The sequence below is a fragment of the Streptomyces sp. NPDC006463 genome (genome assembly GCF_042870715.1).
Lineage (GTDB): Bacteria > Actinomycetota > Actinomycetes > Streptomycetales > Streptomycetaceae > Streptomyces.
In genome coordinates, this window is record NZ_JBIAHP010000002.1 from 85269 (window position 1) to 140840 (window position 55572).

At 71.3% G+C, this 55572-nt stretch carries 52 protein-coding genes (2 of these 52 running past the window's edge); 19 read left to right on the forward strand and 33 right to left on the reverse strand.

The genetic code is table 11. The features are described 5' to 3' along the window. The 4 genes from ACFYOB_RS04185 to ACFYOB_RS04200 form a co-directional block, all read left to right on the forward strand. Positions 1 to 1134, forward strand: partial view of an aldehyde dehydrogenase (NADP(+)) gene (locus tag ACFYOB_RS04185; protein WP_388554257.1) — the 3' portion only. Its footprint begins 399 nt before the window's first position; only the last 1134 of its 1533 coding nucleotides appear in the window; its start codon lies beyond the left edge, outside the window; the stop codon is at positions 1132 to 1134. A gap of 76 nt (positions 1135 to 1210) precedes the next feature. Then, positions 1211 to 1432 carry a hypothetical protein gene (locus tag ACFYOB_RS04190; RefSeq protein WP_388554259.1) on the forward strand — a complete coding sequence of 74 codons (222 nt, stop codon included), beginning with the start codon at positions 1211 to 1213 and terminating at the stop codon, positions 1430 to 1432. A 74-nt stretch (positions 1433 to 1506) separates the two neighbouring features. Next, the gene (locus ACFYOB_RS04195) at positions 1507 to 2748 is read left to right on the forward strand and encodes a TerD family protein (RefSeq protein ID WP_388554262.1); all 1242 of its coding nucleotides are present in this window, start codon (positions 1507 to 1509) and stop codon (positions 2746 to 2748) included. 102 nt (positions 2749 to 2850) lie between these two features. Then, the gene (locus ACFYOB_RS04200) at positions 2851 to 3027 is read left to right on the forward strand and encodes a hypothetical protein (RefSeq protein ID WP_388554265.1); all 177 of its coding nucleotides are present in this window, start codon (positions 2851 to 2853) and stop codon (positions 3025 to 3027) included. A gap of 88 nt (positions 3028 to 3115) precedes the next feature. On the opposite strand, the gene ACFYOB_RS04205 is transcribed toward ACFYOB_RS04200, so the two are convergent. Beyond that, positions 3116 to 4555, reverse strand: coding sequence for an alkaline phosphatase PhoX (locus ACFYOB_RS04205; protein ID WP_388554268.1), 1440 nt, complete (start codon positions 4553 to 4555; stop codon positions 3116 to 3118). A 261-nt stretch (positions 4556 to 4816) separates the two neighbouring features. Continuing rightward, positions 4817 to 6331: a hypothetical protein gene (locus ACFYOB_RS04210; RefSeq protein ID WP_388554270.1), complete on the reverse strand. Its 1515-nt coding sequence runs from the start codon at positions 6329 to 6331 to the stop codon at positions 4817 to 4819. A 316-nt stretch (positions 6332 to 6647) separates the two neighbouring features. Here ACFYOB_RS04210 and ACFYOB_RS04215 point away from each other — a divergent pair, with 316 nt between their 5' ends. From ACFYOB_RS04215 to ACFYOB_RS04225, 3 genes are all read left to right on the forward strand, one after another. Next, the gene (locus ACFYOB_RS04215; protein WP_388554272.1) at positions 6648 to 8486 is read left to right on the forward strand and encodes an endonuclease/exonuclease/phosphatase family protein; all 1839 of its coding nucleotides are present in this window, start codon (positions 6648 to 6650) and stop codon (positions 8484 to 8486) included. Between the two features lie 77 nt (positions 8487 to 8563). After that, positions 8564 to 9019: a GNAT family N-acetyltransferase gene (locus ACFYOB_RS04220; RefSeq protein ID WP_388554274.1), complete on the forward strand. Its 456-nt coding sequence runs from the start codon at positions 8564 to 8566 to the stop codon at positions 9017 to 9019. 120 nt (positions 9020 to 9139) lie between these two features. Then, complete coding sequence (locus tag ACFYOB_RS04225) at positions 9140 to 9394, forward strand: hypothetical protein (protein ID WP_388554276.1); 255 nt, start codon at positions 9140 to 9142, stop codon at positions 9392 to 9394. A gap of 160 nt (positions 9395 to 9554) precedes the next feature. Here ACFYOB_RS04225 and dapD read toward each other — a convergent pair whose 3' ends face one another. Together dapD and ACFYOB_RS04235 are read right to left on the reverse strand one after the other, a co-directional pair. Beyond that, a complete protein-coding gene (dapD, locus tag ACFYOB_RS04230; RefSeq protein WP_388554279.1) occupies positions 9555 to 10535 on the reverse strand; it encodes a 2,3,4,5-tetrahydropyridine-2,6-dicarboxylate N-succinyltransferase in 981 nt (326 codons plus the stop codon). Between the two features lie 9 nt (positions 10536 to 10544). Beyond that, on the reverse strand, positions 10545 to 11774 hold the full coding sequence (locus ACFYOB_RS04235) for an MFS transporter (protein ID WP_388555539.1): 1230 nt from the start codon (positions 11772 to 11774) through the stop codon (positions 10545 to 10547). 97 nt (positions 11775 to 11871) lie between these two features. On the opposite strand from ACFYOB_RS04235, the gene ACFYOB_RS04240 reads away from it, so the two are divergent. Beyond that, positions 11872 to 12747 (forward strand): winged helix-turn-helix transcriptional regulator, encoded by an 876-nt coding sequence (locus ACFYOB_RS04240; protein ID WP_388554281.1) that lies wholly within the window; start codon positions 11872 to 11874, stop codon positions 12745 to 12747. Here ACFYOB_RS04240 and ACFYOB_RS04245 read toward each other — a convergent pair. Continuing rightward, on the reverse strand, positions 12744 to 13280 hold the full coding sequence (locus tag ACFYOB_RS04245) for a TetR/AcrR family transcriptional regulator (RefSeq protein WP_388554283.1): 537 nt from the start codon (positions 13278 to 13280) through the stop codon (positions 12744 to 12746). The two genes, ACFYOB_RS04240 and ACFYOB_RS04245, sit on opposite strands and share 4 nt — an antisense overlap. Then, positions 13280 to 13600, reverse strand: a complete 321-nt coding sequence (locus ACFYOB_RS04250) for a multidrug efflux SMR transporter (RefSeq protein ID WP_328925061.1) — start codon at positions 13598 to 13600, stop codon at positions 13280 to 13282. The genes ACFYOB_RS04245 and ACFYOB_RS04250 overlap by 1 nt, the downstream gene beginning before the upstream one ends. 129 nt (positions 13601 to 13729) lie before the next feature. Here ACFYOB_RS04250 and ACFYOB_RS04255 point away from each other — a divergent pair, with 129 nt between their 5' ends. Beyond that, positions 13730 to 14542 carry a hypothetical protein gene (locus tag ACFYOB_RS04255; RefSeq protein ID WP_388554285.1) on the forward strand — a complete coding sequence of 271 codons (813 nt, stop codon included), beginning with the start codon at positions 13730 to 13732 and terminating at the stop codon, positions 14540 to 14542. Here ACFYOB_RS04255 and ACFYOB_RS04260 read toward each other — a convergent pair. The 10 genes from ACFYOB_RS04260 to ACFYOB_RS04305 form a co-directional block, all read right to left on the reverse strand. After that, complete coding sequence (locus ACFYOB_RS04260) at positions 14529 to 15890, reverse strand: hypothetical protein (RefSeq protein WP_388554288.1); 1362 nt, start codon at positions 15888 to 15890, stop codon at positions 14529 to 14531. The genes ACFYOB_RS04255 and ACFYOB_RS04260 overlap by 14 nt on opposite strands. Continuing rightward, positions 15887 to 17314, reverse strand: coding sequence for a DUF3616 domain-containing protein (locus ACFYOB_RS04265; protein ID WP_388554290.1), 1428 nt, complete (start codon positions 17312 to 17314; stop codon positions 15887 to 15889). The genes ACFYOB_RS04260 and ACFYOB_RS04265 overlap by 4 nt, the downstream gene beginning before the upstream one ends. Before the next feature lie 194 nt (positions 17315 to 17508). Next, positions 17509 to 17853: a metal-sulfur cluster assembly factor gene (locus ACFYOB_RS04270; RefSeq protein ID WP_388554293.1), complete on the reverse strand. Its 345-nt coding sequence runs from the start codon at positions 17851 to 17853 to the stop codon at positions 17509 to 17511. After that, positions 17850 to 18311, reverse strand: a complete 462-nt coding sequence (gene sufU, locus ACFYOB_RS04275; protein ID WP_030292254.1) for a Fe-S cluster assembly sulfur transfer protein SufU — start codon at positions 18309 to 18311, stop codon at positions 17850 to 17852. The genes ACFYOB_RS04270 and sufU overlap by 4 nt, the downstream gene beginning before the upstream one ends. 22 nt (positions 18312 to 18333) lie before the next feature. Continuing rightward, a complete protein-coding gene (locus ACFYOB_RS04280) occupies positions 18334 to 19590 on the reverse strand; it encodes a cysteine desulfurase (RefSeq protein WP_388554296.1) in 1257 nt (418 codons plus the stop codon). After that, positions 19587 to 20354 (reverse strand): Fe-S cluster assembly ATPase SufC, encoded by a 768-nt coding sequence (sufC, locus tag ACFYOB_RS04285; protein ID WP_007263436.1) that lies wholly within the window; start codon positions 20352 to 20354, stop codon positions 19587 to 19589. The genes ACFYOB_RS04280 and sufC overlap by 4 nt, the downstream gene beginning before the upstream one ends. A gap of 7 nt (positions 20355 to 20361) precedes the next feature. Further along, complete coding sequence (locus ACFYOB_RS04290) at positions 20362 to 20679, reverse strand: bifunctional 3-phenylpropionate/cinnamic acid dioxygenase ferredoxin subunit (protein WP_388554299.1); 318 nt, start codon at positions 20677 to 20679, stop codon at positions 20362 to 20364. Next, positions 20679 to 21857 (reverse strand): Fe-S cluster assembly protein SufD, encoded by a 1179-nt coding sequence (gene sufD / locus ACFYOB_RS04295; protein ID WP_388554302.1) that lies wholly within the window; start codon positions 21855 to 21857, stop codon positions 20679 to 20681. Before sufD ends, ACFYOB_RS04290 begins: the two co-directional genes overlap by 1 nt. 60 nt (positions 21858 to 21917) lie before the next feature. Then, positions 21918 to 23333 carry a Fe-S cluster assembly protein SufB gene (gene sufB, locus ACFYOB_RS04300; RefSeq protein WP_388554305.1) on the reverse strand — a complete coding sequence of 472 codons (1416 nt, stop codon included), beginning with the start codon at positions 23331 to 23333 and terminating at the stop codon, positions 21918 to 21920. Continuing rightward, on the reverse strand, positions 23330 to 24091 hold the full coding sequence (locus tag ACFYOB_RS04305; protein ID WP_388554308.1) for a helix-turn-helix transcriptional regulator: 762 nt from the start codon (positions 24089 to 24091) through the stop codon (positions 23330 to 23332). The genes sufB and ACFYOB_RS04305 overlap by 4 nt, the downstream gene beginning before the upstream one ends. Positions 24092 to 24438: 347 nt before the next feature. Here ACFYOB_RS04305 and ACFYOB_RS04310 point away from each other — a divergent pair, with 347 nt between their 5' ends. The 4 genes from ACFYOB_RS04310 to ACFYOB_RS04325 all read left to right on the forward strand — a co-directional run bounded on the left by ACFYOB_RS04310 (position 24439) and on the right by ACFYOB_RS04325 (position 28521). After that, a complete protein-coding gene (locus ACFYOB_RS04310) occupies positions 24439 to 25365 on the forward strand; it encodes an ABC transporter ATP-binding protein (RefSeq protein WP_388554311.1) in 927 nt (308 codons plus the stop codon). A 180-nt stretch (positions 25366 to 25545) separates the two neighbouring features. Then, the gene (locus ACFYOB_RS04315; RefSeq protein ID WP_388554314.1) at positions 25546 to 26325 is read left to right on the forward strand and encodes an ABC transporter permease; all 780 of its coding nucleotides are present in this window, start codon (positions 25546 to 25548) and stop codon (positions 26323 to 26325) included. A gap of 68 nt (positions 26326 to 26393) precedes the next feature. Continuing rightward, complete coding sequence (locus ACFYOB_RS04320; protein WP_388554317.1) at positions 26394 to 27527, forward strand: hypothetical protein; 1134 nt, start codon at positions 26394 to 26396, stop codon at positions 27525 to 27527. Positions 27528 to 27531: 4 nt separating this feature from the next. After that, complete coding sequence (locus tag ACFYOB_RS04325; protein WP_388554319.1) at positions 27532 to 28521, forward strand: heme A synthase; 990 nt, start codon at positions 27532 to 27534, stop codon at positions 28519 to 28521. A gap of 10 nt (positions 28522 to 28531) precedes the next feature. Here the strand turns inward: ACFYOB_RS04325 and ACFYOB_RS04330 are convergent, their stop codons facing one another. The 3 genes from ACFYOB_RS04330 to ACFYOB_RS04340 form a co-directional block, all read right to left on the reverse strand. Continuing rightward, entirely contained in the window at positions 28532 to 29626 is a 1095-nt protein-coding gene (locus tag ACFYOB_RS04330; protein WP_388554322.1) for an amidohydrolase family protein, read from the reverse strand. 124 nt (positions 29627 to 29750) lie between these two features. After that, positions 29751 to 30086 (reverse strand): hypothetical protein, encoded by a 336-nt coding sequence (locus ACFYOB_RS04335; protein ID WP_388554324.1) that lies wholly within the window; start codon positions 30084 to 30086, stop codon positions 29751 to 29753. 24 nt (positions 30087 to 30110) lie between these two features. Then, on the reverse strand, positions 30111 to 31052 hold the full coding sequence (locus ACFYOB_RS04340; RefSeq protein WP_388554327.1) for a heme o synthase: 942 nt from the start codon (positions 31050 to 31052) through the stop codon (positions 30111 to 30113). 298 nt (positions 31053 to 31350) lie between these two features. Here ACFYOB_RS04340 and tkt point away from each other — a divergent pair, with 298 nt between their 5' ends. The 5 genes from tkt (at position 31351) to pgl (ending at position 38090) form a co-directional block, all read left to right on the forward strand. Further along, positions 31351 to 33438 (forward strand): transketolase, encoded by a 2088-nt coding sequence (tkt, locus tag ACFYOB_RS04345; RefSeq protein WP_388554330.1) that lies wholly within the window; start codon positions 31351 to 31353, stop codon positions 33436 to 33438. A gap of 34 nt (positions 33439 to 33472) precedes the next feature. After that, positions 33473 to 34591 carry a transaldolase gene (gene tal / locus ACFYOB_RS04350; RefSeq protein ID WP_388554333.1) on the forward strand — a complete coding sequence of 373 codons (1119 nt, stop codon included), beginning with the start codon at positions 33473 to 33475 and terminating at the stop codon, positions 34589 to 34591. Positions 34592 to 34596: 5 nt separating this feature from the next. Beyond that, entirely contained in the window at positions 34597 to 36123 is a 1527-nt protein-coding gene (gene zwf, locus ACFYOB_RS04355) for a glucose-6-phosphate dehydrogenase (protein ID WP_388554336.1), read from the forward strand. Continuing rightward, on the forward strand, positions 36120 to 37148 hold the full coding sequence (gene opcA / locus ACFYOB_RS04360) for a glucose-6-phosphate dehydrogenase assembly protein OpcA (protein WP_388554338.1): 1029 nt from the start codon (positions 36120 to 36122) through the stop codon (positions 37146 to 37148). The genes zwf and opcA overlap by 4 nt, the downstream gene beginning before the upstream one ends. A 162-nt stretch (positions 37149 to 37310) precedes the next feature. Further along, positions 37311 to 38090, forward strand: a complete 780-nt coding sequence (pgl, locus tag ACFYOB_RS04365) for a 6-phosphogluconolactonase (RefSeq protein WP_388554341.1) — start codon at positions 37311 to 37313, stop codon at positions 38088 to 38090. 66 nt (positions 38091 to 38156) lie between these two features. Here the strand turns inward: pgl and pgi are convergent, their stop codons facing one another. The 13 genes from pgi to ACFYOB_RS04430 all read right to left on the reverse strand — a co-directional run bounded on the left by pgi (position 38157) and on the right by ACFYOB_RS04430 (position 54019). After that, on the reverse strand, positions 38157 to 39863 hold the full coding sequence (gene pgi, locus ACFYOB_RS04370) for a glucose-6-phosphate isomerase (RefSeq protein ID WP_388555541.1): 1707 nt from the start codon (positions 39861 to 39863) through the stop codon (positions 38157 to 38159). Between the two features lie 173 nt (positions 39864 to 40036). Continuing rightward, positions 40037 to 40324, reverse strand: a complete 288-nt coding sequence (locus tag ACFYOB_RS04375) for an RNA polymerase-binding protein RbpA (protein WP_030197743.1) — start codon at positions 40322 to 40324, stop codon at positions 40037 to 40039. Between the two features lie 259 nt (positions 40325 to 40583). Then, positions 40584 to 40814 carry a preprotein translocase subunit SecG gene (gene secG, locus ACFYOB_RS04380; RefSeq protein ID WP_388555544.1) on the reverse strand — a complete coding sequence of 77 codons (231 nt, stop codon included), beginning with the start codon at positions 40812 to 40814 and terminating at the stop codon, positions 40584 to 40586. A 130-nt stretch (positions 40815 to 40944) separates the two neighbouring features. Next, positions 40945 to 41733 carry a triose-phosphate isomerase gene (gene tpiA / locus ACFYOB_RS04385; protein WP_388554344.1) on the reverse strand — a complete coding sequence of 263 codons (789 nt, stop codon included), beginning with the start codon at positions 41731 to 41733 and terminating at the stop codon, positions 40945 to 40947. A gap of 6 nt (positions 41734 to 41739) precedes the next feature. Beyond that, on the reverse strand, positions 41740 to 42951 hold the full coding sequence (locus tag ACFYOB_RS04390) for a phosphoglycerate kinase (protein WP_388554347.1): 1212 nt from the start codon (positions 42949 to 42951) through the stop codon (positions 41740 to 41742). Positions 42952 to 43090: 139 nt separating this feature from the next. Further along, positions 43091 to 44098, reverse strand: a complete 1008-nt coding sequence (gap, locus tag ACFYOB_RS04395; protein WP_328925084.1) for a type I glyceraldehyde-3-phosphate dehydrogenase — start codon at positions 44096 to 44098, stop codon at positions 43091 to 43093. Between the two features lie 210 nt (positions 44099 to 44308). Then, positions 44309 to 47266, reverse strand: coding sequence for a M14 family zinc carboxypeptidase (locus ACFYOB_RS04400; RefSeq protein WP_388554350.1), 2958 nt, complete (start codon positions 47264 to 47266; stop codon positions 44309 to 44311). 139 nt (positions 47267 to 47405) lie between these two features. Further along, positions 47406 to 48401: a DNA-binding protein WhiA gene (gene whiA, locus ACFYOB_RS04405; protein ID WP_030009075.1), complete on the reverse strand. Its 996-nt coding sequence runs from the start codon at positions 48399 to 48401 to the stop codon at positions 47406 to 47408. Further along, on the reverse strand, positions 48392 to 49447 hold the full coding sequence (gene yvcK, locus ACFYOB_RS04410) for a uridine diphosphate-N-acetylglucosamine-binding protein YvcK (RefSeq protein ID WP_328925086.1): 1056 nt from the start codon (positions 49445 to 49447) through the stop codon (positions 48392 to 48394). Before yvcK ends, whiA begins: the two co-directional genes overlap by 10 nt. Further along, the gene (gene rapZ / locus ACFYOB_RS04415; protein WP_030720410.1) at positions 49444 to 50391 is read right to left on the reverse strand and encodes an RNase adapter RapZ; all 948 of its coding nucleotides are present in this window, start codon (positions 50389 to 50391) and stop codon (positions 49444 to 49446) included. Before rapZ ends, yvcK begins: the two co-directional genes overlap by 4 nt. A gap of 61 nt (positions 50392 to 50452) precedes the next feature. Continuing rightward, positions 50453 to 52453, reverse strand: a complete 2001-nt coding sequence (gene uvrC / locus ACFYOB_RS04420; RefSeq protein ID WP_388554353.1) for an excinuclease ABC subunit UvrC — start codon at positions 52451 to 52453, stop codon at positions 50453 to 50455. 136 nt (positions 52454 to 52589) lie between these two features. Further along, positions 52590 to 53390 carry a hypothetical protein gene (locus tag ACFYOB_RS04425; RefSeq protein ID WP_388555547.1) on the reverse strand — a complete coding sequence of 267 codons (801 nt, stop codon included), beginning with the start codon at positions 53388 to 53390 and terminating at the stop codon, positions 52590 to 52592. 5 nt (positions 53391 to 53395) lie between these two features. Then, a complete protein-coding gene (locus ACFYOB_RS04430; protein ID WP_388554357.1) occupies positions 53396 to 54019 on the reverse strand; it encodes a papain-like cysteine protease family protein in 624 nt (207 codons plus the stop codon). Between the two features lie 229 nt (positions 54020 to 54248). On the opposite strand from ACFYOB_RS04430, the gene ACFYOB_RS04435 reads away from it, so the two are divergent. Further along, a complete protein-coding gene (locus tag ACFYOB_RS04435) occupies positions 54249 to 55199 on the forward strand; it encodes a hypothetical protein (protein ID WP_388554360.1) in 951 nt (316 codons plus the stop codon). Between the two features lie 33 nt (positions 55200 to 55232). On the opposite strand, the gene ACFYOB_RS04440 is transcribed toward ACFYOB_RS04435, so the two are convergent. Beyond that, a protein-coding gene (locus ACFYOB_RS04440) for a Rieske (2Fe-2S) protein (RefSeq protein WP_388554362.1) crosses the window boundary here: on the reverse strand, positions 55233 to 55572 show its 3' portion. Its footprint extends 92 nt past the window's final position; 340 of the gene's 432 nt are visible here — the last part of the coding sequence; its start codon lies beyond the right edge, outside the window; it ends in the stop codon at positions 55233 to 55235.

A 55572-nucleotide genomic window follows, 5' to 3' on the forward strand; every position in this document is an offset into this window, starting at 1 on the left:
GTCGCGGTCTACGCCGCCTCCAACTTCCCGCTCGCCTTCTCCGTCCCCGGCGGGGACACCGCGAGCGCGCTGGCCGCCGGCTGCCCGGTGGTCGTCAAGGCCCATCCCGACCACCCGGCCACCTCCGAGCTGTGCGCCTCCCTGCTGCGCCGGGCGGCCGTCGCCGCCGGGCTCCCGGCCGACGTGGTCACCACGGTCCACGGGTTCGACGCCGGCCTGGAGCTGATCCGCCACCCGCTGGTGTCCGCCGCCGGATTCACCGGTTCCATCCGGGGCGGGCGGGCCCTGTTCGACGCGGCCGCCGCCCGGCCCGTGCCGATCCCCTTCCACGGCGAACTCGGCTCCCTCAACCCCGTCGTGGTCACCCCGGCCGCGGCCGCCGAGCGCGCCGAGGAGATCGGCAGCGGGCTCGCGGGCTCGGTCACCCTGGGCGTCGGCCAGTTCTGCGTGAAGCCCGGCCTGGTCCTGGTCCCCGAGGGTGCGGCGGGCGACCGCCTGACCGGCGCGCTCACCAAGGCGCTCGGGGAGACCGAGCCGGGGGTGCTGCTCGACCACCGGATGCGGGAGAACTTCGTCTCCGGCGTCCGGGAGCGGGCAGCGCTGCCCGGCGTCGACGCGCCCGTCACGCCGGGCTCCGGTGGGGAGCACACGGTCGGCGCCGGCTATCTGACCGTGCCGGCCGCCCGCCTCCTCGACAGCTCCCCGGACGCGGGGTACGAGGTGCTGCTGGAGGAGTGCTTCGGTCCCGTGACCGTCGTCGTGCGGTACTCCGACCAGCGCGAGGCCGGCGCGGTGCTCGGGCGGCTCGCCGGGAACCTGAGCGCCACCCTCCAGCTGTCGCAGGCCGAGACCGATGGCGAGCCGGGCCCCGCCTCCGAGCTGATCTCGCAGGTCACGGGACTGGCGGGCCGGATCGTCGTGAACGGCTGGCCGACCGGCGTCGCGGTTGCCCCGGCGCAGCACCACGGCGGCCCGTACCCGGCGGCCACCTCGCACTCCACCTCCGTCGGCGGGACGGCGATCGAGCGCTGGCTGCGGCCGGTGGCGTACCAGTCGGTGCCGGACCCCCTCCTTCCGCCCGAGCTGCGCGAGGCCAACCCGCTGGGGCTGCCGCGCCGCGTGACGGGGGCCTGAGAAGGCCCGGCGGGCCTGCCCGGGGACGCCGGAATTCCGTTGCCCGCCCCGCCCCCGGCGGGGCAGGCTGCGGCTCATGCCGAAGCCGCACGGGTTCTCGTACCGACAGCACCAGGACGACTCCGTCGTCATCACCCACCAGGGCCGCACCGCGGCGACCCTGCGCGGGGGCCGGGCCGACAAGTTCCTGGCCGAGGTGGGGTCCGGCGACGCGCAGCTCGTCATGGCCCGCTGGACCGGCGCCTACAAGTTCGGCAACGAGCGCACGGCGAGGAACCACCCCCGCAACCGGCCCTGACCCCGGCCGGAATCTCGCGCGAAAGTACGCGAAAGTAAGGGAACGGCAAAGCCCCTCCGGTCGTTCTCCAGGGCATGACCGCTATGACCCCTGGATCCAACCTGCCGCTCAATGCCGTCCGTGTGACGGTGGACGTGGCTGCCCCGGTGCGGCTCGACGTGTCGGGGCTCCTCCTCACGGCGGACGGCAAGGTGCGCTCCGACGCCGACTTCATCTTCTACAACCAGCCCTCCGGGCCCGGTGTGACGTACCGGTCCGGCGGCGGTGCGGCACCGGACTCGATCACCGTGGACACCGGCGCGCTGCCCCCGGGCATCGAGCGGATCGTGGTCACGGCCAGCCCCGACGCGGCCGGGCAGACCTTCCAGGGCATCGAGCCCACCGCCACCGTGCGCAACGCGGACGGCGGAGCGGTGATCGCCACCTTCACCCCGCCGCAGCTGGGGGCCGAGACCGCGCTCGTCGTCGTCGAGGTCTACCGGCGCGGCGGCGTGTGGAAGGTGCGCGCGGTCGGCCAGGGGTATGCGAACGGCCTCGCCGGCATCGCCACCGACTTCGGGGTCTCCGTGGACGACGAGCCGGCCGCCGCTCCCGTAGCCCCGCCCGCGCCTGCGGCACCGCCCGCCCCGCCGGTCTCCTACCCGGCCTCCCCCTGGCTCGGCGGCGCCACCACACCGGCCGCCCCGCCGGTCCCCGCCGCCCCCGCACCGGTCCCTGCCGCCGCCCCGCCCGCCGGAGGGAAGATCAACCTCGACAAGGGCCGGGTCAGCCTCCAGAAGAACCAGACCGTCTCCCTGGTCAAGGGCGGCCGCCCGCTGCTCTCCCAGGTCAAGATGGGCCTCGGCTGGGAGCCCGCCTTCGGCGGCCGGGACATCGACCTCGACGCCTCCGTCATCGCGTACGGCCCCCAGCGCAACCACATCGACAGCTGCTACTTCGGCAAGCTGTCCATCCTCGGCGGCGCGATCAAGCACTCGGGCGACAACCTGACGGGCGAGGGAGCGGGGGACGACGAGGTGATCGTCGTGGATCTGGGCCGGCTCCCCGCCGAGGCGACGGGGCTGGTCTTCACGGTCAACTCCTTCTCCGGCCAGAAGTTCACCGAGGTGGCCAAGGCCTACTGCCGTCTGATCGACGCGGCGAGCGGCGAGGAGCTGGTGCGCTTCGACCTCACCGGCGCCGAACCGCAGACCGGGGTCATGATGGCGAAGCTGATCAAGCAGTTCACCGGCGAGTGGGAGATGACGGCCATGGGCGACTTTGTGAAGTCCCGCACAGTGCGCGGCATGGTCAAACCCGCCTCGCAGGCACTCTGAGCAGGTGGGCGGGCACATGGCGCCATCGGGCCCGGTCGCGGGTGATGGATGCCACGCGTAATCCGGAGGTGGCTGTCAGTGCCCGCCCGTAGCCTTGAACTCATGCACAAGTCACTCACCCCCGCGGGGCCCGCCCGCCCGTCCGCCGCCGAGGCGAACGAGGCGATACGGCACCTTGTCGAGACCCGGGTGGACGGCGAGTGGCCCTCGGAGGCGTACGAGTTCCTTCTCGCCGAGTGGGCCGAGGCCTCCCGCTCGGAGGTTTCCGCGGCCCAGTAGGCCCGGCGGCGGTACCGCCGCCGGCCAGGCCGCCGCAGGTCCGGAGCCCCGTCGGCCCCGGACCCGCCCGGTCTCGCCTGCGCAGGCGTCAGTGAGCGCGCCGCCACGGCCCGGTGATCGCCAGCATGATGCCCGGGTCCTGGATGTTGGCGTACAGCGTGCGCCCGTCCGGGGAGAAGCAGACGCCGGTGAACTCCGAGTACTCCGGCTCCTCGGCGGTACCGATGTTCAGCTCGTTGCGCGCCAGCGGGTAGGTGCGGCCCGATTCGGTCGCGCCGAACAGGTGCTGCAGCCCCGAGCCGTCCTCCGCGATGACGAGGCCGCCGTACGGCGACACGGTGATGTTGTCGGGGCCGTCGTAACCGCCGTCCGCCGCCGGGTCCGCGTTGACCCCGATCAGGACGTTCAGCCGGATCGTGCGCCGCTTGGGATCGTAGAACCACACCTGGCCGTCGTGCGCCGCGCCGGGGCTCTCCTCACGGGCGTAGGAGGAGACGAAGTACGCGCCGCCGTCCGCCCACCACATGCCCTCCAGCTTGCGCGCCCGCGTCACGGCGCCCTCGCCGAACTGCTTGCGCACCGGCACGGTCCGCGCGTCGCGGTCCGCCACGTCCACCCAGTCGACCCCGTAGACGGTGCCGGTCTTCGTCGCGCGCGAGAGGTCGTCGACGAACCGGCCCGAGCTGTCGATGCACTTGGCGGCCTGGAGCACGCCGGCGTCTGCGGAGAGGGTACGGAGCTTGCCGCGCCCGTGGCGGAAGCCGGCCGGCGGGGTCCAGCGGTAGAGCAGCCCGTTGGGGCCGGAGGCGTCCTCGGTCAGGTACGCGTGGCCATGGCGCGGGTCGATGACCACGGCCTCGTGCGCGTACCGGCCGAACGCCTTGATCGGCTGCGGGTCGCGGTTGGCGCGGCGGTCGTGCGGGTCGACCTCGAAGACGTAGCCGTGGTCCTTGGTCATGCCGTTCTTGCCGGCCAGGTCCTCGGTCTCCTCGCAGGTGAGCCAGGTGTCCCAAGGGGTGGAGCCGCCCGCGCAGTTGGTCGACGTACCGGCGACGCCCACCCACTCGGCGACCTCGCCGCCGCGCCGGACCTCGACGACCGTGCAGCCGCCGGCCGCGGCCGGGTCGTAGACCAGGCCCTCGGTGAGCGGGACGGGGTGGGCCCAGTTCTCCCGCTTGCCCTTGAGCTCGTGGTTGTTGACGAGGAGGGTGACCCCGCGGTGGCCCTCGAAGGCGGCGGTCCCGTCGTGGTTGGACGGGGTGATCTCGCCGGAGTCCAGCTTGGTGACCCCGCTGTGCGTGATCACGCGGTACGTGAATCCCTCGGGGAGGGCGAGGAGGCCGGCCGGGTCGGCGACGAGGGGGCCGTAGCCGGGCTCGCAGGGCCGTCCGTGCTCGTCGCGGCGGGTGCCGTCCTCGGCCGCCAGCGCGCCCGGGGCGGTGGCCAGGGCGCCGACCGTCCCGGTGAGCGCGACTCCCGCTCCGGCGAGGACGGTGCGGGCGGTGAAGTCTCTGCGGCTGAGCGGCATCGGGTCTCCAGGGGTGGGGAGGTGGTGCGCCTGTCGTGCGGTCGTCGGCGCACACGCTCCCGCCCACACGTGAACGGCGGCTGAACTACCCGATAAGAGGAACCGACCCCTTGCCCGCGGGCGGAATGGCCAACTCCGGCCCAGGAACGACTCATTGTCGATGCCCCGTCACATCGGCCCGGCCCGGCGCACTTCAAGGCCCCGACGACCCCGCCCGCCCCGTCACCGCAGCCCCGTCACGGCCCCGTCACCGCAGCCCCGTCACGGCCGCCGGGAGCGCGCCTTGAACGCGGCCTTGCGGGCCTCCTTCGCCGCCTTCTTGTCCGGGTGCAGCCGCCCCATCGCCTCCAGGACGTACGCCGTCGCCGGGTGCTCCACCCGCCACACCTGCTCGAAGAACCCGGTGTGATGGGCGGTCAGGGTCGCCATCAGCAGCGGCAGCTCCTCGGTCTCCCCGTCGGCGGCCAACTGCGCGGCGATCGTGTCGACCGTCAGCCAGAACACCATCGCCCCGTCCGGCGCCGGTACGTCGGCCACCCCTCGCTCGGCCAGCCAGACCCGGGCGAGCCCGCCCAGCTCCGGGTCGTCCAGCACCGCGCGGACCGCGGGCTCGGCCTCCGGCCCGGCGGGTGCGAGGGCCTGCTGGCAGCGCAGCCGGCGCAGCGGGGCGCCCTCGTCGTCACCGCGCGCTGCGTCCAGCAGCTCGGCCACGGCCTCGGGGACTTCGCGTCCGGCCAGCCACGCCTCGATCTCGGCCTCGGCTGCGCTCTCGGGGTAGGAGGAGACGGCGTCGAGCAGCACGTCCGCGCCCTTGTCGGCCAGGTCGCCCACGGCGGGGACCTCGACCCCGGCCTCCAGCATCCGGGCACGGACCCCGTACAGCCCGAGCGGGGTCAGGCGGACCATCCCGTAGCGGGAGACGTCCTCGTCGGCGTCGTCCCGGCCGGCGGCCGCGCCGGAGGCGATGCGCTCGTCGTCCGCCTCCGCCAGCAGCTCCTCGTCGACGGGCCGGAACTCGACCAGCCCGATGGGCTCCAGCTGCCGGAACTGGTCGTCGAGGCGCATCATCGCGTCGGAGACCTGCTCCAGCACGGCGTCGGTCGGCTCGCCCATGCCGTCGGGCATCACCATGGACGCGGCGAGCACGGGAAGCGGAACCGGGCGGTCCGCCGCGGCGCCCTCCGAGACGGTGAGCAGGTAGAGATTGGCGAGGACCCCGTCGAGGAAGTCCGCCTCGCGCCGCGGGTTCCAGTCCAGCTGGTCGAAGTCGATCTCGCCGCCCGCGTCGAGCGCGTCGACCAGGTCGTCCAGATCGGGCACGGCCGCGTCGGCCAGTACGGAGTCCAGCGCGGCCAGCCACAGGTCGAGTACGTCGCCGGGCGCGCCGCTCGTCACCAGCGCCAGGTCCTCACCGGGCAGGGCGGTGCCGGACGCCTCCTCACCGGCATCGGCCCCTTCGACGCCGTCGGCACCTTCACCCGGTTCCTCCTCCGGCTCGGTGACGTCGACCAGCCCGGTGTCGACGGCCACGCGCCAGGCCTGGCTCGCGTACACCGCGGACTCCGCGTCGGTGGCGTCGAGGCCGAGTGCCGCGGCGGCCTCGGGGAGTTGGGCGGCGACGAGCTCGCCGCCGACGTCGACGCGGGTGTCGGGTCCGGCCCAGCGGGCCAGCCGTACGGCACGGGCGAACAGCGGGGCGACGAGGGCGTCGCGGGCCAGTTCCGCATCAGGGTGCAGCCGTACCGGCGGCAGCGTGGGGTGCGGCTCTGCGGACATGGGGCGGTTCTCCTCGCGGACGCGGTGGGGCGGGGTGGCACGGGATGGCTCGGGGCCGTGACGTCCGTCGGTCCGTCGGACGGACAGACGGCCGGCCTGGCCGGGCGACCCAGCGTAGACGCATTTCGGGCGGCTCCGGCGGGTCATCCCCTTTGGTTCATCCCACAGTCAGCTGCCGTCTTCCCTGTAGGCCTTGACAACTTTGGCTGCCACACAGGAAATTGACGCGCGTAGATGTTTCGGGAGCCGCAAGTCTCCCGCAGATCTCCTGCTGCAACACCGCCGTCTCCCTCATCCCACACCGGAGTTCCCGCTCATGCGCTCCTCGCATCCCCGTTCCGCCGCCGTCTCGGCCCTCGTCGCCACCGCGCTGGCCACCGGCTTGCTGGCGGGCTCGGCCGACGCGGCCGAAGGCTCCGCCGCCGGTCAGGTACGCATCCACGACATCCAGGGCACCACCCGGATATCCCCGCTCGCCGGCAAGCAGGTCACGGATGTCGAGGGCATCGTGACGGGCGTGCGCACGTACGGCTCGCGCGGCTTCTGGATCCAGGACCCCGACGCCGACGACAACGCCGCCACCAGCGAGGGCGTGTTCGTCTTCACCAGCTCGGTCCCGACCGTCGCCGTGGGCGACGCGGTCAAGGTCTCCGGCACGGTCGGGGAGTACGTCCCGGGCGGCGTCAACTCGGGCAACCAGTCGGTGACCCAGATATCCAAGCCGGTCGTCACGGTCGTCTCCTCCGGCAACGCGCTGCCCGAGGCCACCGCGGTCAACGAGTACACGGTGCCCGCCGAGTACGCCCCGGCCGGCGACCCGGCCGCCGGCGGCAGCATCAACGGCCTGGCCCTGGACCCCTCGCGCTACGCCCTGGACTTCTACGAGTCCCTTGAGGGCATGAACGTCAAGATCGGCACCTCGCGCGTGGTCGGCGCCACCGACCCGTACTCGGAGCTGTGGGTCACCGTGAAGGGCTGGGAGAACACCGCCAAGCGAGGCGGGACCATCTACGGCTCCTACGAGTCCCAGAACACGGGCCGCCTCCAGATCCAGCAGCTCGCGCCCCTCGCGCAGCAGCCCTTCCCGGTGGCCAACGTCGGCGACAAGCTGACCGGCGTCACCGAAGGCCCGCTGGACTTCAACCAGTTCGGCGGCTACACGCTGGTGGCCCGCACCCTCGGCACCGTCCAGGCGGGCACCCTCGCCCCCGAGAAGACCAAGCCGCAGGCCGAGCAGGAGCTCGCGGTGGCCACGTACAACGTCGAGAACCTCGACCCGACCGACCCGCAGGCGAAGTTCGACGCGCTGGCGAAGGCGGTCGTCGAGAACCTGGCCTCCCCCGACATCCTCGCCCTGGAGGAGATCCAGGACGACAACGGCGCCAAGAACGACGGCACGGTCTCGGCCGAGCAGACGCTGACGAAGTTCACCGCGGCGATCGCGGCGGCGGGCGGCCCGGCCTACCAGTGGCGGACCGTCAACCCGGAGGACAAGAAGGACGGCGGCGAGCCCGGCGGCAACATCCGCCAGGTGTTCCTCTTCAACCCGGAGCGGGTCTCCTTCACCGAGCGCGCCCCGGGCGACGCGGTGACGGCGACCGGCGTGGTCAAGGAGAACGGCAAGGCCGCCCTGACCCACTCCCCCGGCCGGATCGACCCCGCGAACCCCGCGTGGGCCGACAGCCGCAAGCCGCTGGCGGGCGAGTTCGTCTTCCGCGGCAAGACGGTCTTCGTGATCGCCAACCATTTCGGCTCCAAGGGCGGCGACGAGGGCCTGACCTCGCACCACCAGCCGCCGGTGCGCTCCTCGGAGGCCAAGCGGCTGCTCCAGGCGCAGGCCGTGAACGGCTTCGTGAAGGAGGTCCTGGCGGCGGAGAAGAACGCGAACGTCCTCGTCCTCGGTGACATCAACGACTTCGAGTTCTCGGCGACGACGAACGCGCTGGCCGACGGCGGGGCGCTGTACCCGGCGATCAAGTCGCTGCCGAAGGCGGAGCGGTACTCGTACGTCTACCAGGGCAACGCGCAGGTGCTGGACCAGATCCTGACCAGCCCGGCGATCAAGCACTTCAGCTACGACAGCGTGCACATCAACGCGGAGTTCTCGGCCCAGAACAGCGACCACGACCCGCAGGTGCTGCGCTTCAAGCCGTAGTCGTAGCCGCTTGACCCCTTGAGACCGCAGAGGGCCCGGACGCCGTCCAGTCCGGGCCCTCTGCGACACTCCCGGACATGATCTTCCGATTGGCCACCCGCGAGGACCTGCCCGCCGTACTCGCCCTGCTCGCCGACGACGAGCGGGTCGTGGACCCGGCCTCGATCGTGGTCGACGAGGCCCGGGAGCTGGCCTTCGCCGCCATCGTGGCGGACGCGCGCAACGAGATGCTGGTCCTGACGGACGACGACGGCGCGGTGGTGCTGGGCTGCCTCCAGCTGACGTACATCCCGGGCCTGGGCCAGGGCGGCCGGGACCGGGCGCTGGTCGAGGCGGTACGGATCCGCCCGGACCGGCGGGGCGAGGGGCTGGGGGCGGAGCTGATGGAGCTGGCCGTGGAACGGGCCCGCGAGCGCGGCTGCGGCCTGGTCCAGCTGACCAGCAACAAGCGGCGCACGGCCGCCCACCGCTTCTACGAGCGGCTGGGCTTCGCGCGCAGCCATGAGGGCCTCAAGCTCTCGCTGCTGGACTGACATGGGTCGAAGTGGGGCCTTTCGGCCCTGGCGTGACGCTCGCCACATCTCTGCCGAATCGCCCGGTTGTGGTGTTGAGTAGCTCCACGCCCGATCTTCACCCTCGTTTTGGAGGACCGCATGCTCCCCTCCATCTCCCTCACCCAGGAAATGGGCCTCGCCGTCCTGCTGGTCGCCGCCCTCGTGTGGCTCGTCGGCCTCGGCCACATGCTCCGGGCCAGCCGCAGCCGCCACCCCGAGCCAGGTGCCTTCGAGGGCCTGGCGGTGATTCCGGCCCAGCGCGGCGCCGCCGCGCACCCGATGGAGGCGGTGGAGCTGACCGAGGCGGAGAAGGAGGCCTTCGACGGCCTCGTCCGCAGGATTCCGCTGAGCTGATCGACAACGGCCCGCACCTCAAGGGTGTTGCGGGAAGTTGATGGCGAGGAGCGGCTACCGCAACGCCCTCCCCGGCCGTCTCGGGCCGTGGGAGGGCGTTCGCCTGTGACCGGCGTCGCCGACTGGCGGCGACTCAGCCGCAGTTCACTGCGGCCGGGCGTCAGTTGTGGCTGTGCAGGACCTCGTTCAGGCCGCCCCAGGCCGCCTTGTACGGGCGGGCCTCGACGGCGCCGGTGACCGAGTTGCGGCGGAAGAGGATGTTGTTGGCGCCCGAGAGCTCCAGGGCCTTGACGATCTGGCCGTCCGGGAGGGTGACGCGGGTGCCCGCGGTCACGTAGAGGCCGGCCTCGACGACGCACTCGTCGCCGAGCGCGATACCCACGCCCGCCTCGGCGCCGATCAGGGTGCGCTCGCCGATCGAGATGATCTGCTTGCCGCCACCCGAGAGGGTGCCCATGGTGGAGGCGCCGCCGCCGATGTCGGAGCCGTCGCCGACCACGACGCCCGCGGAGATGCGGCCCTCGACCATGGAGGTGCCGAGCGTGCCGGCGTTGAAGTTGACGAAGCCCTCGTGCATGACGGTGGTGCCCTCGGCGAGGTGCGCGCCGAGGCGGACGCGGTCCGCGTCGGCGATGCGCACGCCCTTGGGGGCGACGTAGTCCGTCATCCGGGGGAACTTGTCGATCGAGGTGACCTGGAGGTGCAGGCCCTCGGCGCGCGCGTTGAGGCGTACGGTCTCGACCTGGTCGACCGCGACCGGGCCCAGCGAGGTCCAGGCGACGTTGGCCAGCAGGCCGAAGACGCCGTCGAGGTTCTGGCCGTGCGGCTTGACCAGGCGGTGGCTGAGCAGGTGCAGGCGCAGGTACGCGTCGTGCGCGTCCAGCGGCTTGTCCTCCAGGGAGGAGATCACCGTACGGACGGCCACGACCTCGACGCCGCGGACCGCGTCCTGGCGGATCGCCTTCGACGCGGCGGCGCCCAGCAGCTCCACGGCCTGCTCGGCGGTGAGGCGCTCGGTGCCGGCCGGGCCGGGCTCGGCGACCAGCTCGGGGGCGGGGAACCAGGTGTCGAGGACGGTGCCGTCGGCGGTGATGGTGGCAAGTCCGGCGGCGACGGCGCCGGTGGTACGCGTAGCAGTCATGCCAGAAACCTAACCGGCGACGGCCCGCGGTCGCGAACCGGTCTCATGTGCCGGTCGCGCGCGTCGCCGCGCCCCCGGCGCACCCATGACCAGCACGGTCGCCCCGGCGGCCGCGCCGAGCACCGCGCACACGGGCCACAGCAGGCCGGGCGCGGCGCCGTAGAGGGCTCCGCCGAGCGGTGCGGCGAGCACGACGCCACTGACGGAGACGCCCGCGTACAGGCTCTGGAACCGGCCGATGGCGTGCTCGGGCGACTCGTCGGCGACGTACGCGGTGGCGGTGGTCTTGTAGAGGATCTCGCCGAGGGTCAGCAGCACCATCATCGCGACGGTGGTCGCGATCCCCACCCCGAGCAGCAGCATGGCGTAGCCGCCGCCCACCAGCACCAGACCGCTGCCGATGACGTTCAGCGGGGAGCGCCGGCGCAGGGCGAGGGCGGCGGGGATCTCCAGGAGCATGATGACGCCGCCGTTGATGCCGATGAGCAGCCCGTAGGCGCGGGTGTCCATGCCGTGCTCGGCGAGGAACACCGGGAACGTCGTGTAGTGCTGCCGGTAGACGAGGTCGATGACGACGATCGCGCCGAGCAGCACGAGGACGGTCGGCCGCGCGCGCAGCTCCCGCCACAGCCCTCCGCGGCCCAGACCCCCGTCCGGGGCCGCGGAAGGGGCGGTGGCGGCCCGGGACGGGACGACCCGGGCGGTCCAGAGGGCGAAGAAGAGGGTGCCGAGGCCGTCCGCGACGAAGAGCCAGTCGTACGAGAGTCCGGTCGCGATCAGGGCCCCGAGCGGTGCGCCCACCGCGAAGCCGGCGTTGGACATGCAGCGGGTGACGGCGAAGGCCTGGCGCCGGGAGCCCTCCGGCACGGTGACGGCGACCAGCGCGGAGTTGGCGGCCCGGATCACCCCGGAGGCGTACTGGGCGAGCGGCAGGACGAGGGCCAGCAGGCCCGTGGGGACCGCCGGCAGGACGACGAGGGCGGCGCCGCCGAGCGCGGAGGCGGTGAGCAGCACGCGGCGGTGACCGAAGCGGTCGCCGTACCAGCCGCCGGTGAAGTTCCCGGCGACCAGGCCGACGCCGCCGATGCCGACGACCAGGCCCGCCTGGGCGGCCCCGAGGCCGCGCGGGCCCGTCAGGTAGAGGAAGACGAAGACGAAGGTGAAGCTGACGACGGCATTGACGAAGATCCCCGCAGCCAGCAGCCACACAGTCCTCGGTACGTCCTTGAACCCCTGCAGCACACCCGTGTCCCCCGTATCCCGAAGCGAGTCAGTTCCTTTTGGGAACGGACTATGTCAGCATGACAGCCTTGGGTCAACGGACAAAGGAGTTCCCATGGCCCAGCGCACGCACCTCGGCGACGCGGACTGCTCCATCGCCCAGGCCCTCGACGTCGTGGGCGACTGGTGGACGCTGCTGATCGTGCGGGACACCGCGCGCGGCCTGTACCGCTTCGACGAGCTCCAGCGCGAGCTCGGGGTGTCCCGCAAGGTGCTCGCCGAGCGACTGAAGCTGCTGGTCGAGGCCGGGGTGCTGACGCGCGTGCCGTACCAGGAACGTCCGGTGCGGCACGAGTACCGGCTGACCCCGCGCGGGCGCGGACTGCTGCCGGTGCTGGTGGCCCTCCAGGACTGGGGGGACAGCTGGATCCTGGGAGAGGGAGAGATGACGGCGACGACCGCGGAGGCCTCACGGGAGGCGGAACGGGTGCACGCGCTGCGCGGCACCCGGCTGCCGGAGCTGGCCCTGCCGGACCGTTTCGGCGAGCTGCGCGACCCGGTGGCGGACAACGCGTTCACTGTCCTGTACTGCTTCCCGGGCGCGTACGCGCGCGCCGAGTCCTACCCGCCGGGCTGGGCCGGGATCCCGGGCGCCAAGGGATGCACGTTCGAGTCGTGCACCTACCGCGACCAGCTCGCGGAGTTCACCGCGGCCGGCGCCACCGTGCACGGCGTGTCGACCCAGCGGCCGGACGAGCAGCGGGAGTTCGCGGAGCAGGAGCGGCTGCGCTTCCCGCTCCTGTCGGACGCGGATCTGGCCCTGACGGCGGCGCTGCGGCTGCCGACCTTCCGCGCGGCGGGCACGACCCGGATCAAGCGCCTGACCCTGGTCCTGGACCGCGACCGCACCGTGCGCGAGGTGTTCTACCCGATCCAGGACATCGAGGCGAGCGTCCAGGCGGCCCTGACGGCGGTCCGCTCTGCAGCCTAGGACGGCCCCAGGACCCGGCCCAGGACCTCGCGGGCGTACGGCTCGTCGTACTCGGCGTCCGTCAGGAGCACCTGCAGGCTGATGCCGTCCATGACGGCGACCAGGGCGCGCGCCGTCACCGGGTCGGTCCACGGGGCCAGGGCGGCGGCGACGGCCTCGCACCACTCCGCCGCCACCGGCCGCAGCGCGGGCCGGCGCAGGGCCGCCAGGTAGAGCTCGTACTCCAGCTCGGCCCGGCCCCGGTCGGCCGACAGGATCTCGCCCAGCAGCCGCGCCAGGGCGCCCGCGAGGTCCTCGCCGTCCCGCACGACCAGGGCGGGCGCGAAGGCCTCGTTGGCCTGCCGCAGGGCGGCGACCAGCAGGTCGTCCAGGGTCTTGAAGTGGTACGTGGTCGACCCGAGCGGTACGTCGGCCTCCGCGGCCGCGCTGCGGTGACTCAGCCCGGCGATGCCCTTGGCGGCCACCACCCGGATCGCCGCGTCGATGATCCGCTGCCGCCGCTCGGGGTCGTACCTGCGCGCGCCGGGGGCCATCAGTGCGCGCCTCCCAGGTTCAACAGCACCACGCCGCCGATCACCAGGGCGATCCCGGCGATCTTCGCGGCGGTGGCCGCCTCCCCCATGAACACCATCCCTATGGCGGCGATCGCGGCGGTCCCGACCCCGGCCCATATCGCGTACGCCGTGCCCACCGACATCGTCTTCAGCGTCTGGGCGAGCAGGGTGAAGGCGATGACGTAGCCCAGCAGCGTGCCCAGCGAGGGCCACAGCTTCGTGAAGCCGTCGCTGTACTTCATGGCGGTGGTCCCGGCGACCTCGGCGGCGATGGCCGCGGCAAGCAGTGCGTAAGGCATGTGTACAAGAGTACACACCGATGTGTACGACCGTACACATGCAGCACTCGGGACTCCTGCGGCCTCCGGCGCTACCCTGTCCGCCTCGCAGGAGCCCGCAGGGGCTCCCGGCGGACGGAGGGCCCGCGCATGGCGCAGCACTGGACCCATCGGGGCGGCGGCTGGCTGCCCCCGCGCTCTCCACGGCCCGGGGTGATACCCCTGCGCCCGCTGGGGCCGCGGGACATCCTCGACGGGACCCTCACCACCCTGGGCCGGTACGGCGGCCGACTGCTCGGCGCGCTGCTGCTGGGCCAGCTGGCGGGGCTGCTGCTGCTCGTCGCCGTCGCCGGGGCGGCCACCCTCGCCGCCGTCACCCGCACGGCCGGCAGCCGGGTGTTCGTCCACACCCTCGTCCCCGCCGTCGCCCTGTTCCTGCTGGCCGGCTGGGCGCTGGCCACCGCCCTGGCCGCGGCGCTGCTCCGGCCGGCCGTGCTCGGGCGGCCCGTCACCACGCTCGGGCTGCTGCGGGCGGCGGCGCCCCGGATCCCGGCCGTGCTCGGGGCCCGGCTGCTGGCCCTGCTCGCCGCCGCGGGGCCCGGCGCGGCCGCCGTCGCCGCACGCCTGCCGCCGCTCGCGCTGCTCCCCCTCGCCCCGGTCGCCCTCTGGCTCGGGGTGCTCTTCGCCCTGGCGCCCACGGCCGCCGGGTACGAGGGGCTCGGCCCGGTGGCGGCCCTGCGCCGTTCGGCCCGCCTGGTGCGGGGGGCCTGGTGGCGGACCTTCGGCGTCACGGTCCCGGCCGGGACGCTCGCGCTGGGCGCCGCGCTCGCCGTCCCGCTGCGGTTCGGCGTCCTCGGCGCACTGCTCGCCCCGGCCCTGCTGCTGGCCTTCCCGCAGCCGGCTTCGGGCCTGCTCTACCTGGACCGGCTGCTGCGCCTCGGACCGGGGCTCAGCCCAGGGTGAACCAGGCCGTGCGGGCCTTCTTCCACTCCGGGTGCGTCAGGTCCTTGGCCTCGACGCCGTCCCCGTACAGGTCCGCCGAACCGCTGTCGGTGACCAGCTGCACCCGTGCGCCCGCCGCCGTCAGGTCGGGCACGTCCATGATGGCCTCCCAGCCGCCGGGGTCGGTGGTCGGCAGGTCGGCCCGCTTGACCGGGGCGTGGCCGGGGACGCCGTCCCACTGGTAGAGCGCGTACGGGTCCGAGTTGTCGTCGGCGGCCCACGAACCGGCCAGGATCAGGTACTGGTTCGCCGCGTTCTTGTGGATGTCTCGCACGGACAGCCCTCCGAGGTCGAGCTCGATGCCCGTCCCGAAGACCGCCTCGGCCCCGGACGCCAGGACCTGGTCGAAGTTGGTGACGGGCACGACCAGCGCCTTGCCGCCGGGGACGGCGGGCGCCAGCGGGGCCCGGAAGCCCAGGTAGGCGGTGGTGGTGGAGCCGGGCGCGAACTCCAGCCCCTCCACGTTGAATCCGTCGATCTGCTTCGGCGCCTGCCCGGCCGCGGTCCCCGCCGCGAAGCCGTAGCGGTTGCCGTTCGCCGTGTCCCAGGCCACCAGATCGTCGCGGAGCTTCTTGTACGAGCGCCCGTACGCGAGCTGCGTGCCGGTCCCGGATCCGCTCACCGTGGTGGTGAACACCGTGTTCCGGGGCGCTTTGTACTCGCCGTCCTTGTTGTTGCCGAGCGAGCCCGTCCAGTAGATGGTGTCACCGATCCGGGTCGCCCCCTCGATGTCCACCTCCTTGGTGACCCCGAGCTGCGAGCTGAAGTCCCAGGTCCGCACCGGGGCGCCCGAGCGTGAACGGTCGTACAGACGCAGCACGTTGGACTCGTCGTCGGCGACGATCGCGTACCCGCCGCCCACGTCGACGGCTGCCGAGGCGTCCGAGGACCCGGTGAGGTACCGGGCGTCGGCCGGGTTCTGCACGGCGGCCGAAGCCGCGTAGTACAGGGTCTTGGTGGCCGTCTTGCCGCCCAGCCCGGTCACCTTGACGGTGAGGTTGGTGTAGCCGCGGCCCCGCGCGGCGACGGCCAGCTGCCGCACCGCCCCGGCTCCGGTCACGGTGACGTCACCGGTACCGGCGACCGAGGGCTTGCTCGACGCCGAGGCGCTGACCGTCAGCGCGGAGACGTCGGCCCCGCTCTGCCCCACGGTCACGTTCACCACCGGGTCGCCGACGGCGCCGACGGCCCCGGACAGGTAGGAGGCGGACAGCCCGATGGTGGGCGTCCCGTACGTCACGGCCTGGGCGGGTGCGCCGACCGCGGCGACCACCATCGCCGCGATACCTGCGACAGCGAACTTCTTCATCGGTGACCCCCACGGGTGGAGTTGAGCGTGAACCAGGCGGACCGGGACTTCTTCCACTCCGGGTGGTCGAGGTCCTTGGCCTCGGTGCCGTCGCCGTACAGGTCGGCGGCGCCGCTGTCGGTGATCAGCTGGACGCGGGCGCCGGGCACCCGCAGATCGGGTACGTCGACCACGGCCTCCCAGCCGCCGGGGTCGGAGGTGGGCAGGTCGGCCCGCTTCCTCGGCGCGTGGCCGGGGACGCCGTCCCACTGGTAGAGCGCGTACGGGTCGGAGTTGTCGTCCGCGGCCCAGGAACCGGCCAGGACCAGGTACTGGTCGGCGGCGTTCTTCCGGATGTCACGGATGGCGAGGCCGTCGAGATACATCTCGACCGGTTCGCCGAAGGCGGGCTTGGCGCCGGACGCCAGGACCTGGTCGAAGTTGGTGACGGGCACGACCAGCGCCCTGCCGCCGGGGACGGCGGGCGCCAGCGGGGCCCGGAAGCCCAGGTAGGCGGTGGTGGTGGAGCCGGGCGCGAACTCCAGCCCCTCCACGTTAAACCCGTCGATCTGCTTCGGCACCTGGCCGGCCGCGGTCCCCGCCGCGAAGCCGTAGCGGTTGCCGTTCGCCGTGTCCCAGGCCACCAGGTCCTGGCGCAGGCCCCGGTACGCACGGGCGAAGGAGACCTCGGTGCCGGCGCCGGAGCCGGTGATCTTCGTGGTGAAGACGGTGTTCCGCTCGGCCTTGTACTTGCCGTCCTTGTTGTTGCCCAGCGAGCCCGTCCAGTAGACGGTGTCGCCGACCCGGGCGGCCGCCTCGATGTCGGCCTCCTTCTTCAGGCCCAGCGCGGGACCGAGGTCCCAGGTCTTCACCGGGGCGCCGGAACGGGAACGGTCGTACAGCCTCAGCACGTTGGACTCGTCGTCGGCCACCAGCACGTGGCCGCCGCCCACGTCCACGGCGGCGGAGGCGTCCGAGGAGCCGGTCAGGTAGCGCGCGCCCAGGCCGTTGCCCACGCGTGCGGAGGCCGCGTAGGACAGGGTGGCCGTGGCGGTCTTCCCGCCGCGCCCGGTGACCTCCAGGGTCAGTTCGGTGTAGCCCTGCCCGCGGGCCTGCACCGTCAGGCGCCGGTCCCCTTCGCGGGTCCGCTCCTGCCGTACGTCGCCCACGCCCGCGACGGCCGGGTTACTGGAGGAGACCACCCTCAGCCGCAGGAATCCGTCCGGCACACCGGCCTGCCCGACGTCCGCCGTCACGGCCGGGTCGCCGTGCGCGCCCACCGCACCGCTCAGGTGCGTGGCGGACAGCGCGACGGTCACGGCGGCGGTCTGCGGCAGCACGGCTCCCGCGGCCGTGGGAGCGGTCAGCCCTGCGACGAGCAGGGCCGCGGCCCCTGCGGCGCCCGCGGCGCCCCAGCGGCGCGCCGGTGAAAGGCGAACGGTCACGGATGGTCCTCTCGTGGTCTGCGTCACGTCGTGACGGCCGTCGAGAAGATTCGGCCACCATGGCCAACTCCGCGTGCACTTCATCCGTCCACCCGGAGAACAGCGGACCGGAAGCAGGCGCACCGGAGGAGAGCCCGGCGGAAACGAGGAGGGCCCCCGGCACGACCGTGCCGGGGGCCCTCACCTGCGTGTGATCAGACGTTGAAGCCGAGCGCGCGGAGCTGCTCACGACCATCGTCCGTGATCTTGTCCGGGCCCCACGGGGGCATCCAGACCCAGTTGATGCGAAGTTCGTTGACGATGCCGTCCGTCGCCGACTTCGCCTGGTCCTCGATGACGTCCGTCAGCGGGCAGGCCGCCGAGGTCAGCGTCATGTCGAGGGTGGCGATGTTCGCGTCGTCGATGTGGATGCCGTAGATCAGGCCCAGGTTGACGACGTCGATCCCCAGCTCGGGGTCGACCACGTCGTAGAGGGCCTCGCGGACCTCTTCCTCGGTGGCCGGCTTGATCGACACCTCGGGCGTCGCGTTCTCGGTCATGCCGTCTTCCTCTCCGCGTCGCCCAGTGCCTGGGCGGTCGCGTCCTTCCAGGCCATCCAACTCAGCAGAGCACACTTCACGCGAGCCGGGTACTTGGAGACGCCGACGAACGCGACCGCGTCCTCCAGCACCTCCTCCATGGCCTCGTCGGGCTCGATCTTGCCCTTCGACTGCATCATCTCCAGGAACACGCCCTGGATCTTCTGCGCCTCGGCCAGCTCCTTGCCGACGAGCAGCTCGTTCAGCACGGACGCGCTGGCCTGGCTGATGGAGCAGCCCTGGCCCTCGTACGAGACATCGGTCAGCGTCTCGCCGTCGTACTTCACACGGAGCGTGATCTCGTCGCCGCACGTCGGGTTGACGTGGTGCACCTCGGCGTCGCCGTCGCGCAGGCCACGCCCGTGCGGGTGCTTGTAGTGGTCCAGGATCAGTTCCTGGTACATCGAATCCAGCTTCACTGCGTCCTCGTCGCCTCGTCCGTCAGCCGAAGAAGTTCCGTACGTGCTCCAGCCCGTCGATCAGCGCGTCGACGTCCGCCGGAGAGGAGTACAGGTAGAAAGACGCTCGCGTCGTCGCAGGAATTCCGTAGCGCAGGCAGACGGGGCGCGCGCAGTGGTGTCCCACGCGGACCGCGATGCCCTGCTCGTCCAGCACCTGGCCGACGTCGTGCGGGTGGATGTCGCCGAGCACGAAGGAGATCGCGGCGCCGCGGTCCTCGGCCGTGGTGGGGCCGATGATCCGCAGGTCGGGCACCTCGGCGAGGCGCTTGATCGCGTACTCGGTGATCGCGTGCTCATGCGCGGCGATCTTGTCCATGCCGATCGCGGCCAGGTAGTCCACGGCCGCGCCGAGGCCGACGGCCTGGGCGATCGGGGGCGTACCCGCCTCGAACTTGTGGGGCGCCGGAGCGTAGGTCGAGGCGTGCATCGACACGGTCTCGATCATCTCGCCGCCGCCGAGGAACGGAGGCAGGTCCTCCAGCAGCTCCTGGCGGCCCCACAGGACGCCGATGCCGGTCGGGCCGCACATCTTGTGGCCGGTGAAGGCCACGAAGTCGGCGCCGAGCTCCTGCACGTCCAGCGGCATGTGCGGGGCGGCCTGGGAGGCGTCGATCAGCACCAGGGCGCCGACGTCCTGGGCGCGCCGGACGATCGCCTCGACCGGGTTGACCGTGCCCATGATGTTGGAGACCAGCGTGAAGGAGACGATCTTCGTCTTCTCCGTGATGACCTCTTCGATGTTGGACAGGTCGAGCCGGCCGTCGTCGGTGAGGCCGAACCACTTCAGCTTCGCGCCGGTGCGCTGCGAGAGCAGCTGCCACGGGACGATGTTGGAGTGGTGCTCCATCTCCGTGATGGCGATCTCGGTGTCGCGGTCGACCCGGTAGGGCTCGTCCGCCCAGCCGAGCATGTTCGCGACCAGGTTGAGCGACTCCGAGGCGTTCTTGGTGAAGATCACCTCGTCGCGGCTCGGCGCGTTGATGAAGGCGGCGACCTTGTCGCGAGCGCCCTCGTACAGCGCCGTGGCCTCCTCGGCGAGCACGTGCACGCCGCGGTGGACGTTGGCGTTGTGCTGCTCGTAGTACTCGTTCAGCGCGTCGAGTACCTGGCGCGGCTTCTGCGAGGTCGCCGCGTTGTCCAGGTAAACGATCTTCTTCCCGTCGTGGACCACACGATCCAGCAGGGGGAAGTCCTTGCGGATCGCCTCGATGTCGAGGAGGCCAGGCAGCTGTGTCACGCGGTCGCGCCACCCTTCGTGCTGTACGACTCGTAGCCTTCCGCCTCCAGCTTGTCGGCGAGCTCGGCGCCGCCGGACTCGACGATGCGGCCTTCCGAGAAGACGTGGACGAAGTCGGGCTTGATGTAGCGGAGGATCCGCGTGTAGTGCGTGATCAGCAGCGTGCCGACCTCGCCGGTCGCGCGGACGCGGTTGACACCCTCGGAGACCTGGCGCAGCGCGTCGACGTCGAGGCCGGAGTCGGTCTCGTCGAGGATCGCGATCTTCGGCTTCAGGAGCTCCAGCTGCAGGATCTCGTGGCGCTTCTTCTCACCGCCGGAGAAGCCCTCGTTGACGTTGCGCTCGGCGAAGGCCGGGTCCATCTGGAGCTGCTCCATCGCGGACTTGACCTCCTTCACCCAGGTACGCAGCTTCGGGGCCTCGCCGCGGATGGCGGTGGCCGAGGTGCGCAGGAAGTTGGAGACCGAGACGCCGGGGACCTCGACCGGGTACTGCATGGCGAGGAAGACTCCGGCGCGGGCGCGCTCGTCGACGGACATCTCCAGGACGTCTTCACCGTCGAGGGTCACGGTGCCACCGGTGATGGTGTACTTCGGGTGACCGGCGAGCGAGTACGCCAGGGTGGACTTGCCGGAGCCGTTCGGACCCATGATGGCGTGCGTCTCACCCTGCTTGACGGTGAGGTCGACGCCCTTGAGGATCTCGCGGGCGCCGTTCTCGGCCTCGACGGAGACGTGCAGGTCGTGGATTTCAAGCGTTGCCATGGATACCTCAGGACTCCTGGGTGAGGGAGACGAGCACGTCGTCCCCTTCGATCTTTACGGGGTATACGGGTACGGGGCGCGTCGCGGGCAGACCGGAGGGCTTGCCGGTGCGCAGGTCGAAGGCCGACCCGTGCAGCCAGCACTCGATCTGGCAGTCCTCGACCTCGCCCTCCGAGAGGGAGACGTTCGCGTGCGAGCAGATGTCGTTGATCGCGAACACCTCCCCGTCGGTGGAGACGATGGACACCGGCGTGCCGTCGAGTTCCACCCGCTTCGGGGTGTTCTCCTCCAGCTCGCTCAGCGCACAGGCCTTGACGTAGTTCATCAGACGGAACCCTGGAGCTCGGACTCGATCTTGGCGAGCAGGCGCTCCTCGATGTCCGGGACACCGATCTGCTGGACGAGCTCGGCGAAGAAGCCGCGGACGACCAGGCGGCGGGCGTCGTCGGCCGGGATGCCGCGGGCCTGCAGGTAGAAGAGCTGCTCGTCGTCGAAGCGGCCGGTCGCGGAGGCGTGGCCGGCGCCGACGATCTCGCCGGTTTCGATCTCCAGGTTCGGCACCGAGTCGACCCGCGCGCCGTCCGTGAGGACGAGGTTGCGGTTCATCTCGTAGGTGTCGGTGCCCTCGGCGGTCTTCTCGATGAGCACGTCACCGATCCACACGGCGTGGGCGTCCTGGCCCTGGAGCGCGCCCTTGTAGACCACGTTCGACTTGCAGTGCGGGGCGTCGTGCGTGACCAGGAGGCGGTGCTCCTGGTGCTGGCCGGCGTCCGTGAAGTACAGGCCGAAGAGCTCGGCCTCGCCGCCCGGACCGGCGTAGCTGACCCGCGGGTGCAGGCGCACGACGTCGCCGCCGAAGGTGACCACGATCGACTTGAAGGTCGCGTCGCGGCCGACCAGCGTGTTGTGCTGGGAGACGTGGACGGCGGTGTCGTCCCAGTCCTGCACGGACACGACGGTCAGCTTGGCGCCGTCGCCGACCAGGAAGTCGACATTGGCGGCGCGCACGCCGTCACCGGTGTGGTCGATGACGATGACGGCCTCGGCGAAGGCCTGCACGTCGAAGACGGTGTGGCCGAAGGTCGTGCCGCCCTCGCCGTGCAGCGTGACGCGCACCGGCTCGGTCAGGACGGCCTCCTTGGGCACGGTGACGACCGTGGCCTTGGCGAAGGACGAGAACGCCTGGGCGGCGATCCGGTCCACCGGGGTGCCGGCCTTGCCGATGCGCGCGTCGTCGCGCTCCACCGACTCGACGGTGACGCCCTCGGGCGCGTCGATCTGGGCCTTCATGGTGCCGTTGGCGACCGCGGTGCCGTCGTGGAGACCACGCAGGCGGGCGAGCGGGGTGAACCGCCACTCCTCCTCGCGGCCGTGGGGCACGGGGAAGTCCGCCACGTCGAAGGACGGGGGGGCGCTCATCCGGGTGGCGACGGTCGACTCGGCGGCCACCGCGATCGCGCCGGCGGTGGTCGAACCCGCCGGAATGTTCTGAGCCTCAGCCATGGCTGTCGTCTTGCTCTCTTCCTACGTCGTTAGCGGAGCTGGTGGTGGGGCGGTCGGGGATTAACCGACCGAACCCTCCATCTGCAGCTCGATCAGCCGGTTCAGCTCCAGGGCGTACTCCATGGGCAGCTCGCGCGCGATGGGCTCGACGAAGCCGCGCACGATCATGGCCATCGCCTCGAACTCCGTCAGACCGCGGCTCATCAGGTAGAAGAGCTGGTCGTCGGAGACCTTGGAAACGGTGGCCTCGTGGCCCATGGAGACGTCGTCCTCGCGCACGTCCACGTAGGGGTACGTGTCCGAGCGGGAGATCGTGTCGACCAGGAGCGCGTCGCACAGCACGTTGGACTTCGAGCCGTGGGCGCCCTCGCCGATCTCGACCAGGCCTCGGTAGGAGGTGCGGCCGCCGCCTCGTGCCACCGACTTCGAGACGATGTTCGAGGAGGTGTTCGGCGCCATGTGGACCATCTTGGAGCCGGCGTCCTGGTGCTGGCCCTCGCCCGCGAAGGCGATGGACAGCGTCTCGCCCTTGGCGTGCTCGCCCATCAGGTAGACGGCCGGGTACTTCATGGTGACCTTGGAACCGATGTTGCCGTCGATCCACTCCATGGTCGCGCCCTCGTACGCCACGGCGCGCTTGGTGACCAGGTTGTAGACGTTGTTCGACCAGTTCTGGATCGTCGTGTAGCGGCAGCGGCCGCCCTTCTTCACGATGATCTCGACCACGGCGCTGTGCAGCGAGTCCGAGGAGTAGATCGGGGCGGTGCAGCCCTCGACGTAGTGGACGTACGCGTCCTCGTCGACGATGATCAGCGTCCGCTCGAACTGGCCCATGTTCTCCGTGTTGATACGGAAGTAGGCCTGCAGCGGGATGTCCACGTGGACACCCTTGGGGACGTAGATGAACGAGCCGCCCGACCACACCGCGGTGTTCAGCGAGGCGAACTTGTTGTCACCGACCGGGATGACCGTGCCGAAGTACTCCTGGAAGAGCTCCGGGTGCTCCTTGAGCGCGGTGTCCGTGTCGAGGAAGATGACGCCCTGCTCCTCCAGGTCCTCGCGGATCTGGTGGTAGACGACCTCGGACTCGTACTGGGCCGCGACACCGGCGACGAGGCGCTGCTTCTCCGCCTCCGGGATGCCGAGCTTGTCGTACGTGTTCTTGATGTCCTCGGGCAGTTCCTCCCAGGAAGCGGCCTGCTTCTCGGTGGAGCGCACGAAGTACTTGATGTTGTTGAAGTCGATGCCCGAGAGGTCGGAGCCCCAGTTCGGCATGGGCTTCTTGTCGAACAGCTTGAGACCCTTGAGGCGGAGCTTCAGCATCCACTCCGGCTCGGACTTCTTCGCCGAGATGTCGCGCACGACATCCTCGGACAGACCCCGCTTGGCAGCGGCGCCGGCCGCGTCGGAGTCGGCCCAGCCGTATTCGTAGGTGCCCAGGCCATCGAGCTCAGGGTGAGCAGTCTCCGTGGTCATGCGGGGTTCCTCCCGGCCGTACTTGCAGATACTGATGTGTCGGTCTGTGTGGTGCTCGCGCTACGCGGAATGAACGTCGTGCACACTCCGTCGCCGTGGGCGATCGTGGCGAGGCGCTGCACATGGGTCCCGAGCAGGCGGGAGAAGACCTCGGTCTCCGCCTCGCAGAGCTGCGGGAACTGCTCGGCGACGTGTGCGACCGGGCAGTGGTGCTGGCAGAGCTGTTCACCGCTGTGCGGACCGGGAGCGCTCTTCGCCGTAGCAGCGTACCCGTCGACGGTCAACGCCCTGGCAAGGGCCTCCGTACGCTCCTGGGGAGCGGCCGCGTCGACGGCTTCCCGGTAGCTCTTCGCCTGCTCTTCCATCCGCGACCGGGCGAAGGCGGCGACGGCCGCCTCTCCCCGCTCTCCGCCGCCGACGGACTGCGCGATCCAGCGCAGGGCGTCCGCGGCGAGCGTGTCGTAGGACTGGTCGAAGGCGTCGCGGCCGCAGTCGGTGAGCGCGAAGACCTTGGCGGGCCGGCCCCGGGTGCGCGCGCCGTACACGCGCTGCTCACGGGGTGCGACCACGTCGTCGGCGACGAGCGTGTCGAGGTGGCGGCGGACGGCGGCCTGGGTGAGGCCGAGGCGCTGGGCGAGGTCGGCGACGGTGGACGGACCGTGGTCCAGGATGGACCGCGCGACCCGGTTGCGGGTTGACCGCTCCCCGGTCGCGAGTTCCCCCTGGGGGGTCTCGATCTGCCGTTCGCCGTATTTCACAACGCCATTGTTGCGTAATTAGTCGAGCGGCGACAAGCCGTGACGGACGCCACCCCTGGTGGCCTCCATCACTAAGGGTTACCTAATCTGTCGACGCAGAGTTATCCGGAGGGAAATGCTCCGCACTCTCGCCGGAGGCTGCCGTCGGACCGGCACACGGCTCCCCACCAGCAATTCTCCACCCATGGGGCGTCCCGGCACGGCGGACACCGCATTCCGGAAAAGATCACCCGGCGACACAGGGCCATCCAGGGCGGACGTGCTGAAATCAGCCGTGGTCGCGTCGCGGTGTTCGAATCCGAAGGCGACGAAAAGAGCCCTCCCCCGGCTCCGTAGACTCATCCCCCATGAGCAACGACCCCGCCGTGGAGATCCGCGGACTGGTGAAGCGGTACGGCCCCAAAGCGGCGGTGGACGGCCTGGACCTCACCGTCCGCAGGGCCTCCGTCACCGCGGTCCTCGGCCCCAACGGCGCGGGCAAGACGACCACGGTGGAAACCTGCGAGGGCTACCGCCGCCCCGACGCGGGGACCGTCCGCGTCCTCGGCCTCGACCCGGTCGCCCAGGCCGAGGCGCTGCGCCCGCGCATCGGCGTGATGCTCCAGTCCGGAGGCGTGTACTCCGGGGCCCGCGCCGTCGAGATGCTGCGCCACATGGCCAAGCTGTACGCCGACCCGCTCGACGTCGGCACCCTGGTGGAGCGCCTCGGCCTCGGCGGCTGCGGCCGTACCCCCTACCGCAGGCTCTCCGGCGGCCAGCAGCAGCGCCTGGCCCTCGCCATGGCCGTGGTCGGCCGCCCCGAGCTGGTCTTCCTGGACGAGCCCACCGCCGGCCTGGACCCGCAGGCCCGTCGCGCGACCTGGGACCTCGTACGGGAGCTGCGCGCGGACGGGGTCTGCGTCGTGCTCACCACCCACCACATGGACGAGGCCGAGCAGCTCGCGGACGAGGTCGCCATCGTGGACGCGGGCAAGGTCATCGTCCACGGCAGCCCCGAGCAGCTGTGCCGGGGTGGCGCCGAGAACACGCTGCGCTTCACCGGCCGGCCCGCCCTGGACCTCGCCTCGCTGCTGAAGGCACTGCCCGACGGCACCCAGGCCGCCGAGCTCACCCCGGGCGTCTACCGGGTCACCGGCGACGTCCACCCCCAGCTGCTCGCCACCGTCGCCTCCTGGTGCGCACAGCACGGCGTCATGCCGGACAGCCTCTCGGTGGAGCGGCACACCCTGGAGGACGTGTTCTTGGAGCTGACCGGCAAGGAGCTGCGTTCATGACGGCGTACGGGACCGGCACCTGCCGGGGGTCCGGGGGTTGCCCCCCGGGAGGACACAGCCTGGAGCTGACCGGCAAGGAGCTGCGTTCATGACGGCGTACGGGACCGGCACCTGCCGGGGGCCCGGGGGTTGCCCCCCGGGAGGACACAGCCTGGAGTTGACCGGTAAGGAGCTGCGCCGATGAGCGCCGGCACGTTCACGCCCGCCCCGGGGGCGGCCCCCGTCTCCCGCATGATCCTCGCGCAGACGGCACTGGAGACCCGGATGCTGCTGCGCAACGGGGAGCAGCTGCTGCTGACCGTGATCATCCCGGCGCTGCTGCTGACCCTCTTCTCCGCCGTGGACATCGTCACCGTGCCCGTTCAGGAGGGGTCCGAGAAGTCCGTGGACTTCCTCGCCCCCGGCATCCTGGCCCTCGCCGTGATGTCCACCGCCTTCACCGGCCAGGCCATCGCCACCGGATTCGACCGCCGCTACGGGGTCCTCAAGCGCCTCGGGGCCTCCCCGCTGCCGCGCTGGGCCCTGATGACCTCCAAGACCCTGTCCGTACTGGTCACCGAGGTGCTCCAGATCGCCCTGCTCACGGCGATCGCCTTCGCTCTGGGCTGGTCCCCGCACGGCGACCCGCTGTCGGTGGCCGCGCTCGTCCTGCTCGGCACCGCCGCGTTCTCCGGGCTGGGCCTGCTGATGGCGGGCACCCTCAAGGCCGAGATGACCCTGGCCGCCGCCAACCTGGTGTTCCTGCTGCTGCTGGTCGGCGGCGGGGTGATCGTGCCGATGGAGAAGTTCCCGGGCGCCGTCCAGTCCGTACTCGGGCTGCTGCCCATCTCGGCCCTGTCCGACGGGCTGCGCGAGGTGCTCCAGCACGGGGCCGCCCTGCCGTGGGGAGACGCGGCCGTACTGGCGGCCTGGGCCGTGCTCGGTCTGGGCGCCGCGGCGCGCTTCTTCCGCTGGGAATGAAACCCTTCCCCTCGCGTCGGCATTGCCGCGAGGATGGGCGCCTCCACACATGAAGCCGGGGGGCGGACATGGTGCAGCGGGAGGCCGTTCTACGGCTGGACGACCAATGGGCACGCGTGCGGTCGGGGGCGGCGCACGCGGAGCCGACGGAGCGCGAGCGGCTGCTCGACGAGCTGATCGGAGCCCTGCGCACCCGTCCCGACGACCCCGGCTGCATCGCGCTGCTGGGACTGCGCCTCGCCGACCGGGCCGCCCTGCGCTTCGCCGAGGGCGACCGCGCGACCGCCCTCGCCACGATCGAGGAGGGGCTGCGCAGCTCCGAGCGCGCGGCCGCGTACTCCCCCGAGTTCACCCGCTGGTACGCCCGCGGGCTGATCAACCACGGGGTGTGGCTGGCCTGGCCACTGAGCGACGAGGACCGGCTGCCGAGGCACCCGCTGGGCCGGGCCGCGACCGAGGGGCCGAGCGCCATGGAGCGGGCGGCCGGTGAGCGCGCCCGCGATCTGACCCGCACGGCGGTCGGCGTGTGGGCGGGCCTGGACCAGAAGGACCCGGTCAACCGCCGGGGCCTCGCCCAGGCCAAGGTGTTCCTCGGGGACCGTCTCGCGGAGCTGGGTTCCACCGAGGACGCGGTGGCCTGGGCCGTGGACGCCGAGTCGGACTTCCGCGAGCTGCTGCTCGCGGGCCACGGCCCGGAGGAGTCCGAGGAGGCCGAGGAGGCCCTCGACCACATCGGCCGGCAACTGGAACTGCGCCTGCGCTTCCTGGCCTTCGACTCCCTGGTGAGCCTGCGCGCCGAGCGGCTGCTGCCCGAACGGCTGCTGCCCCAGGCCGTGGTCGCCGCCCGCATCCAGGGGTTCGAGGAGTCCGAGATAGCGGCCCGGCTGCGCCTCGGGGCCGAGCAGGTGCGCACGATGCTGGAGGTCACGGCCTGGCTCGCGGTGTGGCGCGTCGAGGTGCGCGGCCCTGACGGCATGTGGAACGTACTCGACCATCCGTGGCACAGCACCACAGAAGTGAGGAACAGGACAGCTCAGGACTTGGGGGCTGAATTAGTACGAGGGTTCATGGGCTCGGCGGACCATCCGGGTGACGGCGGCCACTGGCGCATCCTCCTGTGGTGGCACGAGGAGGGCGACCCGGCCGGAGCGCGCTTCCGGGTGGCCTCCGGCCCCGACGCCCCCACGGGCACCCCCTCGTGAAACTTTGCACAAGGCTCCGCCTACGATAGGAGCCGTGTTGAACCCATTCGCATACATCGCCAGTCGCTGGACTCCGTCACCCCGGATCGTCCGGCGGGCCGCGGCCGCCGCGCTCCTCATGAGCGTGGTCATCGTCGTCACCGGCGGCGCGGTGCGGCTGACCGGATCCGGACTCGGCTGCGACACCTGGCCCAAGTGCACCGACGACAGCCTGGTCGCGACTCCGGCCCAGGGCTTCCACGGCGCCATCGAGTTCGGCAACCGGATGCTGACGTACGTGCTCTGCGCGGCCGTCGGCTGGGTCATCCTCGCGGCCCGCTCGGCCAAGCCCTGGCGCGACGAGCTGACGAAGCTCGGGTGGGTCCAGTTCGTCATCGTGACGGCCAATGCCGTGCTCGGCGGCATCACCGTCATGACGGGTCTCAACCCCTACAGCGTGGCCGGGCACTTCCTGCTGGCCACCTCGCTGATCACCGTGACGACGGTGACCTGGCAGCGCACCCGGGAGGGCGACTGCGCCCCGCGGCCGCGCGTGCCCGGCCCGGTGCGCAAGCTGGCGTGGGCGCTGCTCGCGGTGACCTTCGTACTGATCGCGGCGGGCACGGTGGTCACCGGTTCCGGACCGCACGCCGGTGACCGCAGCGAGATCGAGCGGATGCCGTTCGACTGGTCGGCCACCGCCCACGTGCACGCCGTCGCCGCCTGGGTGGTGTGCGCGCTGGCCGTGGCGATGTGGCTGGTGCTGCGCGTGGTCGACGCCCCCGCGGACACCCGGGCCCGCGCCCGTGACCTGCTGATCGTGCTGCTCGCGCAGGGCGGCATCGGCTACGTGCAGTTCTTCACCGAGCTGCCCGAGATCCTCGTCGCCGCCCACATGCTGGGCTCCTGCCTGGTGTGGATCTCGGTGCTCCGGCTCGCGCTGAGCCTGCGCGAGCGGCCGGCCGAACAGGCGGAGATCCCCGCCCAGGGCGACCCCCAGCTCTCCACCGTCTGAGCCGCGGGACTCACGCCCGCTCGTCCAGCCGGTAGACGCGGCGGGCATTGCCCGCCGCGACCATGGAGGCCACCCGGCCCGCGTCCCGCCAGGACCAGGACCCGTCGCCGACCCAACCGCCCAGCACCCGGCCCAGCGCCTCCCGGAACACCAGGGCGCCCACCGCGTGCAGCTCGGGCAGCTGCCTCCCGCCGCTGGAGAACAGCAGCTTCCCGAACGGGGCGTGTTCCAGCAGCTCGGCCAGGACCGCCGCGGCCCGCGCCCCGGTCTGGCCGAGGGCCGCGCCGGCATCCGCGTAGACGTGCGGGAAGGACGCGGCCAGTTGCGCCGTGTGCCGGTGGTACGGGTATCCGCCGAGCAGCACCAGCCGCGTCCCCCGACCGGCGGTGGCCTGCACGAACCGCGTGAGGCGCACCGGATCCCCCGCGCCCGTGTGCAGCTGGAGCGGCAGCCCGGACGCCACCGCGCTCCACAGCAGGTGCCGCAGGAGTACGGGGTCACGTACGGGCTCGCCCCTGACCCGTCGGGCCAGCCACCGCCCGGCCGCCCCGCTCACCTCGCCCGGATCGGGCGGCTCGGGCGCGCGGTCCAGGACGACCGGATAGTCGGCGGCCGCGCCGCAGGTGAAGGCCACGGCCCCGGTGGCGGCGTGGTGCATGGCCTCGGCGAGATTGGCGAGGAAGGCGGCCACCGTCCCGGAGGTGTCGGCGACCTGCTCGGCCAGCAGCTCCGGCCGGACCGCCTCGAAGGTCTCGGCGTTCCCGGCGAGGGCCAGCTCCTTGGGGCCGGTGACGTCACCCGCCACGCCGGTGTCGACCAGGTAGGCGCCGACCCCGGCGCCCCGCAGCAGCAGCCGAGCGGACTCGACCGTGCCCAGCTCGCGCCGCCGGGCCAGATAGCGGGCGGGAGCGCAGTGCGGCTCCAGCCCGAGCAGCGGCGGGCACCAGCGGCGCACCGCGAAACCGGTCTGCGTGTCGAAGAAGGTGGTACCCGCGGCGGGCGGGCCGGCCGAGCGGATCAGCTCGGCCTCGAAGGTGCCCAGGCCCAGCTCCGCACGGAGGACTCCGTGGCAGTACTGGTCCACCAGGGGCGGCGTTTCGATCATCCGGGCATCCCGTTGCGGACGTGGGGAGGGTTCCACACGTCCTAACGGGTGAGCGGGGTGTGAGGTGTTGCTCGCGCTGTTGACCGAGCGACCACTCCGGACCCCGGACGGCGCCCGGAAGGGGTCAGGCCGCCGGGTTCTGCTGCCCGCCGAGCTGGATGCCGGCCATCCGCGTCCACTCGTAGGGGCCGGTGCGCACGCGCGCGGCGAACTCCCCGTCGAACTCTTCGTGGAGGGTCAGTCCGGCCTTCTCGGCTGCCAGCTGGGCCACCGCGAAGGTCGGGGCGACCAGGTCGCCCCATTCGCCGTCGTTGCCCACGAGCACGATCCGGGTGCCGGCCTGGCCGATGTGGGCGAGGTGGCCTTCGGCGCCGCCGTGCAGCCCGGCGAAGGCGCCGATCTGCCTGGCCAGCTTCGCCGCGGTGCGGTCCTGCTTCTTGTCTGCGGTGGTGTCTGCCATGGACAGCATGCTACCGGCGAGTAATCAGCGGAGGAAGGGATCCACGGCCACCGCCACGAACAGCAGCGACACATAGGTGATGGACCAGTGGAACAGGCGCATCTCCTTGAGCTTCGCTCCCGTCACGCCGGCCTTGGCGCGGGCGTGCAGCGCGTGCGCCTCCCACAGCCACCAACCGCCCGCGACCAGCGCGACCGCCGTGTAGAACCAGCCGGTGTACCCCAGCGGGGTCAGCAGCAGCGAGACCCCCACCATCACCCAGCTGTAGAGGACGATCTGCCGGGCCACGACCTTGTTGCCCGCCACGACGGGGAGCATCGGCACGCCGACACGCGCGTAGTCGTCCTTCACCTTCATGGACAGCGGCCAGTAGTGCGGCGGGGTCCAGAAGAAGATGACGAGGAAGAGGATGACCGCGGCCCAGGAGACCTCGTTCTTGACCGCGGACCAGCCGATGAGCACCGGCATGCAGCCCGCGATGCCGCCCCAGACGATGTTCTGGGCGGTGCGCCGCTTCAGCAGCATCGTGTAGACGACGACGTAGAAGAGGAGCGCGCCGAGCGCGAGGGCGGCCGAGAGCCAGTTGATCAGCAGGCCGAAGAAGAGCGTGGAGACCACACCGAGCGTGATGCCGAAGGCCAGGCACTCACGCGGGCTGACCATGCCGGTCACCAGCGGGCGCTGCGAGGTCCGGTCCATCAGGGCGTCGATGTCGCGGTCGATGTACATGTTCAGCGCGTTGGCGCCGCCCGCGGACAGGTAGCCGCCGAAGCAGGTCGCGAGGACCAGCCACAGCGACGGCACACCCTGCTCGGCGAGGAACATCACCGGCACTGTGGTGATCAGCAGAAGTTCGATGATCCGCGGCTTGGTCAAAGCCACGAAAGCCATGACCCGGGCCCCGAACGGCCGGTGGACGGGGCTCGTCCCGAGCACCCCCGCTGGACGGGATTCGACGGCCGTCACACGCACCCCTGAGAGAGAATCCAGCAAGCCCGGACTCGCACCGTTCAGTGAATGAAAGGCCGGTTGAGGCTTGCGCGTACCACGCCACTCTAGACGTTGCGCTTCCGTCGCCCCGCGCCGGGGTCGCTTCGTGTTGGGCTGATCGGACGGGGCGGGCAGGTGAACACGGGCTGCCGGCGTGGTGACGGACCGTGGGCACTCGAATAGCTGCACGCCGTTGCGGGGGTAGGCTCGGAATCGCGCCGGTGCGACCGTTCGTCACCGGGAACAGACATGTGGAGAGGAGCCCTGACCAACGGTGAGCATCAAGCCGACCACCACAGAGCTCGAGTGGACCGAACTGGACCAGCGGGCCGTCGACACCGCCCGCATCCTGGCCGCTGACGCGGTCCAGAAGGTCGGAAACGGCCACCCCGGTACGGCGATGAGCCTGGCCCCCGCCGCGTACACCCTCTTCCAGAAGGTGATGCGGCACGACCCGGCGGACCATGAGTGGGTCGGTCGCGACCGCTTCGTGCTCTCCGCGGGGCACTCGTCCCTCACCCTTTACACCCAGCTCTACCTCGGTGGCTTCGGCCTGGAGCTGGACGACATCAAGGCGTTCCGCACCTGGGGCTCCAAGACCCCCGGTCACCCGGAGTACGGCCACACGGCCGCCGTCGAGACCACCACCGGTCCGCTGGGCCAGGGCATCGCCAACGCGGTGGGCATGGCCATGGCCGCCCGCTACGAGCGCGGCCTGTTCGACCCGGAAGCCGCCCAGGGCGCCTCCCCGTTCGACCACATGATCTACGCGATCGCGGGCGACGGCTGCCTCCAGGAGGGCATCTCCCACGAGGCGTCCGCGCTGGCCGGCCACCAGAAGCTCGGCAACCTGGTGCTGCTGTGGGACGACAACCACATCTCCATCGAGGGTGACACCGAGACGGCCGTCTCCGAGGACACCCTCGCGCGTTACGAGGCGTACGGCTGGCACGTCCAGCGCGTCGCGCAGCAGGAGAACGGCGACCTCGACCCGAAGGCGCTGTTCGCCGCCCTCCAGGCCGCCAAGGCCGAGACCGGGCGCCCCTCCTTCATCGCGATGCGCTCGATCATCGCCTGGCCGGCCCCGTCCGCCCAGGGCACCGAGGCCTCGCACGGCTCCGCGCTCGGCGACGACGAGGTCGCGGCCACCAAGCGCGTCCTCGGCTTCGACCCGGAGCAGACCTTCGAGGTCTCCGACGAGGTCATCGCGCACACCCGCGCTCTCGGCGACCGCGGCCGCGAGGCCCGGGCCGCGTGGGAGAAGGACTTCTCCGCCTGGCGCACCGCCAACGCGGAGCGCGCCGCCGAATTCGACCGCATCAACGCCAACGAGCTGCCCGCGGGCTGGGAGGACAAGCTCCCCGTCTTCGAGGCCGGCAAGGGCGTGGCCACCCGCGCCGCCTCCGGCAAGGTGCTCCAGGCGCTCGGCGCGGTCATCCCGGAGCTGTGGGGCGGCTCGGCCGACCTGGCCGGCTCCAACAACACGACCATCGACAAGGACTCCTCGTTCCTGCCGGTGGGCAACCCGCTGCCGGAGGCCGACCCGTACGGCCGCACCATCCACTTCGGCATCCGCGAGCACGCCATGGCCGCGGCCATGAACGGCATCGCCCTGCACGGTCACACCCGCATCTACGGCGGCACCTTCCTGGTGTTCTCCGACTACATGCGCAACGCCGTCCGCCTCTCCGCGCTGATGCACGTCCCGGTGACGTACGTGTGGACGCACGACTCCATCGGTCTCGGCGAGGACGGCCCGACCCACCAGCCGGTCGAGCACCTGGCCTCGCTGCGCGCCATCCCGGGCCTCAACGTCGTCCGCCCGGCCGACGCCAACGAGACCGCCATCGCCTGGCGCGAGATCCTGCGCCGCCACACCAAGGTGTTCGGCAAGGGCGCGCCGCACGGTCTGGCGCTGACCCGCCAGGGCGTGCCGACCTACGAGCGCAACGAGGACGCCGCCAAGGGCGGTTACGTGATGTTCGAGGCCGAGGGCGGTCCCGCCGAGGTCGTCCTCATCGGCACCGGCTCCGAGGTGCACCTGGCCGTCGAGGCCCGCGAGCAGCTCCAGGCCGAGGGCGTCCCCACCCGGGTCGTCTCCATGCCGTCCGTCGAGTGGTTCGAGGAGCAGGACCAGGAGTACAAGGACAGCGTCCTGCCCTCCTCGGTGAAGGCCCGCGTCGCGGTCGAGGCCGGCATCGGCCTGACCTGGCACCGGTACGTCGGCGACGCCGGCCGGATCGTGTCGCTGGAGCACTTCGGCGCCTCCGCCGACGCGAAGGTGCTGTTCCGCGAGTTCGGCTTCACCGCCGAGGCCGTGACCGCCGCCGCCAAGGCCTCCCTCGCCGCAGCCGCGCGCTGACGCCCGTACAAGACCAGTAGGAGATGCAATTCCCATGACAGACGCACTCAAGCGCCTCTCCGACGAGGGCGTGGCGATCTGGCTGGACGACCTGTCCCGCAAGCGCATCACGTCCGGCAACCTGGCCGAGCTCATCGACCAGTCGCACGTGGTCGGTGTCACCACCAACCCGGCGATCTTCCAGAAGGCCATCAGCGGCGGCGAGGGCTACGAGCAGCAGCTCACCGACCTCGCGACGCGCAAGGTCACCGTGGACGAGGCCCTGCGCATGATCACGACGGCGGACGTCCGCGACGCCGCCGACATCCTGCGGCCGGTCTACGACCGCACGGACGGCCAGGACGGCCGCGTGTCCATCGAGGTCGACCCCCGTCTGGCCCACCAGACCGCGGCGACCGTGGCCGAGGCCAAGCAGCTGGCCTGGCTGGTGGACCGCCCGAACACGCTCATCAAGATCCCGGCGACCAAGGCCGGCCTGCCGGCGATCACCGAGGTCATCGGCAAGGGCATCAGCGTCAACGTCACGCTGATCTTCTCGCTGGCGCGCTACCGCGAGGTCATGGACGCGTACCTGGCGGGTCTGGAGAAGGCCAAGGCCGCCGGCCTGGACCTCTCCCTGATCCACTCGGTCGCCTCCTTCTTCGTGTCCCGCGTGGACAGCGAGATCGACAAGCGCCTGGACGCCGTCGGCACCGACGAGGCGAAGGCCCTCAAGGGCAAGGCGGCGCTCGCCAACGCCCGGCTGGCCTACGAGGCGTACGAGGAGGTCTTCTCCTCCGACCGGTGGAACGCCCTGGAGCGTGTCGGCGCCAACAAGCAGCGTGCGCTGTGGGCCTCGACGGGCGTCAAGGACCCGGCGTACAAGGACACCCTGTACGTGGACGACCTGGTCGCCCCGAACACGGTGAACACCATGCCGGAGGCCACCCTGGAGGCCGCCGCCGACCACGGCCGGATCACGGGTGACACCGTGCGCGGGACCTACGAGCAGGCGCGCGCCGAGCTCGACGCGGTCGCGAAGCTGGGCATCTCGTACGACGATGTGGTGCAGCTGCTCGAGGACGAGGGCGTCGAGAAGTTCGAGGCGTCCTGGAACGACCTGCTGAAGTCGACCGAGGCGGAGCTTGAGCGCCTCGCCCCCACGGAGGCCTGAACACCTTGTCTGTAAACGGAGCGAACCCGCTTCGTGACGCACAGGACCGGCGGCTCCCGCGCATCGCGGGGCCGTCCGGCCTGGTCATTTTCGGCGTTACGGGTGACCTGTCGCGCAAGAAGCTGATGCCTGCCGTCTACGACCTGGCCAACCGCGGTCTTCTCCCGCCGGGCTTCTCGCTGATCGGGTTCGCCCGCCGCGAGTGGGAGCACGAGGACTTCGCCCAGGAGGTGTACGAGGCCGTCAAGGAGCACTCGCGCACGCCGTTCCGGGAGGAGGTCTGGCAGCAGCTGGTACAGGGCTGCCGGTTCGTGCAGGGCGACTTCGACGACGACGCGGCCTTCGAGACCCTGAAGGCGACGATCGACGACCTCGACAAGGCGCAGGGCACGGGCGGCAACTTCGCCTTCTACCTGTCCGTCCCGCCGAAGTTCTTCCCCAAGGTGGTCCAGAAGCTCAAGGACCACGGTCTGGCGCAGAAGGAGGGCTCCTGGCGGCGTGCCGTCATCGAGAAGCCCTTCGGCCACAACCTGAAGAGCGCCGAGGAACTCAACAAGGTCGTCCACGAGGTCTTCCCGCGTGACGAGGTCTTCCGGATCGACCACTACCTCGGCAAGGAGACCGTCCAGAACATCCTGGCGCTCCGCTTCGCCAACACGATGTTCGAGCCGCTCTGGAACCGGTCGTACGTCGACCACGTCCAGATCACCATGGCCGAGGACATCGGCATCGGCGGCCGGGCGGGGTACTACGACGGCATCGGCGCGGCCCGTGACGTCATCCAGAACCATCTGCTCCAGCTGCTCGCGCTGACGGCGATGGAGGAGCCCGGCTCCTTCCACCCCAAGGCGCTGGTGGCGGAGAAGCTGAAGGTGCTGACCGCCGTGCAGCTGCCCGACGACCTGGGCAAGCACACCGTGCGCGGCCAGTACGCGGCGGCGTGGCAGGGCGGCGAGAAGGTCGTCGGGTACCTCGAAGAGGACGGCATCGACCCCAAGTCGAAGACCGACACCTACGCGGCCATCCGCCTGGAGATCAACAACCGCCGCTGGGCGGGCGTCCCGTTCTACCTGCGGACCGGCAAGCGCCTGGGCCGCCGGGTGACCGAGATCGCGGTCGTCTTCAAGCGGGCCCCGTACCTCCCGTTCGAGTCGGGCGCGACCGAGGAGCTGGGGCAGAACGCCCTGGTCATCCGGGTCCAGCCGGACGAGGGCGTGACGGTCCGCTTCGGCTCCAAGGTTCCGGGCACCTCCATGGAGGTGCGGGACGTCACGATGGACTTCGCCTACGGCGAGTCCTTCACGGAGTCGAGCCCCGAGGCGTACGAGCGGCTCATCCTCGACGTGCTCCTCGGCGACGCGAACCTCTTCCCGCGTCACCAGGAGGTCGAGCTCTCCTGGAACATCCTCGACCCGATCGAGGAGTACTGGGACAAGCACGGCAAGCCCGCGCAGTACCCGGCGGGCACCTGGGGTCCGGTCGAGGCGGACGAGATGCTCGCACGAGACGGACGGAGCTGGCGCCGGCCATGAAGATCGACCTGACGGAGACCAACTCCAGCAAGATCAACGCCGCGTTGGTGCAGGCACGCCGGGACATCGGCACGCCGGCCATCGGCATGGTCCTCACGCTGGTGATCGTGACCGACGAGGAGAACGCGTACGACGCGCTCAAGTCGGCGAACGACGCGTCCCACGAACACCCCTCGCGGATCGTCGTCGTCGTCAAGCGGGTCAGCCGCTCGCCGCGCAGCCGCCAGGTCGCCCGTCTCGACGCGGAAGTCCGCGTCGGGGCGGACTCCGGCACCGGCGAGACGGTTGTGCTCCGCCTTCACGGCGAACTGGTCGACCACGCCCAGTCGGTGGTTCTCCCTCTTCTGCTGCCGGACGCCCCCGTGGTGGTCTGGTGGCCGGACGGCGCCCCCTCGGACCTGGCGGGCGACCCGCTGGGTGCGCTGGGCCAGCGCCGGATCACGGACACGTACGCCACCGAGGACCCGATCGGGGCCCTCGGCGGGCGGGCCGCGGCGTACGCGCCCGGGGACACGGACCTGTCGTGGACCCGGATCACGCCGTGGCGCTCCATGCTGGCGGCCGCGCTGGACCAGCAGAACCTGTCGGTGTCCTCGGCGACCGTCGAGGGCGAGGCCGACAACCCGAGTTGCGAGCTGCTGGCCATGTGGCTGGCGGACCGGCTCCAGGTCCCCGTCAAGCGCACGCTGTCGTCGGGCCCCGGCCTGACGGCGGTGCGGCTGGAGACCAAGGACGGCGCGATCGTCCTGGACCGGGCGGACGGGGCGCTGGCCACGCTGTGCATGCCGGGGCAGCCCGACCGTGCGGTGGCGCTCAAGCGCCGCGACACGGCCGAGCTCCTGGCGGAGGAGCTGCGCCGGCTGGACCCGGACAACACGTACGAGGCTTCGCTGAAGTTCGGCGTGTCGAAGCTGGACTCGTCCACGCCGGCCGAGGCTCCGGCCGAGGTCTCCGCCGAGGCCGAGGCCAAGGCCGAGGCCCCGAAGCCGGCGGCCAAGCCGGCGAAGAAGGCCGCGGCCAAGTAACCCGGCCCTGCGGGTCCGCTGCTCCGGCTCCGACCCGGACGCCGGTGGGGCTGCACATGCTGCTGCGCGGCATGTGCAGCCCCGCCCGGCTTTTCAGGGCCGGCTCCGCGCACCGGTACCCGCACACCACCAGACCTACCGACAAGGCGGCAGCACATGGGTATGACGACTCCCCAGGTCGTCGTCCACCGGGACAAGGAGCTGATGGCCCAGGCCACGGCGGCCCGGCTCATCACGAAGATCGTGGACGCGCAGACGGCCCGCGGCAGCGCGTCCGTCGTCCTCACCGGCGGCCGCAACGGCAACGGCCTCCTCGCGGCGCTCGCCGCCGCCCCGGCCCGGGACGCGGTCGACTGGTCGCGCCTCGACCTGTGGTGGGGCGACGAGCGTTACGTCCCCGCCGACGACCCCGAGCGCAACCACACCCAGGCCCGTGCGGCCCTCCTGGACTCCGTCCCGGTGGATCCAGCCCGGGTACACGTCATGCCGGCCTCTGACGGCCCGTACGGCAACGACGTGGACGCCGCCGCGGCGGCGTACGCGGCCGAGCTGGCGGCGGCGGCCGGGCCGGAGGACCACGGCCCGGTCCCCCGCTTCGACGTGCTGATGCTGGGCGTCGGCCCCGACACCCACGTGGCCTCGCTCTTCCCGGAACACCCGGCGACCCGTGAGGCCGTACGCACGGTGGTCGGCGTCCACGGTGCCCCGAAGCCCCCGCCCACCCGGATCTCCCTGACGCTCCCGGCGATCCGGGCCGCCCGAGAGGTCTGGCTCCTCGCGGCGGGCGAGGACAAGGCCGGCGCGGTGTCCATCGCCCTCGGCGGCGCCGGGGAGTTCCAGGCCCCGGCAGCGGCCGCCTACGGCCGCTCCCGCACCCTGTGGCTCCTGGACCGCGCGGCAGCCGCCAAGCTCCCCTCCGGGATGTACCCGCCGGCCTCCTGACGTACGGCGAAGCGCCCCGCACCGACCGGTGCGGGGCGCTTCCTCATGTCAGGCGTGTCAGGTGTGTCAGCCGCGGCCGCGCAACTCACGGTAGGCGGCCACCAGGGCCTTCGTCGAGGCGTCCAGGCCCGGTACGTCCGCACCCTCCGTCAGCGCGGGCTCGACCCGCTTGGCGAGGACCTTGCCGAGCTCCACGCCCCACTGGTCGAAGGAGTCGATGTTCCACACCGCGCCCTGGACGAACACCTTGTGCTCGTACAGGGCGATCAGCTGGCCCAGCACCGCCGGGGTGAGCTCGGCGGCCAGGATGGTGGTCGTCGGGTGGTTCCCGTGGAAGGTCTTGTGCGGGACCAGCGACTCGGCGGCGCCCTCCGCCCGTACCTCGTCGGCCGTCTTGCCGAAGGCCAGTGCCTGGGTCTGCGCGAAGAAGTTCGCCATCAGCAGGTCGTGCTGGGCGGCGAGGGAGGAGCCCAGCTCCGCCACCGGGCGCGCGAAGCCGATGAAGTCCGCGGGGATCATCTTCGTCCCCTGGTGGATCAGCTGGTAGTAGGCGTGCTGCCCGTTGGTGCCGGGCGTGCCCCACACCACCGGACCCGTCTGCCACTCCACCGGACTGCCCTCGCGGTCCACCGACTTGCCGTTGGACTCCATGTCCAGCTGCTGCAAGTAGGCGGTGAAGCGGGAGAGGTAGTGGCTGTACGGGAGCACCGCGTGCGACTGCGCGTCGAAGAAGTTGCCGTACCAGATGCCCAACAGGCCCAGCAGCAGCGGGGCGTTCTCCTCCGGCGGCGCCGTGCGGAAGTGCCGGTCCATGGTGTGGAAGCCGCCGAGCAGCTCGCGGAAGGCGTCCGGACCGATCGCGATCATCAGGGAGAGGCCGATGGCCGAGTCGAAGGAGTAGCGGCCGCCGACCCAGTCCCAGAAGCCGAACATGTTGGCCGGATCGATGCCGAAGCCGGTCACCTTCTCGGCGTTGGTCGACAGCGCCACGAAGTGCCGCGCCACGGCCGCCGTGTCACCGCCGAGCCCCGCCAGCAGCCATTCGCGCGCCGAAGTGGCGTTGGTGATGGTCTCGATGGTGGTGAAGGTCTTGGAGGCGATGATGAACAGCGTCTCGGCCGGGTCCAGGTCGCGCACGGCCTCGTGCAGGTCCGCGCCGTCCACGTTGGACACGAAGCGCACCGTCAGATCGCGGTCGGCGAAGGCGCGCAGCGCCTCGTAGGCCATCGCGGGACCCAGGTCGGAGCCGCCGATACCGATGTTGACGACGTTCCTGATGCGCTTTCCGGTGAAGCCGGTCCACTGACCCGACCTGACCTGGCCGGAGAAGGCCGCCATCTTGTCGAGTACGGCGTGCACCTCGGGGACGACGTTCTCGCCGTCCACCTCGACGACGGCGTCCGCCGGAGCGCGCAGGGCGGTGTGCAGGACCGCCCGGCCCTCGGTCACGTTGATCTTCTCGCCGCGGAACATCGCCTCGCGCAGCTCGGCCACGCCCGTCGCCGCCGCCAGTTCGCGCAGCAGCGTCAGCGTCTCGTCGGTCACGAGGTGCTTCGAGTAGTCGATGTGCAGGTCCCCGGCGCGCAGGGTGTAGCCGGCGCCGCGGCCCGGATTCTCCTCGAACAGCTCCCGCAGATGCGTCTGCCCGAGCTCCTCCCGGTGCTTGCCGAGTGCGAGCCACTCCGGCGTCCGGTTGAGCTTCGTACGTCCCTCACGTCGCCCACCACCACCCTCGCTTGACGCGCTTCGCGCGGCGGCCTGATTTGCGTTCATCTCGGACATCAACCCACTTCTTCCGTCCTGTCGTGCCCCGCCGGGCTCCAACTTAAGGGATGCGAAGCGGCGTATCGGACATCGCCTTCGGCCCGGACACGCACGAAGAGGCCCGGTCACGCAGGAGAAGACTCCTGGGTGACCGGGCCTCAATTCACACGCGTCGGGCGGATTCAGATCTCTCCGCGCAGTTTGGCGAGGGCCTCGGCGAGGATCGCCTCGCCGTCGGCGTCCGTGCGCCGCTCCCGCACGTACGCCAGGTGCGTCTTGTACGGCTCGGTACGCGGCGGCGCCGGCGGGTTGTCCCGGTCCTGGCCGGCCGGGAACCCGCAGCGCGGGCAGTCCCAGGTGTCCGGCACCTGCGCGTCGCTGGCGAAGCTCGGCTGCGTCTCGTGCCCGTTGGAGCACCAGAAGGAGATGCGCAGGCGGGGCGCGGACTCGCCGCGCTCGGCCTCACCCATCGGCCCCGCGCCGACCCGGCTACCACGGATCGCGTTGCCACTTGCCACGGTCGTAACTCCCCTGCGTGATGGTGCCGCCAAGCATGAGGTATGTCTGCTCAAGACACCCCGGGTACGAAAAGCCCAACTCACGTTCAGCGTGCGGAGGGATCGTCCCCCCTCAGGCGCGGGGAGCAGAATAACTCGTTCCGCAACCAGGGTGCAGGACCTCATGATAGGCCGGGCACCGCCGACCGGACTGCCGGAATGGCCAGAACGGTCAGCTGCTCGACTTCGACAGGAGGCCGAGCGCCATGATGCACACGAACCACAGGACACCGACCACGACGGTGATGCGGTCCAGGTTGCGCTCCGCGACGGAGGAGCCACCGACGGACGACTGCATGCCGCCGCCGAACATGTCGGAAAGGCCGCCGCCCTTGCCCTTGTGCATCAGCACGAGCAGCATCAGCAGGGCGCTGAAGACGATCAGGGCGATCGAGAACCCCATAATCACGGCTGATTCCTACTTTCTGGCTTTTCTGGCTTTCCGGCTGTGTGCTGGATGTGCGCGAGGGCCAGCGGCTGGTGTTCAGCCTCTGGCCCCCGCAAGGGTACGACGGATCCGTCCTACCGCATACTCACTGGTCGCGGAAGCGGACGATCTTGACGAACTCGTCCGCGTCCAGTGCGGCGCCGCCGATCAGGGCTCCGTCGACGTCGGGCTGGGCCATGATCGCCGCGATGTTCCCGGACTTCACCGAGCCGCCGTACTGGATGCGGACCTTGTCGGCCAGCTCCTGCGAGTACAGCTCCGCGAGACGGCCGCGGATCGCACCGCAGACCTCCTGGGCGTCCTCGGGGGTGGCGACCTCGCCGGTCCCGATGGCCCACACGGGCTCGTAGGCGATCACGATGGACTCGACCTGCTCGGCCGGGATGTCCCCCAGGCCGCCGTCGACCTGCTTCAGCGTGTACTCGACCTGCTGGCCGGCCTTGCGGATGTCCAGGCCCTCGCCGACGCACAGGATCGGGGTGAGCCCGTGGCGGTAGGCGGCCTTGACCTTGGCGTTGCAGAGCTCGTCGGTCTCGGCGTGGTACTGGCGGCGCTCGCTGTGGCCGACGGCCACGTACGTGCACTTCAGCTTCGAGAGCATCGAGCCGGAGATCTCGCCGGTGTAGGCGCCGGAGTCGTGCGCGGAGATGTCCTGCGCGCCGAACTTGATCTTCAGCTTGTCGCCCTCGACCAGGGTCTGGACGGAGCGCAGGTCGACGAAGGGCGGCAGGACCGCGACCTCGACGGCGTCGTAGTCCTTGTCGGCGAGCGCGAAGGCGAGCTTCTGGGTGTGGGCGATGGCCTCGAGGTGGTTGAGGTTCATCTTCCAGTTGCCCGCCATCAGCGGGGTGCGGCCGTTCTCAACTGCGGTCATTACGGGTCAGCCCTCCAGGGCGGCGAGGCCGGGGAGCGTCTTGCCCTCGAGGTATTCGAGGGAAGCGCCACCACCGGTGGAAATGTGGCCGAAAGCCTTCTCGTCGAAGCCGAGCGTACGCACGGCCGCGGCCGAGTCGCCGCCGCCGACGACGGTGAAGGCGCTGCTGTCGACCAGGGCCTGCGCGATGGCCGTGGTGCCGCCCGCGTAGTCCGGGTGCTCGAAGACGCCGACCGGGCCGTTCCAGAAGACGGTCTCGGCATCGGCGATCTTCGACGCGTAGAGCTCGCGCGTCCTGGGGCCGATGTCCAGGCCTTCCTTGTCCTCGGGGATGCCGTCCGCGTCGACCGTCTCGAAGGTGGCCGGGGTCTTGCCCTTGAGGTCGGGGAACTCCGCCGAGACCAGCACGTCGACCGGGAGCACCAGCTCGACGCCGGTCTCCTTCGCGCGCTTCATGTACTCGGTGACCTGCGGGATCTGGTCCTCCTGGAGGAGGGAGATGCCGACCTCGTGGCCGAGGGCCTTGAGGAAGGTGTACGCCATGCCGCCGCCGATGAGGATGCGGTCGGCCTTGCCGAGCAGCTGGTCGATGACGGCGAGCTTGTCGGAGACCTTGGCGCCGCCGAGGACGACGACGTAGGGGCGCTCGACCTCGTCGGTCAGCTTCTTCAGGACGCCGACCTCGGTGGCGATGAGGTAGCCGGCCGCGTGCGGGAGGCGCGCGGGGAGGTCGAAGACCGAGGCGTGCTTGCGGTGGACGGCGCCGAAGCCGTCGCCGACGTAGACGTCGGCGAGCTCCGCGAGCTGGTCCGCGAAGGCGCCGCGCTCGGCGTCGTCCTTCGCGGTCTCACCGGCGTTGAAGCGCAGGTTCTCGATGACGGCGACCTGGCCGTCGGCGAGGGCGGCGACGGTCTCCTTGGCGGAGTCGCCGACGGTGTCGGTGGCGAACGCCACGTCCGCACCGAGCAGTTCGCCGAGCCGGACGGCGGCCGGGGCCAGCGAGAAGGCCGGGTCCGGGGCGCCCTTGGGGCGGCCCAGGTGCGAGGCCACGATGACGCGGGCGCCGGAGGCGGCGAGCTTCGCGATCGTGGGCTGGACGGCGCGGATGCGGCCGTCGTCGGTGATGGTGCCCTCGGCCAGCGGGACGTTGAGGTCCGCGCGGACGAAGACCCGCTTGCCCTTGACGCCTTCGGCGAGCAGTTCGTCGATCGTCTTCATGTGTTTCTACTCCTTTGTGCCCTTCGCTCGAAGGGCGAGGAAGGGAGAACGAGGCAAGCAACAGGGCCCGTGCGGCGCTTCGTCGCGCTGCCCGGACCCTGTGCTCACACCGTGGTGCCTTACCTAGAACCGGGCGACCTTAGAGCTGGCCACCGACGAAGACCGTGAGGTCGACGAGACGGTTGGAGTAGCCCCACTCGTTGTCGTACCAGCCGACGACCTTAACCTGCGTCCCCTCCTGGACCATCGTCAGGGAGGAGTCGAAGGTGCAGGACGCGGGCCAGTTCACGATGTCGGAAGAGACGATCGCGTCCTCGGTGTAGTCGAGGATGCCCTTGAGCTGACCCTCCGCGGCCTTCTGGAAGGCGGCGTTGATCTCTTCCACGGTGGTCTCGCGGGAGAGCTCAAGGACCAGGTCCGTGACCGAGCCGGTCGGGACCGGGACGCGCATGGCGATGCCGTCCAGCTTGCCCTTGAGCTGCGGGAGGACCAGCGCGGTGGCCTTGGCGGCACCGGTCGAGGTCGGGATGATGTTCTCGGCGGCGGCGCGGGCGCGGCGCAGGTCCGAGTGCGGGAAGTCCAGGATGCGCTGGTCGTTCGTGTACGCGTGGACCGTCGTCATCATGCCCTTGACGATGCCGAAGTTCTCGTCGAGGACCTTGGCCATCGGCGCCACGCAGTTGGTGGTGCAGGAGGCGTTGGAGATGACGTGGTGGTTGGCCGCGTCGTACTTGTCCTGGTTGACGCCCATCACGATCGTGATGTCCTCGTCCTTGGCCGGAGCCGAGATGAGGACCTTCTTCGCGCCTGCGGCGATGTGCTTGGCGGCGTCGGCCTTCTTGGTGAAGATGCCGGTCGACTCGATGACGATGTCGGCGCCCAGCTCACCCCAGGGGAGGTTCGCGGGGTCACGCTCGGCGAAGGTCTTGAAGGTGTTGCCGCCGACCGTGATGGTGTCGGCGGTGTGGGAGACCTCGTGCTTGAGGCGGCCCAGGATCGTGTCGTACTTGAGCAGGTGCACCAGGGTGGCGTTGTCAGTCAGGTCGTTGACACCGACGATCTCGATGTCCGCTCCCTGCTCAAGGAGCGCCCGGAAGTAGTTGCGGCCAATTCGGCCAAAACCGTTGATGCCTACGCGGATCGTCACGAACCGATCTCCTCGTTGGTGCGCCGGTAAGAGCGCCGGCGAGCTGTAAATGGGATGTCCCCGACCGCTTACGACCCTACCTCTCCGTGAGCTTTTGGGTGACATCGGTCGGAGCCTGACACGCCCCGAGGTCCGGCGCCGGAAGCTCCGGAACGGGACCTCGGGACCTCGTGCGCCGTCACTCAGGGTGAGTGCCGGGAGGGCCGCTGATCAGCGGTTCAGCGCTCGCAGCGCCTTACCGACGAGTAGCGCGCGGTCCGCGGGGGCCGGCAGGTGTTCCAGGCCGAAGCCGAGGAGCACGGTGTCACGCGTAGTGACCGCGGCATAGGACTTGAAGAGCTCTCCGGTCCGGGCCCAGTCGCCGGGAACTTCAGGGCTTCCCACAGGCGCGCCCTGGGCGGTCCAGGCGCCGAGGGAGGTCTCGAACCCCTCCACGGCCTGGTCCGCGCCGCCGACCTTCAGGCGTGCCTCGTCCGCGAAGACGCCGCGGCCGCCGGAGCCTCCGTCGGTGATGTAGGAGAGCGAGACCTCGACGGTCTTGCCCGCGTAGGCGCTCAGGTCGAAGGAGACCTGCTTCCAGCCGCCGGAGGAGCCCGTGAAGCTGTTCCACGCGCCGCTGGTGCCCTTGGCGGTGCAGCCGCCGCCGTCCAGGGTGAGGTAATGGCGCAGGAACGGGTGGCCGTTGACGAAGAACCCGGCGCCGCACTCCTCGGGAACGGCCGTGCTGCTCAGGCCGCCCGCGTCCGGCAGGGTGGTCCAGTCGTCCGCGCCCACCGTGTGCGCCTCCAGCACGGCGTGGTCGTAGGCCTCCTCGGTGTTCCAGCTCAGCGCGAGCGCCAGCTGCGGCTTGTCGGCGGCGGTGACCTTGGTCAGGTCGACCGTGCGGACCAGCCGCTTCCAGTCGTCGTCCTCGTGGAGGGCCGAGGCCATCGAGCTGCCCGCGTAGGGGGCGTACGGGTTCACGACCCCTGTGAACTGGCCCGCCTGCGCGCTCTTGAACTGCGGGAACTGCGCGGGGGCCAGGGTCTCGGAGGTCACGGTGTAGGAGCCGGGGGCGTTCAGCGGGTTGCCCGCGGCGTCACCGAGGCCGCCCTTCGCGCCGTTCAGCGGCCCGGCGCCGGTGAAGCCGTTGGCACCGGGGGTGCTGGTACGGCCGTACGCGCCGAGCCAGTACTGGCTGAAGTCGTTGGTCACGGCGCGGCCGACCTGGGCGTTGCCGCCCGCCAGCTCACCGGCCTCGATCAGCTTGCCGCCCTCGTTCAGGAAGTCGCGCACCGCCAGCTGGGTGTCGCCGCCGGGGGTCTTGGCGCCGGTGTAGTGGACGGCCGTACCGAAGTGGGACAGCACACCGAGGTGGTGCGGGACGCCCTGGGTGGCGACGTCCCAGACCGCGGCGGACCTGCCGTTGGCGCGCAGGGCGTCGACGTAGGTCTGGGCGTGCTGGGCCTTGGTGCCCTCCTCCGCGATCACCAGCACGTCCGCGCGCGGCCGCTCGGCCACCGTGTACGTGAAGTGCTCGCTGGAAACCGTCTTGCCGGAGCGGTCGCGGCCGGTGAACCAGACCTCGACCTTGTCGCCGGGCCTGGCGCCGTCCACCTCGGCCCGGTACTCGTCGAACCAGTTGTTGTCGTCGCCGCCGTAGACGTCGCCGCCCTTCCAGGCCCTCAGGTCCTCGTCGTGCGTGCGGCCGCCGTTGATCCTGAAGTTGAGCTCCTTGTCCTTCAGCGCCTTGCGGGCCGTGACGGCGACCGTCTGGTCCTCGCCGCGGGCGACGTAGGAGGTGGTGAAGGGGTCGAGCGTGAAGTCGGCGGCGCTCAGGCCCACGGAGGACGCCGGCCGGTCCGGGTGCGCGGCGCTCTCGCCGACCGAGAGGGCGAAGGAGACGTTCTTGGCGAACTCCGCCTGGATGAGCTTCTCGTCGTCCGGGAAGTTGAAGCCGGAGGCGCAGTCCTCGGGCTTCCACTGGTCGTTCGGGTCGCTCGCGGAGGCCGTCTGGCAGGTGGTCATCTCCGGCGTGAACATCATGACGCCGTTGACGTTGGAGGCGTGGCCGTCGGCCTCGCCGTTGGTGGTGTAGAGCTCGGAGGAGACCTGTGGGTAGTAGCCGGGGACGGCGGGGTTCTCCGGGGTGCCGGCGAGCGCCTTGTAGGCGATGTCGTCGGGGGTGGGGGTGGCCACCTGCCAGCCCACGCCGTAGAGCAGCAGCTCGGCGGCGGAGTGGTAGTTGACGGCGTACTCGAAGCCGATGCGCTTCTCGAAGGCGTCGAGGGCGGCGGTCTCGGGCTCGGAGGACGCCTTGGGGCCGCGGTAGGTCTCGCTCGCCTGCCTGGGCGAGGAGCCCTCGTTGTCGTAACCCCACTTGAAGGCGAAGTTCCGGTTGAGGTCGACCCCGTCGCCGGTGGTGATCTTGCCGTCGCCGTTGTTGTCGCGCAGGTTCTTGCGCCACAGCCGCTCGCCGTCGGGCGCGTGCGTGAAGTCGTACCCGTCGGGGTTGGCCGAGAGCAGGAACCACAGCTCCGTGGAGTCCACGAGGCTGGTGATCCTCGGGTCCTTGCCGTAGTTGTCGAGGGTGTGGTGCATCAGCCGCCGGGTCATCTCGGGGGTGATCCACTCACGGGCGTGCTGGTTGGACATGTAGAGCACGGACGGCTTGTCGCCGTCCTTGGTCTTCCTGGCGTTCTTGCTGACCTTGAGGGCGAGGATGTCCTTGCCCTGGACGGTCTTGCCGATGGAGACGACCTTGGTGAGCGCCGGGTTCTGCTGGGCGGTCCGCAGGATCTCCTCCTGGAGACCGCCCTTGCCGCTGTACGGGCGGAACACGCCGTCCCCGGCGGCCTTGGCGCGGGCCAGGCCCTCGGCCGGGACCTTGCGTTCGGTGAGCTTGACGCCCTGGGCGGTGAGCTCCCCGGCCTGGGCGCCGGTGAGGAAGAGCTCGACGGCAGCGGTGCCGGTCTGCGGGACCTGCTTGTTGAGCTCGTGCGCGTCCTGGCCGGCCGCGAGGACGAGCGGGACCTGCTCCCGGGTGATGTCGGCGTCGTAGACCCGCACTTCGGCATCGGATGCGGCGGTGGAACCCGGTTGGGCCTGCGCCGCGCCGGGCAGTACGGCAAGTGTGGTTCCGAAGACGAGTGCGCTTGCGGCGAGGATCGATCTCGCGCGGTGCCTCATGTGCCCCCCTGGGCGTCGTCTGCCACGAAAGCGTTCGGACGCCAGCCTCAAGACCGGCCCATGCTCATGTCAATGGGGCCTACGGGAAAGGGACCCGCGCGGGTGATCGCGTGGGTCCCTTTGACGTACGGCTTCACGGCTAACCGGCCATGTTGTCGGCCATCTCCTCGCTGAGGTCGAGGTTGGACTCCGTACCCGGGATGCCGAGGTCCTGGGCCCGCTTGTCGGCCATCGCCAGCAGACGGCGGATCCGGCCCGCGACGGCGTCCTTGGTCAGCGGCGGGTCGGCGAGCGCGCCGAGCTCCTCCAGGGAGGCCTGCTTGTGCTCCATGCGCAGCCGGCCGGCCGCGGCGAGGTGCTCGGGGACCTCCTCGCCGAGGATCTCCAGCGCGCGCTGGACGCGGGCTCCGGCGGCCACCGCGGCCCGCGCCGAGCGGCGCAGGTTGGCGTCGTCGAAGTTGGCGAGGCGGTTGGCGGTGGCGCGCACTTCGCGCCGCATCCGCCGCTCCTCCCAGGCCAGCACCGACTCGTGCGCGCCGAGCCGGGTCAGCAGCGCGCCGATCGCGTCGCCGTCACGGACCACGACCCGGTCGACCCCGCGTACCTCGCGCGCCTTGGCGGCGATGGAGAGCCTGCGGGCGGCGCCCACCAGGGCCAGGGCGGCCTCCGGACCGGGGCAGGTGACCTCCAGGGAGGAGGACCGGCCCGGCTCGGTCAGCGAGCCGTGGGCCAGGAAGGCGCCGCGCCAGGCCGCCTCGGCATCGCAGGTGGCACCGGAGACCACCTGGGGCGGGAGACCCCGGATGGGGCGTCCGCGGCCGTCCACGAGGCCCGTCTGGCGCGCCAGCTGGTCGCCGCCGGCCACGACCCGGACCACGTAGCGGCTGCCGCGGCGCAGTCCGCCCGGGGCCATGACCACCAGGTCCGAGGAGTGGCCGAAGATCTCCAGGATGTCCTTGCGCAGCCGGCGGGCGGCGATCCCGGTGTCCAGCTCCGCCTCGATGACGATGCGGCCGCTCACCAGGTGCAGCCCGCCGGCGAACCGAAGGATCGCCGAGACCTCCGCCTTCCTGCAGCAGGTCCGGGTGACGGGGAGGCGGGAGATCTCATCCTTCACCGCGGGCGTCATCGCCATGGGCCGATCCTTCCATGCATCCGAAAAATACGGTCGTACGCGGCGGCGAGCAGCTCCGGATCATGCTTCGGAGAGCCGTCTTCCCTGGCCACCGGCGCCAGCTCGACCGCGGCACCGAACCGTTTTGCGGCATCGGCCAGGGACTCGCGGTCGGGCACGGCGGCCTCGTCGGCCAGCACCACGTCCAGGGCGAGTTTAGGGGCGTGTCGGGCCAAAACCTCCAAATGACGCTGCGGAGAGAAGCCCTCTGTTTCGCCGGGCTGCGGCGCGAGGTTCAGCGAGAGGACCCTGCGGGCCTTCGTCTCGACCAGTGCGTCCAGCAGTTCCGGCACCAGCAGGTGGGGGATCACGGAGGAGAACCAGGACCCCGGACCGAGCACCACCCAGTCGGCGTCCAGGACGGCCGCGACGGCCTCCGGCACGGCCGGCGGGTCGCCGGGCACGACCTGCACGGAGAGCACCTCGCCGGGGGTGAGGGCGACGGTGGCCTGCCCGCGGACGGTGTCGACGTCCTCGGGGCGCGCCGGGTCGTGGCCCCTGACCAGGGCCTGGAGCTCCAGCGGCACGGCCGACATCGGCAGGACGCGGCCTTGCGCGCCGAGCAGCTTGCCGACCAGGTCGAGGGCCTGGACGGGGTCGCCGAGCTGTTCCCACAGGGCGACGATCAGCAGGTTGCCGACCGCGTGCCCGTGCAGGTCACCCTCGGACTGGAAGCGGTGCTGGATGACGCGGGCCCAGGTCTGGCCCCAGTCGTCGTCCCCGCACAGCGCGGCCAGCGCCTTGCGCAGGTCGCCGGGCGGCAGCACGCCGAGCTCCTCCCGGAGCCGGCCGCTGGATCCGCCGTCGTCGGCGACGGTGACCACGGCGGTGAGGTCACCGGTGATCCGGCGCAAGGCGGCGAGGGAGGCCGACAGGCCCTGGCCGCCGCCCAGCGCGACCACCTTGGGCGCGGTGCCGCGCCGGCGGCCGGAGCGGCGTGCGCCGTCCTCGCCCCGGGAGGGGGCCAGACGGCGCAGGCGGCTCAGCCGCGGGGTCCGTGCGGTCACTCGCGCCCCATGTCCCGGTGGACTACGACGGTCTCGACTCCCTCGGAGGCGAGGCGGGCGGCGAGCTTCTCGGACATGGCCACGCTGCGGTGCTTGCCGCCCGTGCACCCGACCGCGATGGTCACGTACCTCTTGCCCTCGCGGCGGTAGCCGGTGGCGATGAGCTGGAGCAGCTCGGTGTAGCGGTCGAGGAACTCCTTGGCGCCGGGCTGGCTGAAGACGTACCCCGACACCTCCTCGTTGAGCCCGGTGAAGGGGCGCAGCTCCGGCACCCAGTGCGGGTTGGGGATGAAGCGGCAGTCGACGACGAGGTCGGCGTCGACGGGAAGGCCGTACTTGTAGCCGAAGGACATGACGGTGGCCCGCAGCTCGGGCTCCTCGTCCCCGGCGAACTGGGCATCCATCTTGGCGCGCAGCTCGTGCACGTTCAGGCTGGAGGTGTCGATCACCAGGTCGGCGTCGCCGCGCAGCTCGCGCAGCAGGTCGCGCTCGGCCGCGATGCCGTCGGTGATGCGCCCGTCGCCCTGGAGCGGGTGCGGGCGGCGGACCGATTCGAAGCGGCGGACCAGCGCGTCGTCGGAGGACTCCAGGAAGACGATGCGGCGGGTGACGCCCTTGCTGTCGAGGTCGGCGAGGGACTCGCGCAGGGCGTCGAAGAACTGGCGGCCTCGGACGTCGACGACGACGGCGATGCGCGCCACGTTGCCCTGGGAGCGGGCGCCGAGCTCCACCATGGTGGGGATCAGCGCGGGCGGAAGGTTGTCGACGACGAACCAGCCGAGGTCCTCCAGACACTTGGCCGCCGTACTGCGGCCGGCCCCGGACATCCCGGAGATGATCACCAGCTCGGGGATGGCCGCCTCGGCGGTCTCGCCGGGCTCCACTGTCGTGCCCGTACTCACCTGTGCTCCGTCTCGGTCGTGCGTGGTCTCGTGCTCGGTCATTGCTCGGTCCCCCGTTCGGACGATGTTCCCCCAGCTGACGCTGGGAGGTGACCCCACCCGGCTACCGCTGGGAGGAGCCCCCGCCCGCGGGGGCGGGGTTCTCATCCTCAATGATCTCTCCTGTGGCCGTGTTGACGGCAGGACCAGCGGGAACCGCCCGGGCGAGGGCCGCGGCCACGGTCTCCGCCGTCTTGCGGCCTATGCCGGGGACCTCGCAGATCTGGTCGATTGTCGCCTGTCTCAGCTTCTTCACCGAACCGAAGTGCTTGACCAGGGCCTGCTTGCGCGTCTCGCCCAGCCCGGGCACCTCGTCCAGCGGGCCCGCCTTGAGCCGCTTTCCTCGCTTGTTGCGCTGGTACCGGATGGCGAACCGGTGGGCTTCGTCACGTACCCGCTGGAGCAGGTAGAGGCCCTCGCTGGTGCGGGGCAGCACCACCGGGTCGTCCTCGCCGGGCAGCCAGACCTCCTCCAGCCGCTTGGCCAGGCCGCACACGGCCACGTCGTCGACCCCGAGCTCCTCCAGGGCCCGCTTGGCTGCGGCGACCTGCGGCTGCCCGCCGTCGACCACGACCAGCTGCGGCGGGTAAGCGAAGCGCCTGGGCCGCCCGTCCTCCTCGGGCGACGCACCGTCGCCCTCCTCCGGTTCCCACTCCCCGGTCTTCAGCTTCTCCTGGAGGTATCGGCGGAAGCGCCGGGAGACGACCTCGTGCATGGAGCGGACGTCGTCCTGCCCCTCGAAGGATTTGATCTGGAAGCGCCGGTACTCGCTCTTCCTCGCCAGCCCGTCCTCGAAGACGACCATGGAGGCGACCACGTCGTCGCCCTGGAGGTGCGAGATGTCGAAGCACTCGATGCGCAGCGGCGCGCTGTCGAGCTCCAGGGCCTCGGCGATCTCCTCCAGGGCCCGGGAGCGGGTGGTCAGGTCGCTGGCGCGCTTGGTCTTGTGCAGGGCGAGGGACTGCTGCGCGTTGCGGTGGACGGTCTCCATGAGGGCCTTCTTGTCGCCGCGCTGCGGTATGCGCAGGCTTACCTGCGACCCGCGCCGCTCGGCGAGCCACTGGCCCAGCGCGGCCGTGTCCTCGGGGAGCGCCGGGACGAGCACCTCCTTGGGGACGGCCTCGCCCTTCTCCTCTCCGTACAGCTGCTGGAGGGCGTGCTCGACGAGTCCGGCGGTGTCCACGGCCTCGACCTTGTCGGTGACCCATCCGCGCTGGCCGCGGACCCGGCCGCCGCGTACGTGGAAGATCTGCACGGCGGCTTCGAGCTCGTCCTCGGCGACCGCGATGAGGTCGGCGTCGGTGGCGTCGGCGAGGACGACCGCGTTCTTCTCCATGGCGCGGCGCAGCGCCCCGATGTCGTCGCGCAGACGGGCCGCCTTCTCGTACTCCATCTCCTCGGCGGCGTCGTGCATCTCCTGCTCCAGGCGGGAGAGGTACGTCCCGGTCCGGCCGGCCATGAAGTCGCAGAAGTCCTCGGCCAGTTCGCGGTGCTCCTCGGGGGTGACCCGTCCGACGCAGGGCGCGGAGCACTTGCCGATGTAGCCGAGCAGGCAGGGGCGGCCGATCTGGGCGGAGCGCTTGAACACTCCGGCGGAGCAGGTCCGTACCGGGAACACCCGCAGCATCAGGTCGACGGTCTCGCGGATGGCCCAGGCGTGCCCGTACGGACCGAAGTAGCGCACGCCCTTCTTCTTGGGCCCCCGCATGACCTGGACCCGGGGGTACTCCTCGTTGAGGGTGACGGCGAGGGAGGGGTAGCTCTTGTCGTCGCGGTACTTGACGTTGAACCGCGGGTCGTACTCCTTGATCCAGGAGTACTCCAGCTGGAGCGCCTCGACCTCGGTGGAGACGACCGTCCACTCGACGGAGGCGGCGGTGGTCACCATGGTGGCGGTACGGGGGTGCAGCCCGGCGAGGTCCTGGAAATAACTGGCCAGGCGCTGGCGCAGGCTCTTGGCCTTCCCGACGTAGATCACCCGGCGGTGTTCGTCGCGGAATCTGTAGACCCCCGGGGAGTCGGGGATCTGTCCCGGCTTGGGGCGGTAGCTGGAAGGGTCGGCCATGCCAACCACCCTACTGGCGCGGGCTGACAACGGACCGTACCCGTCGCCTCCGGCTGGGCCCCGGGCGGTCCGCGCCGCGGGGCCCGGCCCCCGGCCTCTGGCGGAAGCCGGGGGCCGGGCCCTGCGGGCGCGGGGGCTACGCCTCGGCGGTGACGCGGCGGCGGCGCAGGGTCAGCGCCCCGGCCCCGCCCAGCGCGAGCGCCCCGGCGGCTGCGGCCATCGCCGTCACCGTCGTCGTCCGCGTCGCGTCAGGCTCCGGGGAAGCCGCGAAACCACCGGCCCCGCCACCCTTGGCATAGGCCGAGCCGGGAAGCTTGTCCCCGTACGCCTCGGCGACCCTCGCCCGGTAGGCGCCCAGGCTCGTCCCCCCGGCGCCCACGGCCCGCACCGCGTCCTCGTCCAGCGGCAGCACCCTGCTGTCCCCGGCCACGTACCAGGCGTCTGTCTGCGGCTCCCGGAACACGGTCCCGCCGGGCAGCTTCGCGGCGCCCAGCTGCGCGTAGCGGAATTCGTCGTCGCCGGTGGCGATGTTCACGACCTGCCAGCCGGCCTCCGTCCGCGCGGTCCACAGCACGGCCTGCTGCCCGTCGGAGGAGACCGCCTTGCTGGCGAGGAACTCCAGGCGGGCGACGGGCGCCCCCGCCTTGCCCGCGACGAACTCCGGGGAGAGGTAGCTGACCGGTATCGCCTCCCCCTCTATCCGGGGCTGCGCGGCCGTCAGCGAGACCTTGCCCTCCCGGGCGAAGAAGCGGGAGAGCGTGGCCAGGGTGTCGGGGGCGGTGGCCGCCTGCGCGGCTGCCGCCCGGGTCTCGGCCGTGGCGGCCCGGGGCTGCGGCACGGGGGCGGCGACGGCCTGCGGGGCGAGGCCGAGGAGGGCGGTGGCCGCGAGGACCGCGGTGGCGGCGGTGGCGGTCGCGGCGGTGATGCGCAGGGTCATGGCGCTCACGCCCCGATCCGGTAGAGGGAGTGGGTCCAGGAGAAGGTGCCGTTGTCCACGTACCAGGCGTGCGAGGCCCAGTTGTAGCGGTCGCTGGAGGGCCACGGGTCGCCCCAGTAGACCCAGCTGTTGGCGGTGTCGTAGCCGTAGATCACGTGCATGTGGCCACCGCCGCCCGACCACTGGATCCGGGTCTCGACGGGGCGGTTGTTGTTGATCTCGGTCTGGACGGTGGAGTACTGGAGCCAGCCGGTCACGTAGGAGCCGGAGCTGATGCCCGCCCAGCGCAGGCCGGTCTGGACGTTGCCGAGGGTGGCCTGGTTGTTGGGGCAGTCGTAGCCCTGCTGGCGGTTGAAGGCGGCATTGCAGAACTGGTTCTGGCTGTAGTTGCGGCCGAACCAGGTGGCGATGGTGTTGCCGCCCGCGGCCCAGCACCAGTTGGTCTTCTCCTGCGCCTGCATGGTGATGTTCAGGCGCTTGTACGCGAGGGCGGCGCTTTCGGCTGGGGCGGCGGTGGTATCGGCGGCGGTGGTATCGGCGGCGGTGGCGGTGCCGGCACCGAGGGACAGGGCGAGGAGCAGGGCGGAGATGAAGGCGGCTGGGGAATGCCGCCGGATGCTGTTGCGCATCGCGTTCCTCCCGAGGCGGGGATGTGGGGGTGGAGGAGCGCGTCCGGACGCTGTGGAGGAGCATCAGGGTGTTGTCGGGATCAGGTCAACCCGCTTCAATACGCGGTGACATCGCGGTGTGAACGGTGGGGCTGCGGTGTGAATGGTGACTGTCGTTTCACCTGGTCCGCCAGAGCCGCCGAAGCGGTCCCCCGTGCCCGCACGCGTGAACGTTCACAGAGGAGGCGCCATGCGGCCGACCGGGGACACGGCGGACTCGGCGGACTCGGCAGAACTCAGCCGGCTGCTGCGCGGCGGCCCCTTCCACCTCGCCCTGCGCGCCGCCCTCGCCGCACGCGGACTGCCCCTGCACCGGGTGCAGCACCGGCTCGCGGCCCGGGGCATCAAGGTCGGTGTCACCAGCCTCAGTTACTGGCAGCAAGGCGCCCGGCGGCCGCGGCACGCCGAGTCCCTGCGGGCCGTTACCGCCCTGGAGCAGATCCTGGAGCTGCCCGACGGGGCCCTCGTCCGGCTGCTCCTCTCCCCGGAACCCGCGCCCGGGCCCGCCCGCCCGGCCGCCCGCTCGTACCGGGCCCTGTTCAGCGTCGGCGGGACGGTGGAGCAGCTGCTGGACGGGATGGAACTCCCGTCGGACGGCGGGCTGCACACGCTCGCCCACCACGAGCGGGTCCGCGTCGGCCCGGCGGGCGAGATGCTGGCCCGCGAGTCGCAGCAGATCGTCCGGGCCCACCGGGACGGGGTCGACCGCTACCTCGCCGTCCACCACGGCGATCCGGGCTGCGACGTGTCCCGGATCGGCGTGACGGCGTACGAGAACTGCCGCACGGGCCGCGTGCGGTGCCACCCGGAGGCCGGGGTGGTGGTCGCGGAGCTGCTCTTCGACGCCCGGTTGCGGCGCGGGGACACGTACGTCTTCGGCTACGGCATCGAGGACGGCACGGGCGCCCGCAGCGGCGAGTACGTGCGCGGCTTCAGCTACGCGGGCGGCCAGTACATGCTCCAGGTCCGCTTCGACGAGTCCGCCCTGCCGGTGCGCTGCCGCCGCTTCGCGCGCAGCGGGCCGAAGGCCCCGCGCACCGGACTCGCGGACCTCACGCCGAGCGGCCGCCACCGGGCGGTGCACCTGGTGGAGCAGGCGGTACGGCGCGGGATCCTCGGGATCGTCTGGGACTGGGACTGACCTGGGACCGGGACGGACCGGCTCCGCTCCCGGTCAGCCCGCGACGAGCTTGCCGTTCTCCGCCTTGACGGGGACCGCGGGCAGCGGGTCGGTGGCCGGGCCGCGCAGCACCTTGCCGGTGGCCACGTCGAAGCGGCTGCCGTGGCAGGGGCAGTTGCCCTCGCCCTCGACGATCTTGTCCAGTACGCAGCCGGCGTGCGTGCACTGGGCGCTGAACGCCTTGTACTCGCCCTCCGCCGGGCAGCTGACGATCAGCTTCCGCTCCCGGTACAGCTTCGCCCCGCCGACCGGGACCTCGGCCGCGGCCCCCAGCTCCACGGGGGCGGTGGGCGTCGCGGGGGTGTTCCCGCCGGTGCTGCTCTCGGCGGAGCAG

Excerpts from the sequence above, each read along its gene's own strand:
- ACFYOB_RS04315 (WP_388554314.1), top strand. The coding sequence starts at position 25,546 with ATGAGCGCCGGCACGTTCACGCCCGCCCCGGGGGCGGCCCCCGTCTCC.
- ACFYOB_RS04225 (WP_388554276.1), top strand. The coding sequence starts at position 9,140 with ATGCTCCCCTCCATCTCCCTCACCCAGGAAATGGGCCTCGCCGTCCTG.
- sufB (WP_388554305.1), bottom strand. The coding sequence starts at position 23,333 with ATGACCACGGAGACTGCTCACCCTGAGCTCGATGGCCTGGGCACCTAC.
- ACFYOB_RS04245 (WP_388554283.1), bottom strand. The coding sequence starts at position 13,280 with ATGGCCCCCGGCGCGCGCAGGTACGACCCCGAGCGGCGGCAGCGGATC.
- ACFYOB_RS04390 (WP_388554347.1), bottom strand. The coding sequence starts at position 42,951 with ATGAAGACGATCGACGAACTGCTCGCCGAAGGCGTCAAGGGCAAGCGG.
- ACFYOB_RS04240 (WP_388554281.1), top strand. The coding sequence starts at position 11,872 with ATGGCCCAGCGCACGCACCTCGGCGACGCGGACTGCTCCATCGCCCAG.
- ACFYOB_RS04260 (WP_388554288.1), bottom strand. The coding sequence starts at position 15,890 with ATGAAGAAGTTCGCTGTCGCAGGTATCGCGGCGATGGTGGTCGCCGCG.
- rapZ (WP_030720410.1), bottom strand. The coding sequence starts at position 50,391 with ATGACCGAGCACGAGACCACGCACGACCGAGACGGAGCACAGGTGAGT.
- ACFYOB_RS04435 (WP_388554360.1), top strand. The coding sequence starts at position 54,249 with ATGCGGCCGACCGGGGACACGGCGGACTCGGCGGACTCGGCAGAACTC.
- pgl (WP_388554341.1), top strand. The coding sequence starts at position 37,311 with ATGACGACTCCCCAGGTCGTCGTCCACCGGGACAAGGAGCTGATGGCC.
- dapD (WP_388554279.1), bottom strand. The coding sequence starts at position 10,535 with ATGACTGCTACGCGTACCACCGGCGCCGTCGCCGCCGGACTTGCCACC.
- sufC (WP_007263436.1), bottom strand. The coding sequence starts at position 20,354 with ATGGCAACGCTTGAAATCCACGACCTGCACGTCTCCGTCGAGGCCGAG.
- ACFYOB_RS04310 (WP_388554311.1), top strand. The coding sequence starts at position 24,439 with ATGAGCAACGACCCCGCCGTGGAGATCCGCGGACTGGTGAAGCGGTAC.
- ACFYOB_RS04220 (WP_388554274.1), top strand. The coding sequence starts at position 8,564 with ATGATCTTCCGATTGGCCACCCGCGAGGACCTGCCCGCCGTACTCGCC.
- secG (WP_388555544.1), bottom strand. The coding sequence starts at position 40,814 with ATGGGGTTCTCGATCGCCCTGATCGTCTTCAGCGCCCTGCTGATGCTG.
- ACFYOB_RS04425 (WP_388555547.1), bottom strand. The coding sequence starts at position 53,390 with ATGACCCTGCGCATCACCGCCGCGACCGCCACCGCCGCCACCGCGGTC.
- ACFYOB_RS04195 (WP_388554262.1), top strand. The coding sequence starts at position 1,507 with ATGACCGCTATGACCCCTGGATCCAACCTGCCGCTCAATGCCGTCCGT.
- pgi (WP_388555541.1), bottom strand. The coding sequence starts at position 39,863 with ATGAACGCAAATCAGGCCGCCGCGCGAAGCGCGTCAAGCGAGGGTGGT.
- sufD (WP_388554302.1), bottom strand. The coding sequence starts at position 21,857 with ATGGCTGAGGCTCAGAACATTCCGGCGGGTTCGACCACCGCCGGCGCG.
- ACFYOB_RS04375 (WP_030197743.1), bottom strand. The coding sequence starts at position 40,324 with ATGGGTGAGGCCGAGCGCGGCGAGTCCGCGCCCCGCCTGCGCATCTCC.
- ACFYOB_RS04190 (WP_388554259.1), top strand. The coding sequence starts at position 1,211 with ATGCCGAAGCCGCACGGGTTCTCGTACCGACAGCACCAGGACGACTCC.
- tal (WP_388554333.1), top strand. The coding sequence starts at position 33,473 with ATGACAGACGCACTCAAGCGCCTCTCCGACGAGGGCGTGGCGATCTGG.
- ACFYOB_RS04430 (WP_388554357.1), bottom strand. The coding sequence starts at position 54,019 with ATGCGCAACAGCATCCGGCGGCATTCCCCAGCCGCCTTCATCTCCGCC.
- ACFYOB_RS04255 (WP_388554285.1), top strand. The coding sequence starts at position 13,730 with ATGGCGCAGCACTGGACCCATCGGGGCGGCGGCTGGCTGCCCCCGCGC.
- ACFYOB_RS04215 (WP_388554272.1), top strand. The coding sequence starts at position 6,648 with ATGCGCTCCTCGCATCCCCGTTCCGCCGCCGTCTCGGCCCTCGTCGCC.
- ACFYOB_RS04205 (WP_388554268.1), bottom strand. The coding sequence starts at position 4,555 with ATGCCGCTCAGCCGCAGAGACTTCACCGCCCGCACCGTCCTCGCCGGA.
- ACFYOB_RS04270 (WP_388554293.1), bottom strand. The coding sequence starts at position 17,853 with ATGACCGAGAACGCGACGCCCGAGGTGTCGATCAAGCCGGCCACCGAG.
- whiA (WP_030009075.1), bottom strand. The coding sequence starts at position 48,401 with ATGGCGATGACGCCCGCGGTGAAGGATGAGATCTCCCGCCTCCCCGTC.
- ACFYOB_RS04335 (WP_388554324.1), bottom strand. The coding sequence starts at position 30,086 with ATGGCAGACACCACCGCAGACAAGAAGCAGGACCGCACCGCGGCGAAG.
- ACFYOB_RS04330 (WP_388554322.1), bottom strand. The coding sequence starts at position 29,626 with ATGATCGAAACGCCGCCCCTGGTGGACCAGTACTGCCACGGAGTCCTC.
- ACFYOB_RS04250 (WP_328925061.1), bottom strand. The coding sequence starts at position 13,600 with ATGCCTTACGCACTGCTTGCCGCGGCCATCGCCGCCGAGGTCGCCGGG.
- ACFYOB_RS04210 (WP_388554270.1), bottom strand. The coding sequence starts at position 6,331 with ATGTCCGCAGAGCCGCACCCCACGCTGCCGCCGGTACGGCTGCACCCT.
- ACFYOB_RS04290 (WP_388554299.1), bottom strand. The coding sequence starts at position 20,679 with ATGAACTACGTCAAGGCCTGTGCGCTGAGCGAGCTGGAGGAGAACACC.
- ACFYOB_RS04400 (WP_388554350.1), bottom strand. The coding sequence starts at position 47,266 with ATGAGGCACCGCGCGAGATCGATCCTCGCCGCAAGCGCACTCGTCTTC.
- opcA (WP_388554338.1), top strand. The coding sequence starts at position 36,120 with ATGAAGATCGACCTGACGGAGACCAACTCCAGCAAGATCAACGCCGCG.
- uvrC (WP_388554353.1), bottom strand. The coding sequence starts at position 52,453 with ATGGCCGACCCTTCCAGCTACCGCCCCAAGCCGGGACAGATCCCCGAC.
- ACFYOB_RS04200 (WP_388554265.1), top strand. The coding sequence starts at position 2,851 with ATGCACAAGTCACTCACCCCCGCGGGGCCCGCCCGCCCGTCCGCCGCC.
- ACFYOB_RS04320 (WP_388554317.1), top strand. The coding sequence starts at position 26,394 with ATGGTGCAGCGGGAGGCCGTTCTACGGCTGGACGACCAATGGGCACGC.
- tpiA (WP_388554344.1), bottom strand. The coding sequence starts at position 41,733 with ATGACCGCAGTTGAGAACGGCCGCACCCCGCTGATGGCGGGCAACTGG.